Raw genomic sequence first — 47,667 nt, 5'->3', positions numbered from 1 at the left:
CGACTTAAAAAGCATTTAGCATCATGCGTAAGCACTTTGCTAAAGGAGCGGTAGTTCAGTTGGTTAGAATACCGGCCTGTCACGCCGGGGGTCGCGGGTTCGAGTCCCGTCCGCTCCGCCAACATTAAGATGAAAGCCTCTGCAGCAATGCAGAGGCTTTTTTCGTTTTGTAATATTTATTAATTTAGTCGTGACGTCGCGGATGAATCCGCCCCAGCTACGCTACGCTTCGCGTTCGTAAGCTCACAGCTATCGCTGTACTCACCCACAAACATTACGATAAGCCCTGCTAGCAATAGCAGGGCTTATCGTATCTCTAATTCATTGGTTTGCTTGTTTTGTAGACGCAATAATTGGGGGGACTGGAGCTTCTACTGCTAATTCCTGACAATGCTGTTATCTAAAATGGGCTCGATGTTCGTTTTTTCACCGATTCTGCTAGACCTATTGTCACTAGATCCTTCCAAGCTTCTTCGATTTGCAACTTTAGGCTACAATAGCTTTTTTCTCCTGAACGATATCCAAATGCCAATCAGCCCACTTTATTCTCTTCAAGACTTTAATACTTTTGCTTTAGCTCATGGTTGTCAGCAATTAGTTCACGCTACAACGTCGGATGTGTTGGTTGATACCTGTTGCAAACTTTATCAAGCTCAACAACCTATGCTTATTTTAGGCGGCGGTAGCAATATTATTTTATGTGAAGATTTTTTAGGTACTGTGGTATTGGTCGAAACTAAGGGTATTGATATTTCAGAGGATGAAATTTATCAGTATCTGGCTGTTGCCGCTGGTGAAAGTTGGCATGATTTAGTTTGTTTTTGCTTAAATAATGGCTTTTCAGGGTTAGAAAATATGGCTTTGATCCCTGGCACTGTAGGGGCTGCGCCAATTCAAAATATAGGCGCTTATGGTGTTGAGTTGAATCGTTTTTGTGATTGGGTCGAATATGCTGATTTAAATAATGGTCAACTAGTACGCTTAAGCGCTGATGAGTGTGAGTTCGGCTATCGTGACTCGGTGTTCAAGAATAGTTTACTCGGTAAAACAGTAATTACTCGGGTAGGTTTTAAGTTTCCAAAAGTCTGGGAACCACAATTAGCTTATGGCCCTCTTAGAAAGTTTGACCCAAAGCAGGTAACACCAAAGCAGGTATTTGATTGTATATGTGAAACTCGCCGAACAAAGCTACCTGATCCTGCGGTGTTAGGAAATGCGGGGAGCTTCTTCAAAAACCCAGTAATTGATACTGTAGAGTTTGAGTCTTTAGTTTCTACTTATCCTGATATGGTTGGCTACCCTCACGGAACAAGCCAAACAAAAGTAGCTGCAGGCTGGTTAATTGATAAAGCGGGTTTGAAAGGTTACCAAATTGGTGGTGCAGCGGTGCATACAGAGCAGGCGCTAGTGTTAATTAATAAAGGTAACGCTACTAGTAATGATGTTTTAGCCTTAGCTAAATCTATTGTTACCAAAATAGAAGATAAATTTAAAATCAGCCTCGAGCCTGAGCCGAGAATGATCACTGCAACTGGCGAAAGGAATTTATAAATGGCTGAGCAATGGAGTCGTAAACGAGAGATCCTATCTGAATTAGCTTCAGGCAAGTTTGTATCCGGTGAAACATTGGCGTCAATTCTTGGGGTGTCCAGAACTGCTGTTAGTAATCATATTGCCGCCTTAGAAGAGTATGGTATCGATATCTATAGTGTTAAGGGTAAAGGTTATCGTTTAAATGGCTCTCTTTCCCTAGTTGATGAGAGCGTGCTTAAGGCCAATATAAGCAATCGTTGCTTTTACTTCGACGAGATCCCAAGTACCAATGCTTTTATTTTAAAGCATGCGGAAGACTTAGTATCCGGGGATATTTGTGTTGCCGAATACCAGTCGGCGGGTAGAGGGCGAAGAGGTCGCGTATGGGTCTCTCCATATGGTTGTCATCTGTATTTCTCCATGTACTGGCAGTTTCCGCAAGGTATGGCGCAGGCGATGGGGTTGAGCCTAGTAGTGGCTTGTTCAATCGTTTCGGTTTTGCAACAGTTAGGTGTTGATGGTGTTGATGGTGTTGGGGTCAAGTGGCCTAATGATATCTACTTAAATAGTAAGAAGCTGGCTGGTGTGTTAATTGAATTGAGTGGCCATACAGATAGTGAATGCAACTTAGTGATTGGCATTGGGCTAAATATGGCCATGGGTGAGCAGCACGCCGCATTAATTGATCAGCCGTGGAGCGATTTAACAGGCTTAGATAGTGTTCCTGATAAAACTGAAATGCTGGTGTTATTGCAAAAGCAGTTACAACTTGATTTAAGTCTGTTTCAAAAGTCGGGTCTTAATCCATTTCAACAGCGCTGGAGTGCCTCAGATATATTCGAAGGACTACCAGTTAAACTACTGATGGGGCACGATGAGGTTCATGGTACATACCGTGGCATCGATGAACAAGGGGCGGTAGTGTTAGAGACTGACTCAGGAAAACAGAGCTTTATTGGCGGCGAGATTAGCCTACGAAAGCTAGGCTAATCTGATGCTTAAGATGAGGTCGTAACCAATTTTTATTTTCTTAAGAGGACTTGGTCCATCATGTGGTCGGGTCCTTTCTGCAGAATAAGGTGCGCTCTTTCACGGGTTGGGAGAATATTTAAGGTTAAATTTGGTCCGTTAATCGTATCCCAAATATTGGAGGCTGTTGCCGTAGCTTCTTGATCATCTAACTTAGAATAATGATGGAAATAAGAGTCTTCTGAGCTAAACGCGCCAGTTCTAAATTGTAAAAACCTATCAACGTACCATTTCTTTAGTAACGATTCGTTAGCATCAACATAAATTGAAAAGTCTACAAAATCAGATACAAAGGGGCGTTGAGTGTCGACCGGTGAATCCTGACCAGTTTGTAATACATTTAAGCCTTCAATAATTAAAATATCAGGCTGACGGATCCATTGCTGCTCGTCTTGAATACGGTCATAAGTAATATGCGAGTATATAGGTGCGCTTACGTTAGGCTCACCAGCTTTAATTGCAGAAATAAACTCAACTAACGCCTTCATATCATAACTTTCAGGAAAGCCTTTACGTTGCAACAAGCCTCGTCGTTTTAGCTCAGCTAATGGATATAAAAAGCCATCTGTAGTGATTAAGTCAACTTTGGGGTGTTCTGGCCAATGGCTCAATAGTGCCTGCAAAATACGCGCTGTAGTACTTTTACCCACGGCAACACTACCGGCAATACTAATAATATATGGGCGTTTAGGTGGAACGTGACCTAAGAACTCATTAAGTGCCAAGCCTCTTTGTTGTTTTGCACCAACATTAAGGTTGAGTAGTCGACTTAAGGGCAGATAAATATCGGTAACTTCAGATAAGGATATTTTTTCATTAATACCACGTAAATCTGCCAAATCATTTTCGCTAAGTGTTAAAGGGACTGATTCTCTTAGTCCTGACCACTGCAAGCGTTGAAATGCGAGGTAAAGAGCATTGTGAATTTGGTTTGATTGCGACATTGCGAAGTTCTCCGTTCAAGAGGGCACAGTACACTATGGAATTATTATGAACAACTGCAATGAAGGTGAGGCTGCTCGCTTTAAACGCTAATAGGCTTTAAAAGCTTTAAAAGTGTACGCCAAAGGGGCGTAAAGCGTAAAAAAGCATCGTTTGATGGCTTTTTTTAAGAAAATTTCACTTTTGCTATTGCACTTAGGCGAACATTTCCATAATATCCGCTACCGAAATGACACGCCGGCATAGCTCAGTTGGTAGAGCAACTGACTTGTAATCAGTAGGTCCCGAGTTCGACTCTTGGTGCCGGCACCATTTTCTCTGGAGGGGTTCCCGAGTGGCCAAAGGGATCAGACTGTAAATCTGACGGCTCAGCCTTCGAAGGTTCGAATCCTTCTCCCTCCACCATATTCTAGGTAGTTAGGTAACCTGAAGTAGGTTCCGCGGATGTCGTATAATGGTATTACTCCAGCCTTCCAAGCTGATAACGCGGGTTCGATTCCCGCCATCCGCTCCAAAATCTTGCTGATAATACTTAATCAGTAGAAAGCACCCGAATAGGGTGCTTTTTCCAGTTTAAGACTACCTATCAGCACCAGCCTGCTTCTTGCCAATCTAATTATCTTACTAACCGATTCGATGACATTTCTTATGCATCGGATTTTTTGCTATATGCAGTTTCATCACCAAATACTTTGGATTGGGGCAATACCATGGCTAAAGAAAAATTTGAACGCGTAAAACCACATGTTAACGTGGGCACCATTGGTCACGTTGACCATGGTAAAACAACTCTAACTGCTGCTATCTCAGCTGTATTGACCAAGGCCTTTGGTGGTACTGTACGTGATTTCGCACAGATCGATAACGCTCCAGAAGAGCGTGAGCGCGGTATTACAATTAATACTTCTCACATCGAGTACGATACACCTGCACGTCACTACGCACACGTAGACTGTCCAGGTCACGCCGATTATGTTAAAAACATGATCACTGGTGCTGCACAGATGGACGGCGCTATCCTAGTAGTTGCTTCTACAGATGGTCCAATGCCACAAACACGTGAGCACATCCTGCTTTCACGTCAGGTTGGCGTTCCATTCATCATCGTATTCATGAACAAGTGTGACATGGTTGATGACGAAGAACTTCTAGAACTAGTAGAAATGGAAGTTCGTGAACTTCTTTCTGAGTACGACTTCCCAGGTGATGACTTACCAGTTATCCAGGGTTCTGCTCTTAAAGCTCTTGAAGGCGAGCCAGAGTGGGAAGCTAAGATCCTAGAACTAGCTGAAGCTCTAGATACTTACATTCCTGAGCCAGAGCGTGCTATCGACGGTGCATTCATTCTTCCAATCGAAGATGTTTTCTCAATCGCTGGTCGTGGTACTGTTGTTACTGGTCGTGTAGAGCGCGGTATCATCAAAGTTGGTGAAGAAGTAGAAATCGTTGGTATCAAAGATACTACTAAGTCTACTTGTACTGGTGTTGAAATGTTCCGTAAGCTTCTTGACGAAGGTCGTGCTGGCGAGAACTGTGGTGTTCTTCTACGTGGTATCAAGCGTGAAGACGTTGAACGTGGTCAAGTACTAGCTGCTCCAGGTTCAATCACTCCACACACTACTTTCAAGTCAGAAATCTATGTTCTGTCTAAAGAAGAAGGTGGACGTCACACTCCATTCTTCAAAGGCTACCGTCCACAGTTCTACTTCCGTACAACTGACGTAACCGGTACTATCGAATTGCCAGAAGGCGTTGAGATGGTAATGCCTGGTGACAACGTAGCTATGACTGTTACTCTAATCTGCCCAATCGCGATGGACGAAGGTTTACGCTTCGCTATCCGTGAAGGTGGCCGTACAGTTGGTGCTGGTGTTGTAGCTGAGATTGTTGCTTAATTAGCAACGAGTCTTAACTCGATACTGAAAGAGGCAGCTTAGGCTGCCTTTTTTGTTTTTATTGTATTTAGGTTTAATTTGTTAGTGAAGCTGGGCTTTGTATTCTTGCCAAATAAGTGGAATAAGAATACAATCTATGACCGATTTTTGACTCGTTGATTATACTTTAACAAGAGTATGTTTGACGGTTGCCAGTTCGGATAGCGAGTCTGACTGAATTTTTCACTGAGCAAAATGCTATTTCTATAGTGTCACTTGTCTCAGAACGTAGTGAGTAACGGAATTAACCGATGACAACAAATACTGAAAGCCAGGGTAACTCTCTGGATATCGTAAAGTGGGGCCTAGTAGTAATCTTGTTGGCTGCTGCAATTATTGGCAATCAATATTTTAATGAACAGAGTGTCGTTGTTCGCGCCCTAGGTGTAATAGTGACCTTTGCCATTGCTGGTTTCATCGCGTTGCAAACAGAAAAAGGCAAGCAAGCTTTAACTTTTGCTCGTGAATCACAGATTGAAGTTCGTAAAGTGGTTTGGCCTACGCGTCAAGAAGCACTCAATACAACTTTTATTGTATTAGCTGCAACAGCCGTTTTAGGTTTAATCCTTTGGGGCCTAGATGCAGTATTGCTTAGAATTGTTAATTTTATTACAGGCGTATAGGCATTAAGTATGACTGAAGCTACTGAAGCTAAAAAGAGATGGTATGTAATTCAAGCGTTTTCCGGCTATGAAGGCCGTGTATGCAAAACCTTGCTTGAACATATCAGAATGCACGAAATGGAAGCTTACTTTGGTGAGGTTCTTGTTCCTACTGAAGAAGTAGTTGAAATGCGTGCAGGCCAACGTCGTAAGAGCGAACGTAAATTCTTCCCTGGCTATGTACTAGTGCAGATGGAAATGAATGATGAAAGCTGGCACTTGGTTAAGAGTATTCCACGTGTAATGGGCTTCATCGGTGGTACGTCTGATCGTCCTGCCCCTATTTCTGATAAAGAAGCTGATGCAATTCTTCAGCGTCTTCAAGAAACTACTGAGTCTCCAACGCATCGCGTTATGTTCGAGCCTGGTGAAGTTGTTCGTGTTACTGACGGACCTTTTGCTGACTTCAACGGTACTGTTGAAGAAGTGGATTACGAGAAGAACCGCGTTAAGGTTTCTGTGATGATCTTCGGTCGCTCGACTCCAGTAGAACTTGATTTTAGTCAGATTGAAAAAAGCTGATTAAATAAAGCACAAATTTTATTTGAAATGGGTGTGAATTTATATATAATTCGCACCCATATTTTTCGGGGAGCTTTTCGGCATAGTGTTGATAGCGTTTGTACCCAAACTTGAGGAAATGTCTCATGGCAAAGAAAGTTGATGGTTACATCAAACTACAAGTTGCAGCCGGTGCTGCAAACCCGTCGCCACCAGTTGGCCCAGCATTGGGTCAGAAAGGTGTTAACATCATGGAATTCTGTAAAGCATTCAACGCTCGTACTGAAAAGTTCGAGAAAGGTATGCCAATTCCTGTAGTTATCACTGTTTACTCTGATCGCTCTTTCACTTTCGAAACTAAGACTCCACCTGCGTCTTTCCTACTGCTTAAAGCAGCTGGTCTGAAATCAGGTTCTGGCCGTCCTAACACTGAAAAAGTGGGAACTATCAAGCGTAGCGCTGTCCAGGAAATTGCTGAGACTAAAGCCGCTGATATGACTGGTGCTGATATTGAAGCGATGACTCGCTCAATTGAAGGTACTGCGCGTTCAATGGGTTTGGTAGTAGAGGACTAATATAATGGCAAAGCTAACTAAACGCGCTCGTCTAATTCGCGAGAAAGTTGAAGCGACTAAAAGCTACGACATCAATGAAGCTGTTGCACTACTTAAAGAACTAGCTACTGCTAAGTTCCTTGAAAGTGTTGACGTTGCGGTTAACCTTGGTGTTGACCCACGTAAATCTGACCAAAACGTTCGTGGCGCTACTGTGCTACCACACGGTACTGGTCGTGACGTACGTGTTGCTGTGTTCACTCAAGGTGCTAACGCTGAAGCTGCTAAAGAAGCTGGTGCTGAGCTTGTTGGTATGGACGAGCTTGCTGCGCAGATTAAAGCTGGCGAAATGAACTTCGACGTAGTTATCGCATCTCCTGATGCAATGCGCGTTGTTGGTATGTTAGGTCAAATCTTAGGCCCACGCGGTCTAATGCCTAACCCAAAAACTGGTACTGTAACGCCAAACGTTGCTGAAGCAGTTAAGAACGCTAAAGCGGGTCAAATCCGTTACCGTAACGATAAGAACGGTATCATCCACACTACTATCGGTAAAGTGGACTTTGAACCAGCTCAACTTAAAGAAAACTTAGAAGCACTACTTGGCGCACTTAAGAAAGCCAAGCCAGCTGCTGCTAAAGGCGTTTTCATTAAGAAAGTAAGCATCTCTACCACTATGGGTGCAGGTGTTGCGGTTGACCAGGGTACTCTGGAAGACGCAAAGTAAATTTACAACGCGTGCGTATTAGTCTATAATGCGCGCACTTTGTAGGGTTGGGGCTATGATTTAACCTTTTAGGTTAATAAGTAGTCTCCGTCCAAGACCGTAGGTGTTTGTTCAAGTAACTAACTTAATTTCCTGCGTAGACGGTGTCGGACCCAGATAGATTTTTGTCTGCTGGAATTTTTCGCGCCGTAAGTCGCTAGGTATCAATAGATACTTAGCATGGTAATTGCTAGGGAGTTTTCCCTAGATAGAATCCAGGAGTATACCAATGGCGTTAGGACTCGAAGACAAAAAAGCGATTGTTGCTGAAGTCAACGAAGCTGCCAAAGGTGCTTTATCTGCAGTTGTAGCCGATTCTCGCGGTGTTACTGTAGCTAATATGACTGGTCTGCGTAAAGCAGCTCGTGAAGCCGGAGTGTACATTCGTGTTGTACGTAACACTCTTGTTAAGCGTGCTGTAGCTGGTACTGATTTTGAGTGCTTAAGCGATACGTTTACTGGTCCTACTTTGATTGCATTCTCTTCTGAGCACCCAGGTGCAGCTGCGCGTCTTCTTAAAGATTTCGCTAAAGCGCAAGAGAAATTTGAAATCAAAGCAGCAGCCTTTGAAGGGGAATTAATCCCTGCAGAAAATATTGATCGTTTAGCAAAACTACCAACTTACGAAGAAGCACTAGCTCAGTTCATGATGACTCTAAAAGAAGCATCTGCTGGCAAGTTCGTTCGTACATTGGCCGCTCTACGCGATCAGAAAGAAGCAGCTTAATAATTTTATTAGCCGCTTAATTAAAATTGAATTCAGTACAATTAGGAATTTTTGTTATGTCTATCACTAAAGACCAAATTTTAGAAGCTCTTGCAGCAATGTCTGTAATGGAAGTTGTTGAACTAATCGAAGCAATGGAAGAGAAGTTCGGCGTTTCTGCTGCTGCTGCAGTTGTTTCAGGTGGTGGCGATGCTGCTGCTGCTGAAGAGAAAACAGAATTCGACGTAGTTCTTACTTCTCACGGCGACAACAAAGTTGCAGTAATTAAAGCTCTTCGTGGCGCTACAGGTCTAGGCCTGAAAGAAGCTAAAGCTATGGCTGAATCTGCTCCAGTAGCAGTTAAAGAAGCTATCACTAAAGAAGAAGCTGAAGCTCTTAAGACTGATCTAGAAGCGGCTGGTGCTGCAGTAGAGATCAAGTAAGTTATACTATAACTTACAACCTCCCGAGTAATCGGGCGGAGGCTGGCGGTTTTTTAACCGTCGGCCTTTTTTGCGCTGTAAGCGCAGGCGATTTTTTTTTCACCGTTTATCGCCAGATTTCGCAGTCCCTAGCAGAGATTACTGGTTAGGTTCTTGCTTTCAACGGTGATGGGCAAACGCGCTGTTTCAACAGTTAAGTTGATTCAGTCTTGGTCACATCTCGCAATCAGAGGAAACCCATGGTTTACTCCTATTCTGAAAAGAAGCGTATTCGCAAAGACTTTGGTAAACGTCCACGTGTTCTGGACATCCCTTACCTTTTGTCAATCCAGTTGGACTCTTTTAAAAAGTTCACAGATCAAGATCCTACAGGTGAGCGCGGTTTTGAAGCTGCTTTCCGTAGCGTTTTTCCCATCAAGAGCTTTTCTGGTAATTCTGAGCTGCAATATGTCAGTTACAAACTAGGCGAGCCAGTTTTTGATGTGAAAGAGTGTCAAATCCGCGGTGTTACATACTCTGCGCCACTACGTGTTAAATTGCGTATGGTTCTGTATGACCGTGAAGCGGCACCTGGCACAGTAAAAGACATCAAAGAACAAGAAGTCTATATGGGGGATATCCCTCTTATGACTGACAACGGTACCTTTGTTATCAATGGTACTGAGCGTGTAATCGTATCTCAGCTACACCGTAGCCCGGGCGTATTCTTTGATCATGACCGTGGTAAAACCCACTCTTCAGGTAAGGTGCTGTATAACGCACGTATTATTCCTTACCGTGGTTCATGGTTAGACTTTGAATTCGATCCGAAAGATGCATTGTTTGTTCGTATTGACCGCCGTCGTAAGCTAGCGGCATCGATCATTCTGCGCGCTTTAGATTATTCAACTCAAGATATCCTTGACCTGTTCTTCGATCGCGTAAACTTTAAGATCAAGAAAGATTCATTAGTAATGGATCTAGTTGCTGACCGTCTACGTGGCGAGACTGCAAGCTATGATATTAAAGACGCTGAAGGCACTGTTCTAGTTGAGAAGGGTCGTCGCATCACTGCACGTCACATTCGTCAACTTGAAAAGTCAAACACAACTGAACTTGAAGTTCCAGTTGAATACATCGCTGGTAAGATTTCTGGACAAGATTATATCGATCCAGATACAGGCGAAGTATTGGTTTCTGCAAACGCAGAAATTAGCCTAGAAGATCTAGCTAAGCTATCTATGGCTGGCATCAAAGAGATCAGCACTCTGTATATCAACGAACTTGATAACGGTGCTTACATCTCTGACACATTACGTATTGATTCAACAACTAACCGCCTAGAAGCGCTAGTTGAAATCTACCGTATGATGCGTCCAGGCGAGCCACCAACCAAAGATGCAGCAGAAGCGCTATTCAATAACCTATTCTTCAGCGAAGAACGTTATGATCTATCTAAAGTAGGTCGTATGAAGTTCAACCGTCGTCTAGGTATTGATGATGACGAAGGCACTGGTATCCTAACTAAAGAAGATATCGTTGCTGTGATGAAGAACATCATCGCCATCCGTAACGGTTTGGACGAAGTGGATGATATCGATCACCTAGGTAACCGTCGTATTCGTAGCGTTGGTGAAATGGCTGAAAACCAGTTCCGTGTTGGTCTAGTTCGTGTAGAACGTGCCGTACGTGAGCGTTTGAGCCTTGGCGATCTAAATGAGCTTATGCCTCAAGATCTGATCAACGCTAAGCCTATTTCTGCAGCTGTTAAAGAATTCTTTGGCTCTTCACAGCTTTCACAGTTCATGGACCAAAACAACCCATTGTCAGAAGTTACGCATAAGCGTCGTATTTCTGCTCTAGGTCCTGGTGGTCTAACACGTGAACGTGCTGGTTTCGAAGTTCGAGACGTACACCCGACTCACTACGGTCGTCTATGTCCAATCGAAACGCCAGAAGGTCCAAACATTGGTTTGATCAACTCGTTGTCAACCTTTGCTCGTACTAACAACTATGGCTTCCTAGAAACACCTTACCGTAAGGTTATCGATGGTGTGGTTACTGATGAGGTAGATTACCTTTCAGCAATCGAAGAAGGTCGTTACGTTATTGCACAGGCAATCGTTAGCTTAGACGAAAACGGTCGTATGATGGATGATCTTATCGCATGTCGTCATAAGGGTGATTCTACCTTTATGGGTGCTGCTGATATCCAATATATGGACGTTTCACCACAACAGATCATTTCTGTTGCGGCATCGCTAATTCCGTTCCTAGAACACGATGACGCGAACCGTGCATTGATGGGGGCGAACATGCAACGTCAGGCAGTTCCAACACTTAAGGCTGATAAGCCTCTAGTTGGTACTGGTATTGAACGTACACTTGCTGTTGACTCAGGCGTGGTTGTTGCTGCTAAGCGTGGTGGTTATGTTGACTACGTAGATGCTAGCCGTATCGTTGTTAAGGTTGACGAATCTGAATTGACTCCAGGTGAAGCTGGTATCGATATCTACAACTTGACTAAGTACACGCGTTCTAACCAGAACACATGTATTAACCAACGTCCATGTTGTAGCGTAGGCGATCCAGTTGTTCGTGGTGACGTACTAGCCGATGGCCCATCTACCGACTTAGGTGATTTGGCTCTTGGTCAGAACATGCGTATCGCGTTCATGCCTTGGAATGGTTACAACTTCGAAGACTCGATCTTAATCTCTGAGCGTGTAGCTCAAGAAGACCGTTTCACAACTATCCACATTCAGGAGCTTTCATGTATCGCTCGTGATACTAAGCTGGGTAGTGAAGAGATCACTGCTGATATTCCAAACGTTGGTGAGTCTGCGCTTTCTAAGCTAGATGAATCAGGTATCGTTTATATCGGTGCAGAAGTTAAGGGTGGCGACATCCTAGTTGGTAAAGTGACCCCTAAAGGTGAAACTCAGCTGACTCCAGAAGAGAAACTTCTCCGTGCAATCTTCGGCGAAAAAGCCTCTGACGTTAAAGACAGCTCTCTACGCGTACCTAACTCTGTTAAAGGTACTATCATCGACGTACAAGTATTTACTCGTGACGGCGTTGAGAAAGACAAGCGTGCTGTAGAAATCGAAGAGATGCATATCGCTCAGGCGAAGAAGGATTTGACTGAAGAGTTCCAAATTCTTGAAGAAGGTGTTCTTGGTCGTGCTCGCAACCTATTACTAGGTGCTGGTTTCGATGAAGCGCAACTTAATGCAATTCCACGTTCACAATTGTTGGTTCAAACCATCGATGATGAAGGTAAGCAAACTGAGCTAGAACAACTAGCTGAGCAAGCGGAAGAGCTAAAAGCCGATTTCGATAAGAAGTTTGAAATTAAGCGTCGCAAGATCACTCAAGGTGATGATTTAGCACCTGGCGTACTTAAGATCGTTAAGGTTTACCTTGCGGTTAAGCGTACTATCCAGCCTGGTGATAAGATGGCGGGTCGTCACGGTAACAAGGGTGTAATCTCTAAGATTTGTCCTGTTGAAGACATGCCTTACGACGAAAAGGGTAACCCAGTAGATATCGTATTGAATCCACTAGGTGTACCTTCACGTATGAACATCGGTCAGGTACTTGAAGTTCATATGGGTGCTGCAGCTAAAGGCATCGGTAATCGTATTACTGAAATGCTGGAAGAGCAGCGCGAATTGGCAGAACTTCGCGGATACATCAAGCAAGTTTATGACTTAGGTGACGAAGTGCAGCAGCGCGTTGACATCGATACATTTACTGATGATGAAATCTTGCGTCTTGCTAAAAACCTAAAAGGCGGTGTACCGATTGCTACACCTGCGTTTGATGGTGCCAAAGAGAAAGAGATCAAGCAGATGCTTGAGCTTGCAGGCTTGCCACAATCAGGTCAGTTAACACTGATTGATGGTCGTACTGGTAATGAGTTTGAGCGTAAAGTAACCGTAGGTTACATGTATATGCTAAAACTTAACCACTTGGTTGATGATAAGATGCACGCCCGTTCTACCGGTTCGTACAGCCTTGTTACTCAGCAACCATTGGGTGGTAAAGCACAGTTCGGTGGTCAGCGTTTCGGTGAGATGGAAGTGTGGGCACTAGAAGCTTATGGTGCTGCATATACTCTTCAGGAAATGCTAACCGTTAAGTCGGACGATGTGAACGGTCGTACTCAGATGTATAAGAACATCGTCGACGGTAACCATCAGATGCAACCAGGTATGCCTGAATCTTTCAACGTATTGTTGAAAGAGATCCGTTCACTCGGTATTAATATCGAGTTGGATCAAAAGTAACACTTGGTTACAGCCTCTATGGCAAAAGAAATTGGTGCTCTGCATTTTGCAGGGCACCCGGTTTAACTCCTTCAGGAGAGAAACGTGAAAGACTTATTAAAGTTTCTGAAACAGCAAAGCAAGACTGAAGAATTTGAAGGTATCAAGATTGGCCTAGCGTCGCCTGATCTGATCCGCTCTTGGTCTTTTGGTGAAGTTAAGAAGCCAGAAACCATTAACTACCGTACATTTAAGCCAGAGCGTGAAGGCTTATTCTGTGCGCGTATTTTTGGTCCAGTAAAAGATTACGAATGTTTATGCGGTAAGTATAAGCGTCTTAAGCACCGTGGTGTGATCTGTGAAAAGTGTGGCGTTGAAGTTACACAGACTAAAGTACGTCGTGAGCGTATGGGTCACATCGATCTTGCTAGCCCAGTTGCACACATTTGGTTCTTGAAGTCACTTCCGTCTCGTATCGGTTTGATGCTAGACATGACTCTTCGTGATATCGAACGTGTACTTTACTTCGAATCTTTCGTAGTAATCGAGCCTGGCATGACCAGTCTTGAACGCGGCCAAATGCTAACAGAAGAAAACTATCTGGATGCATTGGAAGAGTACGGTGATGAATTCGATGCCAAGATGGGTGCTGAAGCAGTTCTAGAATTGCTACGTGCTATCGATCTTGAAAAAGAAATTGAAATGATGCGCGAAGAATTGCCATCTATCAATTCTGAAACTCGTCGTAAGAAAGTCACTAAGCGTCTTAAGCTTATTGAGGCATTCTTCACTTCAGGTAACAAGCCTGAGTGGATGATCCTTAAAGTGCTACCGGTTCTGCCACCAGATCTACGTCCTCTAGTTCCACTAGATGGCGGACGTTTTGCTACGTCTGATTTGAACGACCTTTACCGTCGTGTAATCAACCGTAACAACCGTCTAAAGCGTCTGTTAGATCTAGCTGCTCCAGACATCATCGTACGTAACGAAAAGCGTATGTTGCAAGAGTCTGTTGATGCGCTATTAGATAACGGTCGTCGTGGTCGTGCTATTACAGGTTCTAACAAGCGTCCGCTTAAATCTTTGGCCGATATGATCAAAGGTAAGCAAGGTCGTTTCCGTCAGAACTTGCTAGGTAAGCGTGTTGACTATTCTGGTCGTTCGGTAATTACCGTAGGTCCAACTTTACGTCTACACCAGTGTGGTCTTCCTAAGAAGATGGCACTTGAGCTATTCAAGCCATTCATCTATGGCAAGCTAGAAGGTCGTGGCTTAGCTACAACTATTAAAGCTGCTAAGAAGATGGTTGAACGCGAAGTTCCAGAAGTTTGGGACGTGCTAGATGACGTGATCCGCGAACACCCAGTGATGCTTAACCGTGCACCAACACTGCACAGACTAGGTATCCAGGCATTTGAGCCAGTACTAATCGAAGGTAAAGCGATTCAGCTTCACCCATTGGTTTGTGCGGCATACAACGCCGACTTCGACGGTGACCAAATGGCTGTTCACGTGCCACTAACGCTTGAAGCGCAGTTAGAAGCACGTTCACTAATGATGTCTACCAACAACATCCTTTCACCTGCAAACGGTGAGCCGGTGATTACACCATCACAGGACGTTGTATTGGGTCTTTACTACACTAGCCGTGAGCGTATCAACGGCAAGGGTGAAGGCATGGCATTCTCTGATGTGGCTGAAGCTGAAAAAGCTTACCGCACAGGAGTGGCTGAGCTACATGCTCGCGTTAAGGTACGTATCACCGAAACGACGACCAATGAAGCTGGCGAAAAAGTTAAGACACGTCGTATCGTTGATACAACGGTTGGACGTGCATTGCTTTCACAGATCTTACCGAAAGGTCTTTCTTATGATTTGGTTAACCAAAACATGGGTAAGAAGCAGATCTCTAAGCTATTGAACACTTGTTACCGTCAACTAGGTCTTAAAGATACAGTTATCTTTGCTGACCAATTGATGTATACAGGTTTCCACTTTGCAACTATCTCTGGTGCCTCTGTAGGTATCGACGATATGGTTATTCCAGATCTTAAGTACACGCTAGTAGCGGATGCTGAAGCGGAAGTTCTTGAAATTCAAGAGCAGTTCCAATCTGGTCTAGTAACAGCCGGTGAGCGTTACAACAAAGTAATCGATATCTGGGCAAGCGCGAACGAAAAAGTTTCTAAAGCGATGATGGAAAACCTGTCAAAAGAGACAGTGATTAACCGTGATGGCGAAGAAGAAACACAAGAATCGTTCAACAGCATCTACATGATGGCCGACTCAGGCGCTCGTGGTAGTGCTGCACAGATTCGTCAGTTGGCCGGTATGCGTGGTCTGATGGCTAAGCCAGATGGCTCAATCATCGAAACCCCAATTGTGGCTAACTTCCGTGAAGGTCTAAACGTATCTCAGTACTTTATTTCTACTCACGGTGCGCGTAAAGGTCTTGCGGATACGGCATTGAAGACAGCTAACTCTGGTTACCTGACTCGTCGTCTAGTAGACGTTGCGCAAGATTTAGTTGTAATCGAAGATGACTGTGGAACGTTCGAAGGTCTAACTATGAAGCCGCTTATTGAAGGTGGTGATGTAGTTGAGCCGTTACGTGAACGTGTTCTAGGTCGTGTTGTTGCACAAGATGTGTTCAAGCCTGGTACTGAAGAAGTACTTGTGCCACGTAACACGCTTCTTGACGAAGCATGGTGTGACATCGTTGAAGACAACTCTATCGATGAAATGATTGTTCGCTCAGTAATTAGCTGTGATACAGACTTCGGTGTGTGTAAAGCTTGTTACGGTCGTGATTTGGCTCGTGGCCATATCATTAACCAAGGTGAAGCGATTGGTGTTGTTGCTGCTCAGTCAATTGGTGAGCCAGGAACACAGCTTACGATGCGTACTTTCCACATCGGTGGTGCGGCATCTCGAGCTTCAGCTGAGAACAACGTTCAAGTTAAGAACTCTGGTACGCTTAAGTTACACAACGCTAAGTATGTAACTAACAGTAACGGTAAGCTTGTAATCGTATCTCGTTCTTCTGAGCTAGCTATTATTGATGAGCTAGGTCGTGAGAAAGAGCGTTATAAGGTTCCTTACGGTACAGTTCTAGAGAAATTGGAAGATGACGGTGTATCTGCTGGCGAAATTATCGCTAAGTGGGATCCGCATACTCACCCAATTATTTCTGAAGTAGCAGGTAGTATTAAGTTCGTAGATATGATTGAAGGTGTCACAATGACACGTCAAACAGACGAACTAACTGGTCTGTCTTCAATCGTAGTGCTTGAAGTTGGTCAACGTCCAACAGCTGGTAAAGAGATGCGTCCTATGATCCGTCTTGTTGCTGCTGATGGTGGCGACTTGATGATTCCTGGTACTGAAGTACCGGCGCAATACTTCTTGCCTGGTCACGCGATTGTGAATCTTGACGATAACGCACCAATTAACGTTGGTGATGCATTAGCACGTATTCCTCAAGAATCTTCGAAGACTCGCGATATTACCGGTGGTCTACCGCGCGTAGCCGACTTGTTCGAAGCGCGTAAGCCAAAAGAGCCTGCAATTCTTGCTGAAGTATCGGGTACTATCTCGTTCGGTAAAGAAACCAAAGGTAAGCGTCGTCTAGTTATCACCCCAGCTGATGGTGGTGAGCACTACGAAGAGATGATTCCTAAGTGGCGTAACCTAAACGTGTTCGAAGGTGAGAAAGTTGAACGCGGTGAAGTTATTGCTGATGGTCCAGAAGCAGCGCACGACATTCTACGTCTACGTGGTATCCACAATGTGGCTAACTACATCGTGAATGAAGTACAGGACGTTTACCGTCTACAGGGCGTTAAGATCAACGATAAGCACATTGAGGTGATCATTCGCCAGATGCTGCGTAAGTGTGAGATCGTAGACGCTGGTGACAGTGAATTCCTACCGGGTGAACAAGCTGAAGTATCACGTGTTAAGATCGCTAACCGCGAACTTGAAGCACAGGGTAAGCAGCCTGCGACATTCGAACGTGAACTTCTTGGTATTACTAAGGCGTCACTTGCGACTGAATCGTTCATCTCTGCAGCATCGTTCCAGGAGACCACTCGTGTTCTTACTGAAGCAGCTGTTGGCGGTAAGAGCGATAAGTTACGTGGCTTGAAAGAGAACGTAATCGTTGGTCGTCTAATCCCTGCTGGTACGGGTTACTCATACCACCAGAAGCGTGCTGAAGCTGCAGTTAAACCTGCTGCTGAAGAAGCACCAGCGATTAGTGCAAGCGAAGCTGAGCAGAACCTTGCTGATTTGCTAAATCTAGCTGGAAGCAACGATTAATTCGGTGCTAAAAAGTAAATAGATTGTAAAAAAGGCGCTTTTGGCGCCTTTTTTTTACTTTAAATCGGTTAAAAGTTGTCTATTTCTTGACAGATAGACCATACACTTCTAAAATTTCGCGTCCCACACCTGTGGGATATAGATTTTTCACACCTTACTGTTGATTTAGTCAACTGATTCGGAGCTATACATGGCAACTGTAAACCAGTTGGTACGTAAGCCTCGCGCACCGAAAGTCGATAAGACTAACGTACCTGCGCTAGCTGCGTGTCCACAAAAACGTGGTGTTTGTACTCGCGTATACACTACTACACCAAAAAAACCTAACTCTGCACTACGTAAAGTAGCTCGTGTGCGTCTAACTAACGGTTTCGAAGTTACTTCGTACATCGGCGGTGAAGGCCACAACCTGCAGGAACACAGCGTAATTCTAATCCGTGGCGGTCGTGTAAAAGACTTACCGGGTGTGCGTTACCACACTGTACGCGGCGCATTAGACTGTGCTGGCGTTAGCGAACGTCGTCAAGGTCGTTCAAAGTACGGTGCTAAGCGTCCTAAGTCTTAACGTTTTCCGTTAAGTAAGGCCAAGCTAGATATAATTGAGATTCCAGTTTTGGGGTCCCTGAAGCATACGGAGAAATTGTTATGCCAAGACGTCGCGTTGTAGGACAACGTAAAATCCTACCAGATCCAAAGTTCAACAGTGAGTTGCTGGCTAAGTTCATCAACGTCATTATGCAGGACGGCAAAAAGTCGACTGCAGAAAAAATTATTTACAAGGCACTAGATACTGCAGCTGAAAAGAAAGGCGAAGAGCAACTAGTAATCCTTGAAGCAGCCCTGGACAACGTACGTCCATCAGTCGAGGTTAAATCTCGTCGTGTTGGTGGTTCTACTTACCAGGTACCATGTGAAGTTCGTCCAGTGCGTCGTAACGCACTAGCGATGCGCTGGTTGGTTGAAGCTGCACGTAAGCGTGGTGAAAAATCTATGGCTCTACGTCTAGCAGGTGAAATGTTAGACGCATCTGAAAACAAAGGTACTGCTGTTAAGAAGCGCGAAGACGTGCATCGTATGGCAGAAGCAAACAAAGCGTTTGCTCATTACCGCTGGTAATATCTTGGCGCAGGCTTTAGCCTGCGCCTTACTTGCATTGCTAACACTCAGGTTTTAGCTAAGAGGGTATAAATCGTGGCTCGTACAACTCCAATTGAGCGCTACCGTAATATCGGTATCTGTGCTCATGTTGACGCTGGTAAAACCACTACCACTGAACGTGTTCTTTTCTACACTGGCTTATCTCATAAGATCGGTGAAGTTCATGATGGCGCAGCCACCATGGATTGGATGGAGCAAGAGCAGGAACGTGGTATTACCATCACCTCAGCCGCAACGACTACTTTCTGGCGCGGAATGGATGCGCAGTTCACTGAACACCGCATTAATATCATCGATACTCCAGGTCACGTTGACTTCACGATTGAAGTAGAACGTTCTTTGCGAGTACTAGATGGTGCAGTTGTTGTTTTCTGTGGCTCATCAGGGGTTGAACCCCAATCTGAGACTGTTTGGCGACAAGCTGATAAGTATCATGTGCCGCGCTTAGTGTTCGTCAATAAGATGGACCGCGCAGGTGCAAACTTTGACCGTGTCGTTGAGCAGATCCGCAACCGCCTTGGCGCAACTTGTGTACCTATTCAAATGAATATTGGTGCAGAAGAAGACTTCAACGGTGTTGTCGATTTGATCAAGATGAAAGCAATTAACTGGTCTGAAGATGATCAGGGCATGACTTTCACTTATGAAGCCATTCCAGAGCACTTAGCCGACAAAGCTGCAGAAATGCGCGAGTACTTGGTTGAAAGTGCTGCTGAAGCTTCAGAAGAGCTGATGGAAAAGTACCTAGATGATGGGGAACTTTCTGAAGACGAGATCAAGAAAGCACTACGTCAGCGCACCTTAAATAACGAAATCGTATTGGCAACCTGTGGTTCTGCATTTAAGAACAAGGGTGTACAAGCGGTTCTCGATGCAGTGGTAGATTACCTACCATCACCAGTCGAAGTTCCTGCTATTAAGGGCATCGATGAAAACGAAGAAGAGACTGAGCGTCAAGCTGACGACAATGCTCCATTCGCTGCATTGGCATTTAAGATTGCAACAGATCCATTCGTAGGTACTTTAACCTTTATACGTGTTTATTCAGGTGTATTGGAAACAGGTGCTGGCGTATATAACTCTGTTAAGCAAAAGCGTGAACGTATTGGTCGTATGGTGCAGATGCACGCTAATGACCGTCAAGAGATTAAAGAAGTCCGCGCTGGAGACATCGCTGCTCTTATTGGTCTTAAAGACGTGACAACTGGCGACACTCTGTGCAATTCAGACCATAAAGTAATTCTAGAGCGCATGGAATTCCCTGAGCCTGTAATTACTATTGCCGTTGAGCCAAGAACAAAGGCTGACCAAGATAAGATGGGGATGGCGTTGCAAAAACTTGCAGCAGAAGATCCGTCGTTCCGTGTTGAAACTGATGAAGAGTCGGGTCAAACACTGATCTCTGGTATGGGTGAGCTACACTTAGACATCATCGTTGACCGTATGCGTCGCGAATTTGGTGTTGAGTGTAATGTAGGTAAACCACAAGTTGCATATCGTGAGACTATCCGCAAAACAGTGGAAGTCGAAGGTAAGTTTGTACGCCAATCTGGTGGTCGAGGTCAATTCGGTCATGTTTGGTTGAAACTAGAGCCTCAAGAAGAAGGTTTTGGTTACGAATTCGTCAACGAAATTGTTGGTGGTGTTGTTCCGAAGGAATACATCCCAGCTGTAGATAAGGGTATTCAAGAGCAGATGAAGAGCGGTGTATTAGCCGGCTTCCCAGTTCTTGACGTAAAAGTCACTTTGTACGATGGTTCATATCATGATGTGGACTCGAACGAAATGGCATTTAAAGTGGCTGGTTCTATCGGCTTTAAGAAAGGCGCTCTAGAAGCGGATCCTTCTTTGCTTGAACCATGTATGAAAGTCGAAGTGACAACACCTGAAGATTATATGGGTGATGTTGTGGGTGACTTAAACCGTCGTCGTGGCCTTATTGAAGGTATGGATGATGGTATTGCAGGTGTTAAACTTGTTCATGCAACAGTACCGTTATCTGAAATGTTCGGTTATGCAACCGATTTGCGTAGTGCAACTCAGGGCCGTGCTTCATACTCTATGGAGTTTTTGAAGTACTCTGATGCACCGCAAAATGTTACTAAAGCAATAATAGAGGCCAGAGGCTAAACTGTCTCACTCTATTGTTGATATACTTAATTGCTATTGCTCGGTTTTGAGCCGAGCATTTTCTGAAAAGAAAGGAATATATCGTGGCTAAAGAAAAATTTGAACGCTTAAAACCGCATGTTAACGTTGGTACTATTGGACACGTTGACCATGGTAAAACAACTCTAACTGCTGCTATCTCAGCTGTATTAACCAAAGCTTTTGGTGGTACTGTTCGTGATTTCGCACAGATCGATAACGCTCCAGAAGAGCGTGAGCGCGGTATTACAATTAATACTTCTCACATCGAATATGACACTCCATCACGTCACTACGCACACGTAGACTGTCCAGGTCACGCCGATTATGTTAAAAACATGATCACTGGTGCTGCACAGATGGACGGCGCTATCCTAGTAGTTGCTTCTACAGATGGTCCAATGCCACAAACACGTGAGCACATCCTGCTTTCACGTCAGGTTGGCGTTCCATTCATCATCGTATTCATGAACAAGTGTGACATGGTTGATGACGAAGAACTTCTAGAACTAGTAGAAATGGAAGTTCGTGAACTTCTTTCTGAGTACGACTTCCCAGGTGATGACTTACCAGTTATCCAGGGTTCTGCTCTTAAAGCTCTTGAAGGCGAGCCAGAGTGGGAAGCTAAGATCCTAGAACTAGCTGAAGCTCTAGATACTTACATTCCTGAGCCAGAGCGTGCTATCGACGGTGCATTCATTCTTCCAATCGAAGATGTTTTCTCAATCGCTGGTCGTGGTACTGTTGTTACTGGTCGTGTAGAGCGCGGTATCATCAAAGTTGGTGAAGAAGTAGAAATCGTTGGTATCAAAGATACTACTAAGTCTACTTGTACTGGTGTTGAAATGTTCCGTAAGCTTCTTGACGAAGGTCGTGCTGGCGAGAACTGTGGTGTTCTTCTACGTGGTATCAAGCGTGAAGACGTTGAACGTGGTCAAGTACTAGCTGCTCCAGGTTCAATCACTCCACACACTACTTTCAAGTCAGAAATCTATGTTCTGTCTAAAGAAGAAGGTGGACGTCACACTCCATTCTTCAAAGGCTACCGTCCACAGTTCTACTTCCGTACAACTGACGTAACCGGTACTATCGAATTGCCAGAAGGCGTTGAGATGGTAATGCCTGGTGACAACGTAGCTATGACTGTTACTCTAATCTGCCCAATCGCGATGGACGAAGGTTTACGCTTCGCTATCCGTGAAGGTGGCCGTACAGTTGGTGCTGGTGTTGTAGCTGAGATCGTTGCTTAATTAGCAATGAGTCTTAACTCGATACTGAAAGAGGCAGCTTAGGCTGCCTTTTTTATTGCCTGAAGAAAAGTTCAGGGCAGGGCTAGCATTCCAGATCGGACTGTGTATAATGACGCCACTTTGTTGAAAACGGTCAATTTGACGGTATTTCAAACAACGGGCTTGATCTCAGCGTTGAAATCAGTATAATAGCCCCTCGCCTTAACCATTAGGCGATTTAAATTGGTCTGCCTTCGGGTTTGACGTAAAAAAACAGCGACTCCAATTGTGAGTCGAACGGTTAAATCATTTCACTCTGCTTTTTCGATAAAGAAAATAGCTAGAGGGTGATTTTTTTGTGTACATTTTAGGAGCTCTGGTCAATGCAGAACCAAAGAATCCGTATCCGCTTAAAAGGATTTGATCATCGCTTGATTGATCAGTCTACTGCGGAAATCGTTGAAACTGCTAAGCGTACCGGCGCGCAGGTTCGTGGTCCAATTCCACTACCAACGCGTAAAGAACGTTATACCATTTTGACTTCTCCACACGTTAATAAAGATGCACGTGATCAGTACGAACTACGTACTCACAAGCGTCTTGTTGACATCGTAGAGCCGACTGAAAAGACTGTAGACGCACTTATGCGTTTAGATCTTGCGGCTGGTGTTGACGTTCAGATTAGCTTGGGTTAATTGAAATCCAGTTAGAAGAGGTTTGAGAGATGGCTATCGGTCTTATCGGTCGTAAAGTAGGTATGACTCGCATCTTCAATGAAGATGGCGCGTCGGTACCTGTAACAGTAATTGAAATTGCTGCTAACCGTGTAACCCAAGTGAGAACTTTGGATACAGATGGTTACCGTGCACTTCAAGTTACTACTGGTACCAAAAAAGCTAATCGCATCACTAAACCAGAAGCAGGTCACTTTGCTAAGGCAGGCGTTGAAGCCGGTCGTGGTTTATGGGAAATGCGTTTGGCAGATGGTGAAGGCGAAGGCATCGAAGTTGGTGCTGAGCTTAATGTAGATATCTTCGCTGACATAGCGAAAGTTGATGTTACTGGTCAATCAAAAGGTAAGGGCTTCCAAGGCGGTATTAAGCGTTGGAACTTCCGTACTCAAGATGCAACACATGGTAACTCACTGGCACATAGAGCTAACGGTTCTATTGGTCAAAACCAAACACCTGGTCGCGTTTTCAAAGGTAAGAAAATGTCTGGCCACATGGGTGCAGAGCGTGTTACGACACAGAATCTAGAAGTAATTCGTGTAGATGCTGAACGTAACCTGCTATTGGTTAAGGGTGCAGTTCCAGGCGCTACTAATGGCGACCTGATCATCAAACCAGCTGTTAAAGCTTAAGGTCTGAGGAGATAGTAATGGAATTGGTATTGAAAGACGCACAGAGTGCTCTTGAAGTTTCCGAAGCTACCTTTGGCCGTGACTTTAATGAAGCACTGGTTCATCAGGTAGTTGTAGCTTACGCTGCAAACGCGCGTCAGGGCACTCGTGCTCAAAAGACTCGCGCAGAAGTAACTGGCTCAGGCAAAAAGCCTTGGCGCCAAAAAGGTACTGGCCGTGCACGTGCTGGTACTGTTAAAGGCCCAATCTGGCGTGGCGGTGGCGTAACATTCGCTGCTAAAACACAAGATCATAGCCAAAAAGTTAACAAAAAGATGTACCGCGGAGCGCTGAAAAGCATTTTCTCTGAATTGGTACGTCAAGACCGTCTTATCGTTGTTGAGTCGTTCGGTGTTGAAGCTCCTAAAACTAAAGAGCTGAAAGCTAAACTAAACGAAATGCAACTTGAAGACGTGTTGATTGTTACTCCAGAAGTTGACGAGAACTTGTTCTTAGCTGCTCGTAACCTGTACAAAGTTGACGTACGTGACGTTGCTGGTATCGATCCAGTAAGTCTAATCGCTTTCAACAAAGTACTAGTTACTGCTGAAGCTATTAAGCAAATCGAGGAGATGCTGGGATGATAAGCCAAGAACGTTTGCTAAAAGTTATTCTTGCACCACACATCTCTGAGAAGAGCACTGTGAATGCAGAGAATAACAACACGGTAGTATTCCGTGTAGCTATCGATGCAACTAAAGCTGAAGTTAAAGCTGCAGTAGCACAGCTATTTGAAGTTGAAGTTGATACAGTTCGTACTTTGGTTAACAAAGGCAAAACTAAGCGTCACGGTGCCCGTACTGGCCGTCGTAGCGATTGGAAAAAAGCTTATGTTACCTTAGCTGCTGGTGCTGACATCGATTTCGTCGGCGGCGCTGAGTAAGCATTAGGAGAATTATCATGGCAGTTATTAAGTGTAAGCCAACCTCTCCAGGTCGTCGCCACGTAGTTAAAGTGGTGAACAGCGATTTGCATAAGGGTAAACCTTTTGCAGGCCTGTTGGCGAAAAAATCAAAAAGTGGTGGCCGTAACAATACTGGTCGTATCACTGTCCGCCACGTTGGTGGTGGTCATAAGCAACATTATCGTCTAATCGACTTTAAGCGTAACAAAGACGGTATCCCTGCGAAGGTTGAACGTTTGGAATATGATCCAAACCGTACAGCTAACATCGCATTGGTACTTTACGCTGACGGTGAGCGTCGTTATATCCTTGCTGCTAAAGGCATGCAAGCTGGTGATAAGATCCAGTCTGGTATCGATGCAGAGATCAAGAGCGGTAACGCAATGCCTCTACGTAATATCCCTGTGGGTAGCGTAGTGCACGCAGTCGAAATGAAGCCTGGTAAAGGTGCTCAGATCGCGCGTTCAGCTGGTGCTTATGTACAAGTTATTGCTCGTGACGGCGCATACGCCACTCTACGTCTTCGCTCTGGCGAAATGCGTAAAGTGCCGGTTGATTGCCGCGCGACATTGGGTGAAGTTGGTAATGCCGAGCATATGCTACGCCAGTTAGGTAAAGCAGGTGCTAAACGCTGGAGAGGCGTACGCCCAACAGTTCGTGGTGTTGCAATGAACCCAGTAGATCACCCACATGGTGGTGGTGAAGGCCGTACTTCTGGTGGCCGTCACCCTGTATCTCCATGGGGTCAACCTACTAAGGGTTACAAGACTCGTAGTAATAAACGCACCGACAAGTACATCGTACGTCGTCGCAATAAAAAGTAAGAGGATTCGCCATGCCACGTTCTCTCAAGAAAGGTCCATTCATTGACCTACACTTGCTGAAGAAGGTAGAGAAAGCGATGGAAGCTGGAGACAAGAAGCCTATTAAGACTTGGTCTCGCCGCTCTATGATCATTCCTAACATGATTGGAATGACCATCGCTGTCCATAATGGTCGTCAGCACGTACCTGTGTTCGTAACTGACGAAATGATCGGCCACAAGCTTGGTGAATTTTCACCAACTCGCACTTATCGCGGCCATGCTGCAGATAAGAAAGCGAAGAAGCGTTAATACGGGAGACATAAGATGGAAGTTTTAGCTAAACATCGTTTTGCCCGTACGTCGCCTCAAAAGTGTCGTTTGGTTGCAGATCAAATCCGTGGACTGCCTGTTGCTAAGGCTCTCGAAATTCTAACTTTCAGCCCTAAGAAAGCTGCAGTACTTGTTAAGAAAGTACTGGACTCTGCTATCGCTAATGCTGAGCACAATGAAGGTGCTGACATTGACGAACTAAGAGTTGGAGCTATTATGATCGATGAAGGTCCAACTATGAAGCGTATCATGCCACGTGCCAAAGGCCGTGCTGATCGTATAATCAAGCGCACCAGCCACATTACTGTGGTTGTGTCAGATCGCTAGGAGTTAGCAATGGGACAGAAAGTACATCCTAATGGTATCCGTCTGGGTATCACTAAGCCTTGGATCTCGACCTGGTACGCTGACAAGTCAGACTATGCCAATAACTTGAGCAGTGACTGGGAAGTGCGTAAGTTTCTAGAAAAGAAACTTACTCAAGCTTCAGTTTCTAAGATTGTTATCGAGCGTCCAGCTAAGAGTGTTCGCGTAACTATCCACACAGCCCGTCCAGGCGTTGTGATTGGTAAGAAAGGCGAAGACGTTGAGAAGCTACGCAATGCAGTTGCTAAGCTGACTGGTATTCCAGCTCAAATCAACATCGCTGAAATCCGTAAGCCAGAGCTAGATGCTAAGCTTGTTGCCGATGGCATCGCTTCGCAGCTAGAGCGTCGTGTTATGTTCCGTCGTGCTATGAAGCGCGCAGTTCAAAACGCAATGCGTCTTGGTGCTAAGGGTATCAAAGTTGAAGTGAGTGGCCGTCTAGGCGGCGCTGAGATTGCGCGTTCAGAGTGGTATCGTGAAGGTCGTGTACCTTTGCATACACTGCGTGCTGATATCGACTATTCTACTTCTGAGAGTCACACTCAATACGGTGTGATTGGCGTTAAAGTTTGGGTCTTCAAAGGCGAAGTTCTAGACGGCGTTCTACCTCAGCACGAAGAGCCGAAACAGCAGCCGAAGCGTAAGCCTCGCGGTAAATAGGAGAGCTGGCAATGCTGCAACCAAAAAGAATGAAGTTTCGCAAAATGTTCAAAGGCCGCAACCGTGGTCTAGCGAACGGCACTGAAGTTAGCTTCGGTGAATTCGGTTTGAAAGCTGTTGGACGTGGTCGTCTAACTGCTCGTCAAATTGAAGCTGCGCGTCGTGCTATGACACGTCACATTAAGCGTCAAGGTCAGATCTGGATCCGCGTATTCCCTGACAAGCCAATTACCTCTAAGCCTCTAGAAGTGCGTATGGGTAAAGGTAAGGGTAACGTTGAATACTGGGTTTGCCAGATTCAACCAGGTAAGGTTCTTTATGAGATGAATGGTGTATCTGAGGAGTTAGCTCGTGAAGCTTTCACCCTAGCTGCAGCTAAACTACCTCTGAAGACTACCTTCGTAACTAAGACGGTGATGTAATGAAAGCGAGCGAACTAACAGAAAAGAGCGTTGAAGAATTGAACGCTGAACTGCTTGGTCTGCTGCGTGAGCAGTTTAATCTGCGTATGCAACACGCCACTGGTCAGTTGACTCAGACTCATCAGCTTAAAATCGTGCGTCGCAACATTGCGCGCGTTAAGACCATTATTACTTCTAAGGCGGGTGCATAATGTCTGATACTATCCGTACTTTGCAAGGTCGAGTACTTAGCGACAAGATGGACAAGTCTATCACTGTAGCTATTGAACGTAAGGTAAAACACCCTTTATACGGTAAGTTTATCAAGCGTACTACTAAGATCCATGCACATGACGAACAAAATCAGTGTAATGCTGGCGATATCGTGACTATTCGCGAATGCCGTCCGCTGTCTAAGACTAAGTCTTGGACTCTGGTTGAAGTAGTAACAAAAGCCTAAGCTTATTAGGTATTTAAGCAAACGGCTCCTAAAGTTGGGGCCGTTTTTATTTTTAGTACTATCTATTCCTGTTTTTAGGTGTTACACTTGCGCGCCAATTTTGACTAAATTAAAGTCGAAATTTGAGTGAAATGTAGCCCCTTTGTGGGATTGTAAGTAACGATAGCGGAGCACTTAAAATGATCCAAATGCAATCGACTCTAGAAGTCGCCTGTAACAGTGGCGCTCGTAGAGTTCAGTGTATTAAGGTCTTGGGTGGCTCTCATCGTCGTTATGCCGGTATCGGCGACGTCATCAAGGTTTCTGTTAAAGAAGCTATTCCTCGCGGTAAAGCGAAGAAAGGTGATGTATATAACGCGGTGGTAGTCCGTACTAAGAAAGGCGTACGTCGTCCAGACGGTTCTGTCATTCGCTTCGATCGGAACGCAGCGGTATTGCTTAACGCAAACCTTGCACCGATTGGTACTCGTATCTTTGGACCTGTGACACGTGAATTGCGTACTGAGCAGTTTATGAAGATTGTGTCATTGGCACCAGAAGTACTGTAAGGAGCTTCAAAATGGCAGCTAAAATACGTCGTCAAGACGAAGTAATTGTACTAGCAGGTAAAGACCAGGGTAAACGCGGTAAAGTTTCTCAGGTTCTTCCAACTGGTAAATTAATTGTAGAAGGTATTAACCTTGTTAAGAAACACCAAAAGCCAAACCCACAATTGGGCGTAGCTGGCGGTATTGTTGAACAAGAAGCACCGATACAAGCATCAAACGTAGCGATTTTCAACTCTGCCACTGGCAAAGCGGATCGCGTTGGTTTCCGATTTGAAGACGGCAAAAAAGTCCGTTTCTTTAAGTCGAACAGTGAACTCGTTAAGTAATTTGGAGTAAACGATGGCGAAACTGCATGATAAATACAAAGAGACTGTTAGTCCTGAACTTGCTAAAAAGTTTGGTTTTACCAGTGTCATGCAAGTCCCTCGGATTGAAAAGATCACCCTTAATATGGGTGTTGGCGAAGCAGTAGCAGATAAGAAAGTTATGGAGCATGCGCTTCGTGACATGACTGCTATCGCTGGTCAAAAGCCAGTAGTGACTGTAGCTCGTAAGTCAGTTGCTGGTTTTAAAATCCGTGAAGGCTACCCAATCGGCTGTAAGGTCACACTACGCGGTGAGCGTATGTGGGAATTCTTAGAGCGTTTAGTTGATATCGCGATCCCGCGTATTCGTGACTTCCGTGGTTTGAGCGTTAAATCGTTCGACGGCCGTGGTAACTATGCGATGGGCGTACGTGAGCAAATTATCTTCCCAGAGATCCAATACGATAAAATCGATAAGATCCGCGGTATGGATATTGTAATCACTACTTCTGCGAAGAATGACGAAGAAGGCCGAGCTTTGCTCGAAGGCTTTAACTTCCCATTCAAGAAATAAGGGTAGCGTAATGGCAAAAAGTTCAATGAAAGCACGTGAAGCAAAACGTGCACAGCTCGTAGCTAAGTTCGCTGAAAAGCGCGCTGCACTTAAAGCTATCATTAGCAGTCCAACTACATCTGATGATGACCGTTGGGATGCAGTACTTAAGTTACAAGCTCTACCACGTGACTCTAGCGCAGCGCGTCAGCGTAATCGTTGTAGTCAAACTGGTCGCCCACATGGTTTCCTACGTAAATTCGGCCTTAGCCGTATTAAATTACGTGAAGCAACTATGCGCGGTGAAGTTCCTGGTCTTCGCAAGGCCAGCTGGTAAGCACTTGTCACGGAGTAAGCTAATATGAGCATGCAAGATCCTATTGCGGATATGTTAACACGTATTCGTAACGGCCAAGCTGCTAAACACGTATCTGTGAAGATGCCATCTGCTAAGCTAAAAATCGCTATCGCGAAAATGCTTAAAGAAGAAGGTTATATCACTGACTACGCCGTAGCAGATGAAGCCAAGCCTGAATTGGAAATCACTTTAAAGTATTTCCAAGGTCAGCCAGTCGTTGAGACTATCCAGCGCGTTAGCCGTCCTGGTCTTCGTATTTACAAAGGTAAAAACGATCTACCAAAGGTTATGGGCGGACTGGGTGTCGCTATCGTGTCCACTTCTAAAGGTTTGATGACTGATCGTACTGCCCGCCAAAATGGCATGGGTGGGGAAGTTATCTGCTACGTAGCATAAGGAGCTAGCAATGTCTCGTGTCGCAAAAGCACCAGTCGCTATCCCTGCAGGCGTAGAAGTGACTTTAAACGAACAAACTATCACCGTAAAAGGTTCTAAAGGTAGTTTGACTCGAGTTATTAACTCTGACGTTTCTGTTGTTGTTGAAGACAATGAAATCAAGTGTTCACCAGTTGAAAGCGCTAAAACCGCTGCTCAAGCTGGTACAGCTCGTGCATTAATCAACAACATGGTTGTTGGTGTTTCTGAAGGTTTCGTTAAGAAACTACAGTTAGTTGGTGTTGGTTACCGTGCAAAACTTGCCGGTAAAGATATCGATTTGACTTTAGGTTTCTCACATCCTTTGGTTCACAAACTTCCAGACGGCGTAACAGCTGAATGTCCATCACAAACTGAAATCGTACTTTCTGGTACTGATAAGCAGTTGATCGGACAGGTTGCAGCTGAGATTCGCGGTTACCGTCCACCAGAGCCTTACAAAGGTAAAGGTGTTCGCTATGCTGACGAACAAGTACGCCGTAAAGAGGCTAAGAAGAAGTAAGGTAATACGATATGGATAAGAAAACATCTCGCTTACGCCGCGCTCTACGTGCCCGTAAGAAGATCCAAGAGCTGGGCGTTAATCGTCTGGTTGTACATCGTACACCACGTCACACTTACGCTCAGGTCATTAGCCCTGAAAACGTAGTGTTGGCGGCAGCTTCTACTGCTGAAAAAGCAGTAACCGAGCAGCTAAAGTACACAGGTAACGTAGATGCAGCTAAAGTAGTGGGTAAAACCCTTGCTGAGCGCGCTATCGAAAAAGGCGTAGCTGTAGTTGCATTCGATCGTTCCGGCTTCAAGTATCACGGTCGCGTTGCTGCATTAGCAGACGCTGCACGTGAAGCTGGCCTCAAGTTCTAAGGAATGATGAAAAATGGCTAAATTTGAAGCTCAACAGCAAAAAGACGATCTGCAAGAGAAATTAGTTGCAGTAAATCGTGTTTCTAAAGTAGTTAAAGGCGGACGTATCTTTAGCTTCACTGCACTAACAGTAGTGGGTGATGGTAACGGTAAAGTTGGCTATGGCTATGGTAAAGCGCGTGAAGTACCAGCAGCAATTCAGAAAGCAATGGAAAAGGCTCGCCGTAACATTGTAAACGTTGAATTGAACAATGGTACTTTGCACCACCCTGTAAAGGGTCGTCACACTGGTTCACGTGTTTACATGCAACCAGCCTCTGACGGTACCGGTATTATTGCCGGTGGCGCAATGCGTGCCGTATTGGAAGTAGCAGGCGTTCATAACGTTCTGTCAAAAGCATACGGTTCTACTAACCCGATCAACATCGTTCGTGCTACTGTCGATGCGTTGGTGAATATGAAATCACCTTCACAAATCGCAGCTAAGCGTGGCCTGAATGTTACTGAAATTCGAGGTTAATGCACCATGGCTACTAAAACACTTAAAGTAACTCAGACTAAAAGTTCAATCGGTCGCTTACCAAAGCACCGTGCAACTTTGACTGGTCTAGGTCTACGCCGCATTAATCACACTGTTGAACTAGAAGATACTCCTTCTGTTCGCGGTATGATTAACAAGGTTTACTACATGGTTTCGGTGGAGGAAGTATAAGATGCGTCTAAATACTCTATCACCTGCTGCAGGTGCTAAATCAGCAGCTAAGCGTGTAGGTCGCGGTATCGGTTCAGGCACTGGTAAAACTTGTGGCCGTGGTCACAAAGGCCAGAAGTCTCGTTCTGGTGGCGGCGTTCGCGTCGGTTTCGAAGGTGGTCAAATGCCACTTAAGATTCGTTTGCCTAAGTTTGGTTTTACCTCGCGTAAAGCGTTGGTATCTGCCGAGATTCGCATTAGCGAATTGGCTAAAGTTAACGGTGATGTTATCGACCTAAATGCGCTGAAAGATGCGAATCTAGTTACTCGCAACATACAGTTTGCTAAAATCGTTCTTTCAGGTACCATTGAGCGCCCTGTGACCGTTAAAGGTCTGAAGGTAACCCAAGGTGCACGTGCAGCTATTGAAGCTGCCGGTGGCAAGATCGAGGAATAATACGTCGATGGCAAAACCAGGACTTGATTTAAAAAGCGCGAAGGGCGGTTTATCAGAATTGAAAACCCGCCTCCTGTTCGTGATTGGTGCAATTATCGTCTTTAGAGCCGGTTCGTTTGTACCAATTCCTGGTATTGACGCTGCTGTACTAGCAGAGCTGTTTAATCAGCAAAAGGGGACCATCCTAGGAATGTTTAACATGTTCTCTGGTGGTGCCCTTGAACGTGCCTCTATCTTTGCATTAGGTATCATGCCGTATATTTCGGCATCGATCATTATGCAGTTGTTGACTGTGGTACATCCTGCACTTGCTGAATTGAAGAAAGAAGGCGAGTCGGGACGTAAGAAGATCAGTCAATATACTCGATACGGCACATTGGTCCTGGGTACGTTCCAGGCAATCGGTATCGCAACAGGTTTACCGAATCTAGTTCCAGGGTTAGTTGTTAACCTAGGTTTTAGTTTCTACTTCGTTGCAGTTGTAAGCTTAGTAACAGGAACTATGTTCCTAATGTGGCTAGGTGAGCAAATTACCGAAAGAGGCATAGGTAACGGTATCTCGATTCTTATTTTCGCAGGTATTGTTGCTGGTCTGCCATCTGCTATCGGCCAAACAGCCGAGCAGGCGCGTCAAGGCGACTTGAATGTACTAGTATTGTTGTTGCTGGCAGTGATTGTTTTCGCTGTCACTTATTTTGTGGTGTTCGTTGAGCGTGGACAACGTCGTATCGTTGTTAACTATGCTAAGCGTCAGCAGGGCCGTAAGGTTTTTGCAGCGCAAAGTACTCACTTACCACTTAAGATTAATATGGCTGGTGTTATCCCGCCTATTTTTGCGTCCAGCATCATTTTGTTCCCAGGCACACTGGCTCAGTGGTTTGGTCAAAATGAGTCCATGTCATGGTTAAGTGATTTTTCACTTGCTGTGTCACCAGGACAACCGCTGTACTCATTATTATATGCAACAGCGATTATTTTCTTCTGTTTCTTCTATACTGCGTTGGTTTTTAACCCTCGCGAAACAGCTGATAACTTGAAGAAGAGTGGTGCGTTTATTCCCGGGATTCGTCCTGGAGAACAGACTTCGCGTTACATTGATAAAGTTATGACCCGCCTAACATTAGCTGGCGCGTTATATATTACCTTTATCTGCTTAATTCCGGAGTTCATGTTAATTGCGTGGAAAGTACAGTTCTATTTTGGCGGTACTTCACTACTAATTATGGTAGTCGTAATCATGGACTTCATGGCTCAGGTTCAGACCCATATGATGTCTCATCAGTATGAGTCTGTAATGAAGAAAGCTAACTTGGTAAACAAAGCGAACTTAGATCGCTTTGGTCGCTAAGCTAGTTATCTCGGAGTGATGAAATGAAAGTTCGAGCTTCCGTGAAGAAGATCTGCCGTAACTGCAAGATCGTAAAGCGTAGTGGCGTTGTACGTGTGATTTGTGTTGAACCTAAACACAAACAGCGTCAAGGCTAAACAAAATTGACCAGCCCAGTCCGGGCTGGTCAAAATATTATTTGCTAAATTGTCGTCTGTCGAGTATCCTACCGGGCTTTTCACAGATGACCTTTAACTTAAGGAGTGCATAGTGGCCCGTATCGCTGGCATTAACATTCCTGATCAAAAGCATACAGTCATTGCATTGACTGCTATCTACGGCATCGGTCGTACTCGCGCACAAGCTATTTGCGCGGCTACTTCTATTGCTGAAGATGCTAAGATCAAGGAATTGAGCGAAGCTCAAATTGATACTCTACGCGAAGAAGTTGCCAACTACATTGTAGAAGGTGATTTACGTCGTGAAGTTTCCATGAACATCAAGCGTCTTATGGACCTTGGTTGTTACCGTGGCCTTCGCCATCGTCGTAGCCTTCCCCTTCGTGGGCAACGTACTAAGACCAATGCGCGTACGCGTAAAGGTCCACGTAAACCAATTAGAAAGTAACGGGGTAAACCAAAATGGCTAAAGTTCCGTCACGTTCTCCGCGTAAGCGTGTACGTAAACAGGTTGCTGATGGTATGGCGCATATCCATGCGTCTTTCAACAACACAATTATTACCATTACAGATCGTCAAGGTAACGCACTATCTTGGGCAACTTCTGGTGGTTCAGGTTTCCGTGGTTCACGTAAATCTACCCCATTTGCTGCACAGGTTGCTGCTGAGCGTGCAGGTACTGCTGCTCAGGACTACGGTGTTAAAAACCTTGAAGTTTTTGTGAAGGGTCCAGGTCCAGGACGCGAATCAGCGATTCGTGCACTAAACTCGGTTGGTTACAAGATTACTAACATTACCGATGTGACGCCTATCCCTCATAATGGTTGTCGTCCTCCTAAGAAACGTCGCGTTTAACTCGTCGTTTTTAAATAGGATAGTTGGAGAAAGAACATGGCAAGATACTTGGGTCCAAAGCTCAAGCTCAGCCGCAGAGAAGGTACAGACCTTTTCCTAAAAAGCGGCGTGAGAGCAATCGATTCGAAGTGTAAGCTTGAAACTGCACCTGGACAACACGGCGCTCGTAAGACCCGTCTGTCTGAGTATGGTGTTCAGCTACGCGAGAAACAAAAAGTTCGTCGTATTTATGGTGTGCTAGAAAAGCAATTCCGTAACTACTACAAAGATGCTGCACGTACTAAAGGTAATACTGGTGAAAACCTACTTACTCTTTTAGAAACCCGTCTAGATAACGTTGTTTATCGCATGGGCTTTGGTGCAACACGCGCTGAATCACGTCAGCTAGTTAGCCATAAGTCAATTATGGTTAATGGTAGCGTCGTTAACATTCCATCATTCAAAGTGTCTGCGAATGATGTAGTGAGCGTTCGTGAAAAGTCTCGCACTCAAGCTCGTATTAAAGCGGCTTTAGAAGTGTCGGCTCAACGCGAAAAGCCAACATGGGTTGAAGTTGACAACACTAAGATGGAAGGTGCTTTCAAGCGTATTCCTGAGCGTAGTGATTTGTCTGCGGAAATTAACGAACAGCTGATCGTCGAACTTTACTCTAAGTAAAGTTAAAACAAAAGAGAGGACACAATGCAGGGTTCTGTTACAGAATTTCTTAAACCGCGTCTCGTTGATATCGAGCAGGTTAATCCAACACGTGCCAAGGTTACACTGGAGCCGCTAGAGCGTGGTTTTGGTCATACTCTAGGTAACGCGTTGCGTCGTATCCTATTGTCGTCTATGCCAGGCTGCGCGGTTACCGAAGTAGAGATCGATGGTGTACTGCATGAATACAGTAGCAAGGAAGGCGTGCAAGAGGATATCCTTGAGATACTACTTAACCTTAAAGGTTTAGCAGTAGTTATCGAAGGGAAAGACGAAGCTATGCTTACGCTAAGTAAGTCAGGCGCAGGCCCTGTTACTGCAGCAGATATCACGCATGATGGTGATGTTACTATCATGAATCCTGACCATGTTATCTGTCATTTGACAGGTAATAATGAAGTCAGCATGCGTATCCGCGTAGAGCGTGGTCGTGGTTATGTACCGGCTTCTGCCCGTGCACAAACTGAAGACGATGATCGCCCTATCGGCCGTTTGTTGGTTGATTCTTCGTTCTCACCAGTTGCTCGCATTGCATACAATGTAGAAGCTGCTCGTGTTGAACAGCGTACAGACTTAGACAAACTCGTTATCGATATGACCACTAACGGTACTATCGATCCTGAGGAAGCAATCCGTCGTTCAGCGACAATTCTAGCCGAACAGCTAGATGCGTTTGTTGAGTTACGTGATGTGACTGAGACTGCACCAGTAGAAGAGAAGCCGGAGTTCGATCCGATATTGTTGCGTCCTGTCGACGATTTAGAGCTAACTGTACGTTCAGCCAACTGTTTGAAGGCTGAAGCGATTCATTACATCGGCGATCTGGTACAACGCACTGAAGTTGAGCTGCTTAAGACTCCTAACCTAGGTAAGAAATCTCTTACTGAAATTAAGGATGTTTTAGCGTCTCGCGGACTGTCGTTAGGTATGCGTCTGGAAAACTGGCCTCCAGCTAGTTTAGCAGACGACCTTTAAGTCCAGATTAGTACAGATATAGGTAATAAGGATTAGGTCATGCGCCATCGTAAGAGTGGTCGTCAACTAAACCGTAACAGCAGTCACCGCCAAGCTATGTTCCGTAACATGGCTTGCTCAATAGTTCGTCACGAAGTGATCAAAACTACTGTAGCTAAAGCGAAAGAACTGCGTCGCGTAGTTGAACCTCTAATAACACTTGCTAAGAGTGATAGCGTTGCAAACCGCCGTTTGGCATTTGCTCGTACTCGCGACGCTGAAGTCGTTGGTAAGTTATTTACTGAATTGGGTCCACGTTTCCAGGAACGTCCTGGTGGATATACCCGTATTCTTAAGTGCGGTCTACGTACTGGTGATAAAGCGCCTATGGCGTATATTGAACTAGTAGGTCGTCCAGAAGCAGCTGAAGCTGTTGAAGACACTGCAGAGTAAATAAGTCTTAGTTTGAAAAGGCCGAACATCAGTTCGGCCTTTTTTATGCCTGCAATTTAAGCTTCATCTCGTAGTTTATTCGCATATCCATACATCTACTATTTGTACCACTTTGTGCATGGGTCCTTTAATTTCTAAGTTAAATTACAAGATAGCCCTAAATTCTATTCTCAAGATTAGTACTTGCATTGCTTGTTTTAGATTCGATATATATGACAAATATGGCTATCAATGTGACGCGGCTTTGATGGGGGACTATTGGCAAGCATAGAATAGTTTGCTTGCTGCTTTCATATGGAGGGCGGCGTTTGTCTTAGTTAATAGCCATCGTAATCTTTATCATTTGTTATCTCGGTCGAGATTTATTAACGCTTAGTTACTTTAGCTGAGCAATCAAAACCTATAGCTAGATAAGTCGTGAAAGACTCTCTGATTCTTTAAACTAGTCATTTGATTGGCTCTTCAATCTGCCTTAACTGGATCCATATCTATGCCTATCTCATGTATACACAAGATATCTCCTAGGCAGGCAATACCATTTAGAATGAATAGTTGCCAGCTTACCGGCGTTCAATAGTTCTATGGCATGCTATTAAGTTCTCCTAGGTAACAGCTCCTGCTTTAGTCTTGCTAATCGCTACGACATATTTTCCTGCTATTATTCTTAGTCTCGTTCCTCCTAAATTTACAGAGTTGTGAATTAATTTGCCAAAAACGTTCTGAGTAGATCAACTTCTTATACTGATTGGTATAAGCCTGCGCTGCTCAAATGTTTGAAGAGTATCCTTGTTCCAGTGTTTAGCTTATTGATGGATCCTCAAACTGCCGAACGTCTCTTAAGGGGTGTTATTGGCTGTCTTGCTGTTCGTTTAATTGTTTCGTAAGGGGCGAATATACTCTCTTCTTTTAGGCCTGAATTGTTTGCTAAAAAATGATGTCAGTAGTTAAGTTTTTGCTAATAAGTATAGGGGTAGGTGCTCCGAGTCGCGTATTCGGCTCGAGACAAACACCAATTATGCATAAGTTGGCGTTTGTGGATTTACGTATAAACAAAAGGTCCGATCATTTTAAAATCTATTTTATTTGTTCAAAAGCTATTGAGTCAACAACCCTGAGATTGCGATCGTATGTTAAGACGAGTAGTCCAAATGTTCATCTCAGTGGGTCTAGTTGATCTTGTTGCAGCGTATGTAGGAAGAATTTACTGACATAAACATTGTGCTTCAAGACTAAGCAAGGAGGTAGCCGTTCCGGCAAAAGTCGTTCGGGAGTTAGGTTGTAAGGTATTATGCTATTTTCCTGCGTATGGAAGGCGGTATTGCGCGCCGACACGGTTAATTAGATTTTATGATATTAATTTGCCGTGTTATACGAGAAATATGCGTACAGCCTCCTAAACCTTGTTGTTGCCACTTTTTGGTGTTGTTTGCAACTTAGTTGGTCGAGTGGGTGATTGCTGCTTAGAGGCTTGTATCAGGCGTTCTGATGATACTTGTTATTGCAGATTATGAATCCCGGCTTATATTTTCGGCCATGTTCTGTAGGCATAAAAAAGCCCTCTAAAAGAGGGCTTCTTAATTAAAACCTATGAGCTTGACTTAGTAACCGCCAGACTTTTGCTCTTGGTTATAATCTAATTTTTCGTGGCTTTGACCCATAGCTTCTGCAACTTCTGGCGGCATATAGTTTTCATCATGCTTAGCCAATACTTCAGTTGCTTCTAGTACACCAGGTTTCGATAGAACACCTTGTGCTACGATACCTTGGCCTTCACGGAAAAGATCCGGTAGAAGGTCGTCATAAGTTACGATGATCTCGCCGCCAGCTGCATCATGAATAGCAAATTCAACGTGAAGACTATTTGGGTCACGAACCATTGAGCCAACGGTTACCATGCCACCAACACGAATGCGTTGGCCGATTTCCGGCATAACTCCAGTATCCTTCTTACCCTGTACAATTTCTGTAGGGGTAAAGAACAGGTTTAAATTCGAATTCAAAGCGTATAGAAGCAAAGAAGCGATAGCTGCTACACCACCAATCAAGGCTACAGCAAGGGTAAGGCGTTTCTTTCGTCTTGGGTTCACTATTTAGTACTCCGAGTTTCTTTAAGGCGTTCTTCGCGCTGAATCTTCTTGGCGATTTCTACTAACACCTTGCGTTTCTGTCTAACACTAAGGACGACTAAGGTCCCTAGTGAGAAAAAAGTTACACCGTAGGCAAGCCATACATAGAATGCGTAGCCGCCCATATTGATAAATTCACTAACTGAGTCGAACTGCATTATTTGACCCCTTCTGCTTTAGCAAGTTCACGAACCCATGGACGCATGCCATTTCGTGCCAAAATTTCTGATCTAAATCTCACTAATGTTATCGCACCAATCATTATACCGAACCCCATGATGTTAATTAGGAGTGGATATAGCATCTCTGAAGGCATAGAAGATTCTTCAGTGATCTTGATGGTCGATGGCTGGTGCAATGAGCTCCACCAATCTACAGAGTACTTGATGATTGGGATGTTAATTACACCAACGATTGCCAAAATACCAGCGGCTCTAGCAGCCAACACTTTATCCTCAAATGAAGCATAAAGAGAGATTACGCCTAGATATAAGAATAATAGCACTAGTTCAGATGTTAAACGTGCATCCCAAACCCACCATGTGCCCCACATTGGTTTGCCCCATGTTGCACCAGTAATAAGTGCAATAAAGGTAATGACTGCACCGATTGGCGCAATAGCGGCTGCAGCCCAGTCGGCAGACTTAATTTGCCACACAAGTCCGATAAATGAAGAGGTCGCCATGGCCATGTAAGCCGCCATAGACATAGAAGCAGCAGGTACATGGATAAAGATGATTCGGTAACTATCACCCTGTTGATAATCTGTAGGAGCAAACACTAAGCCCCAAACTGTACCGATACCAATCATCGACACAGCAAGCATGGCAAACCAAGGAAGTAAGGTGCCTGATAGTTTATAGGCGCGTTCAGGATCCGCGTATGAATGTAACCATTTCCACATTTTAGTTAGTACTCACTCGTAAGGATGCACCAATTGCAAATGGTGCTAACGTTAATGAACCGACCAACATTGCGCCAATAATAGCGAGTTGACCATCATAGGGTAAATTCATGCCAGCGGCGTCAATCGCGCTAGTAGCAAAAATTAGTACTGGAATATATAAAGGTAAAATTAGCAGGCTTAACAGCACACCACCTTTACGTAATCCAACTGTCAGTGCAACACCAATGGCTCCGAGCAAGCTTAGTACTGGAGTTCCTAATGCTAGCGTCGCAATTAATGCGCCGTAACTATTGCCGTCTAAATGTAATAAAACTGCAAGTAATGGTGCCACCAAAATTAAGGGCACACCCGTTAATATCCAGTGGGCTAACACTTTAGCTAATACCATCAAAGGTAAAGGCTGCGGGCTTAACAGCATTTGCTCAAGGCTACCATCGGCATAGTCAGCTTTAAACAAACGTTCAAGAGATAACATTGATGCTAACAGTGCTGCTACCCAAATGATACCTGGAGCAACTCGAGTTAATACTTGTGGCTCTGGACCAATACCTAATGGGAATAGCGTCACCACGAGGACAAAAAACAGTAGCGGGTTAAAAATATCACCGCGATGACGTACAGCAATTTGCAGATCTCGCTTTAACAGCGTGCTAAATGCCTTGGTATAACTGATACCTTTTTTCATAGCCAAAACCTTATACGAAGCGATAATCGAGACGAATTTTACGGAGGATATCATCACCAATCACACCCATATCTTGGTGTGTGGTTAATATCACGCATCCACCTCGCTTTGCATGGGCTAAAAACAGGTGCTCAAGCTCTTCTACGCCTTTCTTATCGATTGCTGTAAAAGGCTCATCTAGAAGCCAGATTTTGCAATTCGTGTGCCAAAGCCTAGCGAGTGCAGTCCTTCGGTGTTGGCCTGCTGACAAGTGTCCAGCTAGCGCTTCTTCGAAACCTGAAAGATTGACTTTTGCAAGGATCTGACGGGCATCAAAATCATTATATCCGCTGATCCTTAAATTGAAGTTAAGATTTTCCTCTGCCGTTAACTCACTTTTAACACCTGCAAGGTGGCCAAGGTACAACAAGGCATCATTGTACTCGTCACGACAACGGTTAATGTCTTCACCTTTAAAATTGATTTGCCCGGCATAGGGGCGAGATAAACCAGCGATGATCCGCAAAAGACTTGTTTTACCAGCACCGTTAGGGCCTTCAATTTGAACGATCTCACCTTCGGTTATGTCGAAGCTAAGCTCATCAAATAAAATGCGTTCTTCCCTGATGCAGGTTAAGTTATTAGCTGATACCAGTGTTGTTGCTTTTGATTGTTCTACCACTGAGCCCTCTATATCAAGCTGTATGAAAACACAAGTGATACTAACACATAGACTTTCAAGCGTTTAGTCTTGCTTGTAGCTAAGTGTCAGCAATTTGATGTAGTTCGAATATTGTGTATTTTGTATGAACTTTTTAAACATTTGCTAATATATTAACGTTTTTGAGAACTATGTCTTGTGGAATGTGCTTTCACGCGATTAATATCACAAAAAGATGCCATTTGTTGAACTTTGTAGTAACCTAGCGGGGCTAAATCAAGTCTGCCAAAAATTTGAGGGCAGCGTGAGCTTTGTTAGAATTTGCATTAGGAAAGTATAAAATGAAAAAATTATTAGCACTGACTGCAGTGGCAGCTATGACTCTGTCTACAAGCGCACTTGCTCAAGATGGTAAAGCTGTATACGACAAGGCATGTCAAGTATGTCACAGCATGGGTGTTGCTGGTGCGCCTAAATCACATGACGCTGCAGCTTGGGAACCACGTCTAGGTAAAGGTATGGACGCGTTAGTATCTACTGTTAAGTCAGGCCTAAACGCTATGCCACCAGGTGGTATGTGTACTGATTGTACTGATGAAGATTACAAGAATGCAATCGAGTATATGTCTAAGTAAGCTTTACTAGGCATCAAAAAACCGGCTTTAGCCGGTTTTTTTGTATCAAATTTTCGAAACGTTATACTGATTGGTATGAATTTAAAGCTATTTATATAGTTTTAGGGCCTGTATATCCAGTCACCCCCAGTTGTAAGTGGGCACTAACTAGCTTTTCTGGGGGATTTCAGACTCATGCATGAAAGAAGACTTCTCACAGTTAGTCTATACAAAGTAGAAGCGGAATTTTAGAGCATCCGCAGGGTGTTAGATGTTTAAAGCGAGGGGCTGAACTGTGAACGCTATGCGGAGCCTCTCGATATAGCATGACTACTTGCTTCAAGACCTCGGCTTACCTTCGTTACTTTAACAGCAACAGAATGAAAAGTGGTTAAGGTAGTAGGCATGAATCAGTACTTAGGGCTACTTTGCAGATGAACTTTATTATACCAATTAGTATAAAGATTTGGTCGCTCAGCGAGAGTTTAGCGGCACTGAGACAAGGCAACGAGTGCAGAGCATAGTTAAACTAGGTTTAAGCTCCCTCTTTGTTTATTAAGAGTCGCAGTATCAGAGCCGCTAAAACTCGCCATTCTGGAGCGTTTTTGGCTGCCTACTTCTGCGTTGAATAACTTCACAAGGGAGCCACCATTCTTTCAGTTATTCGCCTTGAATTAGTTTGCCAAAAACGCTCTGAGTAGATCAACTTCTTATACTGATTGGTATTACAATCAGATATAAAAAAACCGGCTAAAGCCGGCTTTTCCACTAGTTCAGTCTTATTGAACTTGAGTATCTAGAACTAGTTGGCCAGTCTCGCCTACTTTGATCATCGCAAGTGTGCCTTGGATATCACCAGATTGAGCTCTTACGCTACCATGTTTAGACAGTACAGCGATGATTTCAACGGCTTTAGCATCGCTTAGCTTAGTGTTGCCACCCATACCTGTGCTGTCATCTAGAGTAATCGTTGCTGGTAGAGACTCCGCAGAAATCTTCGTAGCAGCTAGTGGTACTTTAGGACCTTCAGTTGAGCGAGCAAAAATAAATAGCATGTCAGTGCTTGCTACCTTAGCTTGTAACTCCGGCGAAATCGATACTTCAACCGTTACAGTCTTTGCTGTTGTTGCATCTGCTTGAACACCCTTATGAGCTTCATCATTTGGTATTGCACCATCAGAACCTAATCTCATTTTAGCGCTTTCAATAGCATTCATGATTGCACCACGGTCAACGTCAGTACGATCGCTATCTAGGATTAGTTGCCAAGCGTCAATTGCTTTCGGGTAATCAGCAGTAAAGAACGAATCCATTCCAACAAGTAATAATGTTGATGGGTCTACAGGGTCAAGGCTTAGTGCTTGATCAACAAGTGCTTGAACTGTTGGTGTCATCTTTTGATTAGAGCGGTAATAAAGCGCTGTTGCTTTAGGCCCTAGTAATTCAGCGTGTACGCCTACAAGATCCATTGTCTTATCGAATGCTTTGATTGCGTCATCGTAACGGTTTGCTGAAATATAAGCATGACCTAGGCTGAACCATAGTTGGCTATTTTCAGGTTCAGCCTGTGCTTGCGCTTCCATCATGCCCACACGCTGAGACATTATTTGTTCAGTGGTTTGGCCTGCATGTGGATCATTTGCTGCCATTGGTTGGTCTAAGTTTTTATAGGCACCCAATGTTGAGTACATGTAACCGCAGATACCGATAATAACAACTGACATAACTGACGGCCAAAGGATACTTTTTGGCTTTAGTGTGTTCACTAACGACTCGTCATCACCTTGCTTCATGTCTTGAAGTAAGCTGATTTCAAGCTCTTTCTTAAGTGCATCGAACTCAGGTTGGTCAAGAAGTTCTTCTTGAAGTTCTTTCTCTAAAGTTGCGAGTCGTTCATTAAATAGTTCAAGGTTAGTACCCTTGCGAACGTCGGCTTCTTCAGTCCTCAGCATGCGCTGTTGGCGGAAGTGTGGGAACCAAATCAGCGCGAGGCTAACCAGTAGAAATGAGGCTATCAAAATCCAGAATGTGGTCATTATGTCTATTTCACTTTAGTTTGCGAAAAAGCGGCTTCACCGCTGAACTAGGAATAAGATTATACGGAAAGATTATTCATTGAACAGTAATATAACCTGAAATACTCTAAGTTGAGTGCTTGTTCACAGATTGATTCTATTTGTAAAATTTCCCGAAACTTATGGGAACTTTGTCTGTCAGACCTTAACATTCAACCGAATTCGCTCAGTATACGCTTGAATATGACATGCAATTGTTTATGTGTGTTTGTTAATAAGATAGGGGAAGAATGAGACAGGTCACCCATATTTGTACGAAATAGGCAGACATTAACAATAGCAAATACTAAACTGAGCTAAAATTTGTACCTTTTAATAGTGTTAATTGTAAACACGTATGCGATGATTCAGCGAAAGCTTAATCAAGCATGGTTTAGGACTGAGGAAAACCCATGATCCCAGAATTAGGACACTTTTCGCTGATTATCGGCTTGGCATTCGCCATGCTGTTAGCCATCGTTCCTTTAGTAGGTGTAGCTCGTAAAGACCAATACCTAGTGCGCTATGCTTGGCCACTAAGTTACGGCATGTTCTTCTTTATTCTCTTCTCTGTTATTGCGCTTGGCTATAGCTTCGCTGTCGATGACTTCTCTGTTGCTTATGTAGCTCATCACTCCAACTCTGAATTGCCAATCTTTTTCAAGATAGCGGCAGTATGGGGAGGACATGAAGGTTCTTTGCTATTCTGGGTATTCTCATTAGCAGCTTGGGCTGCAGCGGTTGCACTATTTAGTAAGGGCTTAGAAGAAGTCTTTACTGCTCGAGTGTTGGCTGTACTAGCAATGATCTTAATTGGCTTTACGCTATTTATGTTGCTAACTTCTAGCCCATTTGAGCGTTTATTCCCAATTCCGATGGAAGGTCGCGACCTTAACCCAATGTTGCAAGACGTTGGTTTGATTTTCCACCCTCCAATGTTGTATCTAGGTTATGTTGGCTTCTCTGTAAGTTTTGCATTCGCAATTGCCGCTCTTATGAGTGGACGACTAGACTCTGCATGGGCTCGCTGGAGCCGTCCTTGGACACTAGCAGCTTGGGTATTCCTAACTGGTGGTATCTCGCTAGGTTCTTGGTGGGCATACTACGAACTCGGTTGGGGTGGTTGGTGGTTCTGGGATCCAGTTGAGAACGCCTCTTTCATGCCTTGGTTGATTGGTACGGCTCTACTTCACTCGTTAATCGTGACCGAGAAGCGTGGTGCATTCCGTAACTGGACCGTTCTACTTTCAATCTTCGCTTTCTCACTAAGTTTACTTGGTACCTTTATTGTTCGTTCTGGCGTGTTAACTTCGGTTCACTCGTTCGCTGCGGATCCAAGTCGAGGTATGTTCATCCTATTGCTACTCGGTTTAGCAATTGGTGGCTCGCTTACGCTATTCGCTTTCAGAGCGAGTGAGATGCGTAGCCCTGCACGTTTTGAGCTGAAATCAAAAGAGACCATGCTGCTGGTGTGTAACCTGTTGCTAACAGTCGCTTGTGGTACTGTTTTACTCGGTACTCTTTACCCGCTGCTAATAGATGCATTGGGCATGGGTAAGATTTCTGTAGGACCTCCATACTTTAACGCCGTATTTGTTCCAATCGTGCTTGTGCTATTTGGCTTTATGGGTATTGGTCCAATTATCCGCTGGAAGAAATCTAAAGCGGGTGAACTTAAGCGCCAGTTAATCATTCCTGCAGTAATTGCTGCGGTAGTGGGTCTAGCAGTTCCATTTATTGCAGGCGGTGAGTTTAACGCTTGGGTTGTATTCGGTATTGCGGCAGCAGTATGGGTCACATTGATGACATTCCGTGCTGCTTATAACATGGTTAAGACTAAAGATGGCTCAATTGACTTGACTCGTCTTGGACGTAGCCAGCTAGGCATGATCATTGCCCATCTAGGTATTGCGGTATCTGTAGTTGGTGCCACTATGGTGTCTAACTACTCATTAGAGAAGAGTGTCCGTATGGGCCCAGGTATTTCTCATGAGTTAGCTGGTTATACCTTTAACTATGTTGAAACCAAGAATGTTGTTGGTCCGAACTACACGGCTCAACAAGGTCAAATTGAAGTTTACCAGGGTGATGATTATGTAACCCTACTAAGACCTGACCGTCGCCAATACAATGTTCGTACTATGGACATGACTGAAGCGGGTATCGATTGGGGTCTATTCCGAGATCTTTACGTAACAATGGGTGATCCAATTAGCCGTACTGAGTACGCTGTACGTATCAACTACAAGCCATTCGTTCGTTGGATCTGGTTTGGTTCAATCTTTATGATGGTTGGTGGTTTCTTCGCTGCTTCTGATAAGCGTTATCGCGTAAAGGCTAAGAGCGCAGAAAGCACAGCTGCTAAAGAAGCCGATAAGTTAGCTACGGCTTAATTGGAAGTAGGGTAAGTATGAAAAAGTTAGTACTATTTATTCCACTCGTCGTGTTTTTAGGTATGGGAGTGTTCCTTTATAAGGGGCTCTTCCTTAACCCTCAACAACTCGATTCAGCTCTAGAAGGAAAGCCGATCCCGGCTTTCCAGTTAGAGGTTTTGGAAAAGTCAGGGGAAACCGTGACTAATGAGACGCTAAAAGGCAAGGTCGGTCTACTTAACGTATGGGCAACTTGGTGCCCGTCATGTAAGTATGAGCATCCTTTCTTAATGACTTTGGCACGTAAGAATATTCTGCCTATTTACGGCATTAATTATCGAGATGATCGCCCGCTTGCTATTCGTGAGCTGAGCCGTGAAGGTAATCCATATGCTATCAATATCTATGACCATGATGGTCGTTTAGGTTTAGATCTTGGTGTTTATGGTGCCCCTGAAAGTTTCTTGGTCGACCATAAAGGTATTATCCGTTACCGTTACGCAGGTCCTATCGACAGTAATGTGTGGAAAGAAACACTTTACCCTATGGTTCAACAGCTACAAGCTGAAGCTGCGAAGGATGGTGCATCGTGATTAAATCACTAATGAAGGGCTTATCGGCTCTAGTGTTACTAGTCAGCATGACAAGCATTGTTAATGCTACGCCGGTAGACACTTATGAATTTAAGTCTGTTGATAACCAAAAGCGCGCATTAAGTCTTGCTCACTCTTTACGTTGCCCACAGTGCCAGAATCAGAATCTGATCGATTCGAACTCTCCAGTTGCTCAGGACTTACGTCTAGAAGTATACCAGATGGTTGATGAAGGTAAGGCTGATGACGAAATCGTTGAATTCATGACGAGTCGTTACGGTGAGTTCGTACTATATAAGCCAAGAATGGAAGCTAAAACCTACGCACTGTGGTTGGGCCCAATAGCTCTTCTATTGTTTGGTGGTTTGATTGGTTTCTTTTTCATTCGTAAACAGCGTATAGCGGAAGCGACTAACCAAGAGCTTTCTACTGAAGAGCAAGATGAACTCAATCGTCTATTAAAGAGAGACGCTAAATGAGATCGACCATAGTGGGTCTAGCTGCAGCAACCATGTTGTTTGCTGTAGGCGCGCAAGCTTATCCAGGTATGGAGAAGCAAGCAGAAAGACAAGTTCAGTCAAGTGTCGATCTAATTAGTGTTCTTCCTAAGCCATTTCCGATCGAAGCCGTAGCTTTTAAAGATAGCGAAGGCTCCTCTGTCGACTTTAGCCAATATAAAGGCAAAGTGATTATGGTAAACATGTGGGCAACTTGGTGTCCTCCATGTGTTCGAGAGCTGCCGGCGATCAGCCGCTTCTCTGCCAAGATCGGATCAGATGATTTTGAGGTGTTACCTGTCTCTATCGATCTAGAAGGTAATAAGCAAGTAGAGCCATTCTTAAAGTCATTAGGTATGGAAGACTTTAATACCTATTATGATAAAGAACAGAAGCTGGGTAATGTCTTTCCTTTAGACACAATCCCTGCGACCTTTATCCTTAATAGGGAAGGTGAGTTAATTGCTTTCGTTCGTACCTTCGTTGATTGGGATGACGATAAAGCTGTAACACTTATTAAGGGGTTTCTTGCTGAACCTCAGCAATCAAATCAAGTTACCAAGAACGCAGACTAGATTTAATAGTGTTAATCATGATGAAAAGGGGCTTTTAGCCCCTTTTTTGTACGTATCGTTTGATAACCATCCACTTGATTCATATCTTCTAATTTTATTACTAAAGCTGCTTGCGATCTTCAAAGATCTCCCTATAATGCGCATCCACTGACACGGCACAGCAGGCCAACTAGCTAAACGAAAGCTTAGGTAGAACGGGACTTGCAGCGGTGTTAGAGAGTTAAAACTCTTAGGAGATTTGATTCAGGTGACAAACGCTTTAAGAGCTTCGAATGATGGTTGTTAACACGAGAGTGAACAAAGAATCATCGCTTGAAAAACTTCTTAAAATAAGCGCTTGACGCCGACACTGGAGAGTGTAGAATACGCCTCCTCAGCCAAACGACCTAAGCGTCTAAGGCGCCATTTTGAAAGGCTTAGCCTTGA

The 47,667-nt window shown here is 44.4% G+C and carries 55 protein-coding genes and 4 tRNA genes; 52 read left to right on the top strand and 7 right to left on the bottom strand.

Annotated features, from left to right (window positions below; genetic code table 11):
- Positions 1 to 44 precede the first annotated feature (44 nt).
- The 3 genes from K5Q73_RS18970 to birA all read left to right on the top strand — a co-directional run bounded on the left by K5Q73_RS18970 (position 45) and on the right by birA (position 2,523).
- Positions 45 to 121 (top strand) — tRNA-Asp (locus K5Q73_RS18970).
- Between the two features lie 404 nt (positions 122 to 525).
- The gene (gene murB / locus K5Q73_RS18965; protein WP_220765533.1) at positions 526 to 1,551 is read left to right on the top strand and encodes a UDP-N-acetylmuramate dehydrogenase; all 1,026 of its coding nucleotides are present in this window, start codon (positions 526 to 528) and stop codon (positions 1,549 to 1,551) included.
- Positions 1,552 to 2,523, top strand: a complete 972-nt coding sequence (gene birA, locus K5Q73_RS18960) for a bifunctional biotin--[acetyl-CoA-carboxylase] ligase/biotin operon repressor BirA (RefSeq protein WP_220765532.1) — start codon at positions 1,552 to 1,554, stop codon at positions 2,521 to 2,523.
- Positions 2,524 to 2,555: 32 nt separating this feature from the next.
- Here the strand turns inward: birA and coaA are convergent, their stop codons facing one another.
- Positions 2,556 to 3,506 (bottom strand): type I pantothenate kinase, encoded by a 951-nt coding sequence (coaA, locus tag K5Q73_RS18955; protein ID WP_220765531.1) that lies wholly within the window; start codon positions 3,504 to 3,506, stop codon positions 2,556 to 2,558.
- A 234-nt stretch (positions 3,507 to 3,740) separates the two neighbouring features.
- Here coaA and K5Q73_RS18950 point away from each other — a divergent pair.
- From K5Q73_RS18950 to rplQ, 44 genes are all read left to right on the top strand, one after another.
- A tRNA-Thr gene (locus tag K5Q73_RS18950) sits at positions 3,741 to 3,816 on the top strand.
- A gap of 8 nt (positions 3,817 to 3,824) precedes the next feature.
- Positions 3,825 to 3,909, top strand: a tRNA-Tyr gene (locus K5Q73_RS18945).
- 35 nt (positions 3,910 to 3,944) lie between these two features.
- A tRNA-Gly gene (locus K5Q73_RS18940) sits at positions 3,945 to 4,018 on the top strand.
- A gap of 196 nt (positions 4,019 to 4,214) precedes the next feature.
- Entirely contained in the window at positions 4,215 to 5,399 is a 1,185-nt protein-coding gene (tuf, locus tag K5Q73_RS18935; RefSeq protein ID WP_220765530.1) for an elongation factor Tu, read from the top strand.
- Positions 5,400 to 5,689: 290 nt separating this feature from the next.
- Positions 5,690 to 6,061: a preprotein translocase subunit SecE gene (secE, locus tag K5Q73_RS18930; protein WP_220765529.1), complete on the top strand. Its 372-nt coding sequence runs from the start codon at positions 5,690 to 5,692 to the stop codon at positions 6,059 to 6,061.
- Between the two features lie 9 nt (positions 6,062 to 6,070).
- Positions 6,071 to 6,622: a transcription termination/antitermination protein NusG gene (gene nusG / locus K5Q73_RS18925; protein WP_012279191.1), complete on the top strand. Its 552-nt coding sequence runs from the start codon at positions 6,071 to 6,073 to the stop codon at positions 6,620 to 6,622.
- Positions 6,623 to 6,747: 125 nt separating this feature from the next.
- Positions 6,748 to 7,176, top strand: coding sequence for a 50S ribosomal protein L11 (gene rplK / locus K5Q73_RS18920; protein WP_012153448.1), 429 nt, complete (start codon positions 6,748 to 6,750; stop codon positions 7,174 to 7,176).
- Between the two features lie 4 nt (positions 7,177 to 7,180).
- On the top strand, positions 7,181 to 7,882 hold the full coding sequence (gene rplA, locus K5Q73_RS18915) for a 50S ribosomal protein L1 (protein WP_220765528.1): 702 nt from the start codon (positions 7,181 to 7,183) through the stop codon (positions 7,880 to 7,882).
- A 268-nt stretch (positions 7,883 to 8,150) separates the two neighbouring features.
- Positions 8,151 to 8,648, top strand: coding sequence for a 50S ribosomal protein L10 (gene rplJ, locus K5Q73_RS18910; RefSeq protein WP_012153450.1), 498 nt, complete (start codon positions 8,151 to 8,153; stop codon positions 8,646 to 8,648).
- 56 nt (positions 8,649 to 8,704) lie between these two features.
- On the top strand, positions 8,705 to 9,070 hold the full coding sequence (rplL, locus tag K5Q73_RS18905) for a 50S ribosomal protein L7/L12 (RefSeq protein WP_220765527.1): 366 nt from the start codon (positions 8,705 to 8,707) through the stop codon (positions 9,068 to 9,070).
- 239 nt (positions 9,071 to 9,309) lie between these two features.
- Positions 9,310 to 13,341 (top strand): DNA-directed RNA polymerase subunit beta, encoded by a 4,032-nt coding sequence (rpoB, locus tag K5Q73_RS18900; RefSeq protein ID WP_220765526.1) that lies wholly within the window; start codon positions 9,310 to 9,312, stop codon positions 13,339 to 13,341.
- An 84-nt stretch (positions 13,342 to 13,425) separates the two neighbouring features.
- Positions 13,426 to 17,640: a DNA-directed RNA polymerase subunit beta' gene (rpoC, locus tag K5Q73_RS18895; protein WP_220765525.1), complete on the top strand. Its 4,215-nt coding sequence runs from the start codon at positions 13,426 to 13,428 to the stop codon at positions 17,638 to 17,640.
- A 190-nt stretch (positions 17,641 to 17,830) separates the two neighbouring features.
- On the top strand, positions 17,831 to 18,205 hold the full coding sequence (gene rpsL / locus K5Q73_RS18890) for a 30S ribosomal protein S12 (protein ID WP_012153454.1): 375 nt from the start codon (positions 17,831 to 17,833) through the stop codon (positions 18,203 to 18,205).
- A gap of 80 nt (positions 18,206 to 18,285) precedes the next feature.
- Positions 18,286 to 18,756 (top strand): 30S ribosomal protein S7, encoded by a 471-nt coding sequence (rpsG, locus tag K5Q73_RS18885; protein WP_028767978.1) that lies wholly within the window; start codon positions 18,286 to 18,288, stop codon positions 18,754 to 18,756.
- 75 nt (positions 18,757 to 18,831) lie between these two features.
- Positions 18,832 to 20,928, top strand: coding sequence for an elongation factor G (gene fusA, locus K5Q73_RS18880; protein ID WP_220765524.1), 2,097 nt, complete (start codon positions 18,832 to 18,834; stop codon positions 20,926 to 20,928).
- An 83-nt stretch (positions 20,929 to 21,011) separates the two neighbouring features.
- Entirely contained in the window at positions 21,012 to 22,196 is a 1,185-nt protein-coding gene (tuf, locus tag K5Q73_RS18875) for an elongation factor Tu (protein WP_220765523.1), read from the top strand.
- Between the two features lie 362 nt (positions 22,197 to 22,558).
- Positions 22,559 to 22,870 (top strand): 30S ribosomal protein S10, encoded by a 312-nt coding sequence (gene rpsJ / locus K5Q73_RS18870; protein ID WP_005503530.1) that lies wholly within the window; start codon positions 22,559 to 22,561, stop codon positions 22,868 to 22,870.
- A gap of 29 nt (positions 22,871 to 22,899) precedes the next feature.
- Positions 22,900 to 23,538, top strand: a complete 639-nt coding sequence (gene rplC / locus K5Q73_RS18865) for a 50S ribosomal protein L3 (RefSeq protein WP_220765522.1) — start codon at positions 22,900 to 22,902, stop codon at positions 23,536 to 23,538.
- 17 nt (positions 23,539 to 23,555) lie between these two features.
- Complete coding sequence (gene rplD, locus K5Q73_RS18860; RefSeq protein ID WP_012153458.1) at positions 23,556 to 24,161, top strand: 50S ribosomal protein L4; 606 nt, start codon at positions 23,556 to 23,558, stop codon at positions 24,159 to 24,161.
- A complete protein-coding gene (gene rplW / locus K5Q73_RS18855; protein ID WP_202723802.1) occupies positions 24,158 to 24,460 on the top strand; it encodes a 50S ribosomal protein L23 in 303 nt (100 codons plus the stop codon). The genes rplD and rplW overlap by 4 nt, the downstream gene beginning before the upstream one ends.
- Before the next feature lie 17 nt (positions 24,461 to 24,477).
- Entirely contained in the window at positions 24,478 to 25,305 is an 828-nt protein-coding gene (gene rplB / locus K5Q73_RS18850) for a 50S ribosomal protein L2 (RefSeq protein WP_220765521.1), read from the top strand.
- Positions 25,306 to 25,316: 11 nt separating this feature from the next.
- Positions 25,317 to 25,595: a 30S ribosomal protein S19 gene (gene rpsS / locus K5Q73_RS18845; protein ID WP_011863970.1), complete on the top strand. Its 279-nt coding sequence runs from the start codon at positions 25,317 to 25,319 to the stop codon at positions 25,593 to 25,595.
- 15 nt (positions 25,596 to 25,610) lie between these two features.
- Positions 25,611 to 25,943, top strand: coding sequence for a 50S ribosomal protein L22 (gene rplV / locus K5Q73_RS18840; protein WP_012144645.1), 333 nt, complete (start codon positions 25,611 to 25,613; stop codon positions 25,941 to 25,943).
- 9 nt (positions 25,944 to 25,952) lie between these two features.
- Complete coding sequence (gene rpsC / locus K5Q73_RS18835) at positions 25,953 to 26,642, top strand: 30S ribosomal protein S3 (protein WP_028767971.1); 690 nt, start codon at positions 25,953 to 25,955, stop codon at positions 26,640 to 26,642.
- 11 nt (positions 26,643 to 26,653) lie between these two features.
- The gene (gene rplP, locus K5Q73_RS18830) at positions 26,654 to 27,064 is read left to right on the top strand and encodes a 50S ribosomal protein L16 (RefSeq protein ID WP_012279176.1); all 411 of its coding nucleotides are present in this window, start codon (positions 26,654 to 26,656) and stop codon (positions 27,062 to 27,064) included.
- Positions 27,064 to 27,255, top strand: a complete 192-nt coding sequence (gene rpmC / locus K5Q73_RS18825; protein WP_012144642.1) for a 50S ribosomal protein L29 — start codon at positions 27,064 to 27,066, stop codon at positions 27,253 to 27,255. The genes rplP and rpmC overlap by 1 nt, the downstream gene beginning before the upstream one ends.
- A complete protein-coding gene (gene rpsQ / locus K5Q73_RS18820) occupies positions 27,255 to 27,503 on the top strand; it encodes a 30S ribosomal protein S17 (RefSeq protein WP_012153464.1) in 249 nt (82 codons plus the stop codon). The genes rpmC and rpsQ overlap by 1 nt, the downstream gene beginning before the upstream one ends.
- Positions 27,504 to 27,682: 179 nt before the next feature.
- A complete protein-coding gene (gene rplN, locus K5Q73_RS18815) occupies positions 27,683 to 28,051 on the top strand; it encodes a 50S ribosomal protein L14 (RefSeq protein ID WP_011863976.1) in 369 nt (122 codons plus the stop codon).
- Between the two features lie 11 nt (positions 28,052 to 28,062).
- Positions 28,063 to 28,377 carry a 50S ribosomal protein L24 gene (gene rplX / locus K5Q73_RS18810; protein WP_012153465.1) on the top strand — a complete coding sequence of 105 codons (315 nt, stop codon included), beginning with the start codon at positions 28,063 to 28,065 and terminating at the stop codon, positions 28,375 to 28,377.
- Between the two features lie 13 nt (positions 28,378 to 28,390).
- Positions 28,391 to 28,930 carry a 50S ribosomal protein L5 gene (gene rplE, locus K5Q73_RS18805; RefSeq protein ID WP_220765520.1) on the top strand — a complete coding sequence of 180 codons (540 nt, stop codon included), beginning with the start codon at positions 28,391 to 28,393 and terminating at the stop codon, positions 28,928 to 28,930.
- A gap of 10 nt (positions 28,931 to 28,940) precedes the next feature.
- Complete coding sequence (gene rpsN / locus K5Q73_RS18800) at positions 28,941 to 29,246, top strand: 30S ribosomal protein S14 (protein ID WP_012153467.1); 306 nt, start codon at positions 28,941 to 28,943, stop codon at positions 29,244 to 29,246.
- Positions 29,247 to 29,270: 24 nt separating this feature from the next.
- A complete protein-coding gene (rpsH, locus tag K5Q73_RS18795; protein ID WP_202723796.1) occupies positions 29,271 to 29,663 on the top strand; it encodes a 30S ribosomal protein S8 in 393 nt (130 codons plus the stop codon).
- 10 nt (positions 29,664 to 29,673) lie between these two features.
- On the top strand, positions 29,674 to 30,204 hold the full coding sequence (gene rplF, locus K5Q73_RS18790; RefSeq protein WP_220765519.1) for a 50S ribosomal protein L6: 531 nt from the start codon (positions 29,674 to 29,676) through the stop codon (positions 30,202 to 30,204).
- 11 nt (positions 30,205 to 30,215) lie between these two features.
- The gene (rplR, locus tag K5Q73_RS18785; RefSeq protein WP_220765518.1) at positions 30,216 to 30,566 is read left to right on the top strand and encodes a 50S ribosomal protein L18; all 351 of its coding nucleotides are present in this window, start codon (positions 30,216 to 30,218) and stop codon (positions 30,564 to 30,566) included.
- 13 nt (positions 30,567 to 30,579) lie between these two features.
- Positions 30,580 to 31,086: a 30S ribosomal protein S5 gene (gene rpsE / locus K5Q73_RS18780; RefSeq protein ID WP_012153471.1), complete on the top strand. Its 507-nt coding sequence runs from the start codon at positions 30,580 to 30,582 to the stop codon at positions 31,084 to 31,086.
- Between the two features lie 6 nt (positions 31,087 to 31,092).
- Complete coding sequence (gene rpmD, locus K5Q73_RS18775) at positions 31,093 to 31,278, top strand: 50S ribosomal protein L30 (protein WP_020912153.1); 186 nt, start codon at positions 31,093 to 31,095, stop codon at positions 31,276 to 31,278.
- Between the two features lies 1 nt (position 31,279).
- On the top strand, positions 31,280 to 31,714 hold the full coding sequence (rplO, locus tag K5Q73_RS18770; protein WP_012153473.1) for a 50S ribosomal protein L15: 435 nt from the start codon (positions 31,280 to 31,282) through the stop codon (positions 31,712 to 31,714).
- A 7-nt stretch (positions 31,715 to 31,721) separates the two neighbouring features.
- Complete coding sequence (gene secY, locus K5Q73_RS18765; protein WP_012153474.1) at positions 31,722 to 33,062, top strand: preprotein translocase subunit SecY; 1,341 nt, start codon at positions 31,722 to 31,724, stop codon at positions 33,060 to 33,062.
- Between the two features lie 23 nt (positions 33,063 to 33,085).
- Positions 33,086 to 33,199, top strand: a complete 114-nt coding sequence (gene rpmJ / locus K5Q73_RS18760; protein ID WP_006083579.1) for a 50S ribosomal protein L36 — start codon at positions 33,086 to 33,088, stop codon at positions 33,197 to 33,199.
- Between the two features lie 112 nt (positions 33,200 to 33,311).
- Positions 33,312 to 33,668 carry a 30S ribosomal protein S13 gene (gene rpsM / locus K5Q73_RS18755; protein WP_012153475.1) on the top strand — a complete coding sequence of 119 codons (357 nt, stop codon included), beginning with the start codon at positions 33,312 to 33,314 and terminating at the stop codon, positions 33,666 to 33,668.
- A 14-nt stretch (positions 33,669 to 33,682) separates the two neighbouring features.
- The gene (rpsK, locus tag K5Q73_RS18750; protein ID WP_012153476.1) at positions 33,683 to 34,075 is read left to right on the top strand and encodes a 30S ribosomal protein S11; all 393 of its coding nucleotides are present in this window, start codon (positions 33,683 to 33,685) and stop codon (positions 34,073 to 34,075) included.
- 36 nt (positions 34,076 to 34,111) lie between these two features.
- Positions 34,112 to 34,732 carry a 30S ribosomal protein S4 gene (gene rpsD, locus K5Q73_RS18745; protein WP_012153477.1) on the top strand — a complete coding sequence of 207 codons (621 nt, stop codon included), beginning with the start codon at positions 34,112 to 34,114 and terminating at the stop codon, positions 34,730 to 34,732.
- 24 nt (positions 34,733 to 34,756) lie between these two features.
- Positions 34,757 to 35,746 carry a DNA-directed RNA polymerase subunit alpha gene (locus K5Q73_RS18740; RefSeq protein WP_012153478.1) on the top strand — a complete coding sequence of 330 codons (990 nt, stop codon included), beginning with the start codon at positions 34,757 to 34,759 and terminating at the stop codon, positions 35,744 to 35,746.
- 39 nt (positions 35,747 to 35,785) lie between these two features.
- Entirely contained in the window at positions 35,786 to 36,178 is a 393-nt protein-coding gene (gene rplQ, locus K5Q73_RS18735; RefSeq protein ID WP_012153479.1) for a 50S ribosomal protein L17, read from the top strand.
- Between the two features lie 1,598 nt (positions 36,179 to 37,776).
- Here rplQ and ccmE read toward each other — a convergent pair.
- Genes ccmE through ccmA form a run of 5 tightly spaced genes read right to left on the bottom strand, consistent with a single transcriptional unit; the run spans position 37,777 to position 40,557 of the window.
- On the bottom strand, positions 37,777 to 38,265 hold the full coding sequence (gene ccmE / locus K5Q73_RS18730) for a cytochrome c maturation protein CcmE (RefSeq protein WP_220765517.1): 489 nt from the start codon (positions 38,263 to 38,265) through the stop codon (positions 37,777 to 37,779).
- Positions 38,265 to 38,462, bottom strand: coding sequence for a heme exporter protein CcmD (gene ccmD / locus K5Q73_RS18725; RefSeq protein ID WP_012153481.1), 198 nt, complete (start codon positions 38,460 to 38,462; stop codon positions 38,265 to 38,267). The genes ccmE and ccmD overlap by 1 nt, the downstream gene beginning before the upstream one ends.
- Positions 38,462 to 39,208 (bottom strand): heme ABC transporter permease CcmC, encoded by a 747-nt coding sequence (gene ccmC / locus K5Q73_RS18720; RefSeq protein WP_220765516.1) that lies wholly within the window; start codon positions 39,206 to 39,208, stop codon positions 38,462 to 38,464. The genes ccmD and ccmC overlap by 1 nt, the downstream gene beginning before the upstream one ends.
- Position 39,209: 1 nt before the next feature.
- On the bottom strand, positions 39,210 to 39,896 hold the full coding sequence (gene ccmB / locus K5Q73_RS18715) for a heme exporter protein CcmB (protein ID WP_220765515.1): 687 nt from the start codon (positions 39,894 to 39,896) through the stop codon (positions 39,210 to 39,212).
- 10 nt (positions 39,897 to 39,906) lie between these two features.
- Positions 39,907 to 40,557, bottom strand: coding sequence for a cytochrome c biogenesis heme-transporting ATPase CcmA (gene ccmA / locus K5Q73_RS18710; RefSeq protein ID WP_220765514.1), 651 nt, complete (start codon positions 40,555 to 40,557; stop codon positions 39,907 to 39,909).
- Between the two features lie 320 nt (positions 40,558 to 40,877).
- Here ccmA and K5Q73_RS18705 point away from each other — a divergent pair, with 320 nt between their 5' ends.
- Positions 40,878 to 41,171 (top strand): cytochrome c5 family protein, encoded by a 294-nt coding sequence (locus K5Q73_RS18705; protein WP_220765513.1) that lies wholly within the window; start codon positions 40,878 to 40,880, stop codon positions 41,169 to 41,171.
- A gap of 758 nt (positions 41,172 to 41,929) precedes the next feature.
- Here K5Q73_RS18705 and ccmI read toward each other — a convergent pair.
- The gene (gene ccmI / locus K5Q73_RS18700) at positions 41,930 to 43,186 is read right to left on the bottom strand and encodes a c-type cytochrome biogenesis protein CcmI (protein WP_220765512.1); all 1,257 of its coding nucleotides are present in this window, start codon (positions 43,184 to 43,186) and stop codon (positions 41,930 to 41,932) included.
- Positions 43,187 to 43,617: 431 nt separating this feature from the next.
- Between ccmI and K5Q73_RS18695 the strand changes: the two genes are divergently transcribed.
- The 4 genes from K5Q73_RS18695 to K5Q73_RS18680 are packed head-to-tail and all read left to right on the top strand — an operon-like array spanning position 43,618 to position 47,241.
- Positions 43,618 to 45,597: a heme lyase CcmF/NrfE family subunit gene (locus K5Q73_RS18695; RefSeq protein WP_220765511.1), complete on the top strand. Its 1,980-nt coding sequence runs from the start codon at positions 43,618 to 43,620 to the stop codon at positions 45,595 to 45,597.
- 17 nt (positions 45,598 to 45,614) lie between these two features.
- Positions 45,615 to 46,169, top strand: a complete 555-nt coding sequence (locus tag K5Q73_RS18690) for a DsbE family thiol:disulfide interchange protein (RefSeq protein ID WP_220765510.1) — start codon at positions 45,615 to 45,617, stop codon at positions 46,167 to 46,169.
- 11 nt (positions 46,170 to 46,180) lie between these two features.
- On the top strand, positions 46,181 to 46,648 hold the full coding sequence (gene nrfF / locus K5Q73_RS18685; RefSeq protein ID WP_220765534.1) for a heme lyase NrfEFG subunit NrfF: 468 nt from the start codon (positions 46,181 to 46,183) through the stop codon (positions 46,646 to 46,648).
- Positions 46,645 to 47,241 (top strand): TlpA disulfide reductase family protein, encoded by a 597-nt coding sequence (locus K5Q73_RS18680; protein ID WP_220765509.1) that lies wholly within the window; start codon positions 46,645 to 46,647, stop codon positions 47,239 to 47,241. Before nrfF ends, K5Q73_RS18680 begins: the two co-directional genes overlap by 4 nt.
- Positions 47,242 to 47,667 lie beyond the last annotated feature (426 nt).

Origin of the sequence: Shewanella sp. MBTL60-112-B2 (assembly GCF_019655055.1) — a bacterium.
Classification (GTDB): Bacteria; Pseudomonadota; Gammaproteobacteria; order Enterobacterales; family Shewanellaceae; genus Shewanella.
Note: the sequence above shows the minus strand (reverse complement) of the source record. Positions and strands in the feature narration are given on the sequence as shown.

Coding starts and splice junctions, on each gene's coding strand:
- nusG (WP_012279191.1), top strand. CDS start 6,071: ATGACTGAAGCTACTGAAGCTAAAAAGAGATGGTATGTAATTCAAGCG.
- rpsD (WP_012153477.1), top strand. CDS start 34,112: ATGGCAAGATACTTGGGTCCAAAGCTCAAGCTCAGCCGCAGAGAAGGT.
- K5Q73_RS18695 (WP_220765511.1), top strand. CDS start 43,618: ATGATCCCAGAATTAGGACACTTTTCGCTGATTATCGGCTTGGCATTC.
- rplN (WP_011863976.1), top strand. CDS start 27,683: ATGATCCAAATGCAATCGACTCTAGAAGTCGCCTGTAACAGTGGCGCT.
- rplE (WP_220765520.1), top strand. CDS start 28,391: ATGGCGAAACTGCATGATAAATACAAAGAGACTGTTAGTCCTGAACTT.
- murB (WP_220765533.1), top strand. CDS start 526: ATGCCAATCAGCCCACTTTATTCTCTTCAAGACTTTAATACTTTTGCT.
- rplR (WP_220765518.1), top strand. CDS start 30,216: ATGGATAAGAAAACATCTCGCTTACGCCGCGCTCTACGTGCCCGTAAG.
- rpsC (WP_028767971.1), top strand. CDS start 25,953: ATGGGACAGAAAGTACATCCTAATGGTATCCGTCTGGGTATCACTAAG.
- rpmC (WP_012144642.1), top strand. CDS start 27,064: ATGAAAGCGAGCGAACTAACAGAAAAGAGCGTTGAAGAATTGAACGCT.
- rpsJ (WP_005503530.1), top strand. CDS start 22,559: ATGCAGAACCAAAGAATCCGTATCCGCTTAAAAGGATTTGATCATCGC.
- rplC (WP_220765522.1), top strand. CDS start 22,900: ATGGCTATCGGTCTTATCGGTCGTAAAGTAGGTATGACTCGCATCTTC.
- rpsS (WP_011863970.1), top strand. CDS start 25,317: ATGCCACGTTCTCTCAAGAAAGGTCCATTCATTGACCTACACTTGCTG.
- rpsH (WP_202723796.1), top strand. CDS start 29,271: ATGAGCATGCAAGATCCTATTGCGGATATGTTAACACGTATTCGTAAC.
- birA (WP_220765532.1), top strand. CDS start 1,552: ATGGCTGAGCAATGGAGTCGTAAACGAGAGATCCTATCTGAATTAGCT.
- ccmI (WP_220765512.1), bottom strand. CDS start 43,186: ATGACCACATTCTGGATTTTGATAGCCTCATTTCTACTGGTTAGCCTC.
- K5Q73_RS18740 (WP_012153478.1), top strand. CDS start 34,757: ATGCAGGGTTCTGTTACAGAATTTCTTAAACCGCGTCTCGTTGATATC.
- nrfF (WP_220765534.1), top strand. CDS start 46,181: ATGAAGGGCTTATCGGCTCTAGTGTTACTAGTCAGCATGACAAGCATT.
- rplJ (WP_012153450.1), top strand. CDS start 8,151: ATGGCGTTAGGACTCGAAGACAAAAAAGCGATTGTTGCTGAAGTCAAC.
- rplO (WP_012153473.1), top strand. CDS start 31,280: ATGCGTCTAAATACTCTATCACCTGCTGCAGGTGCTAAATCAGCAGCT.
- tuf (WP_220765530.1), top strand. CDS start 4,215: ATGGCTAAAGAAAAATTTGAACGCGTAAAACCACATGTTAACGTGGGC.
- rplK (WP_012153448.1), top strand. CDS start 6,748: ATGGCAAAGAAAGTTGATGGTTACATCAAACTACAAGTTGCAGCCGGT.
- rpsK (WP_012153476.1), top strand. CDS start 33,683: ATGGCTAAAGTTCCGTCACGTTCTCCGCGTAAGCGTGTACGTAAACAG.
- rplB (WP_220765521.1), top strand. CDS start 24,478: ATGGCAGTTATTAAGTGTAAGCCAACCTCTCCAGGTCGTCGCCACGTA.
- K5Q73_RS18705 (WP_220765513.1), top strand. CDS start 40,878: ATGAAAAAATTATTAGCACTGACTGCAGTGGCAGCTATGACTCTGTCT.
- ccmB (WP_220765515.1), bottom strand. CDS start 39,896: ATGAAAAAAGGTATCAGTTATACCAAGGCATTTAGCACGCTGTTAAAG.
- rpsQ (WP_012153464.1), top strand. CDS start 27,255: ATGTCTGATACTATCCGTACTTTGCAAGGTCGAGTACTTAGCGACAAG.
- rpmJ (WP_006083579.1), top strand. CDS start 33,086: ATGAAAGTTCGAGCTTCCGTGAAGAAGATCTGCCGTAACTGCAAGATC.
- rplD (WP_012153458.1), top strand. CDS start 23,556: ATGGAATTGGTATTGAAAGACGCACAGAGTGCTCTTGAAGTTTCCGAA.
- rplV (WP_012144645.1), top strand. CDS start 25,611: ATGGAAGTTTTAGCTAAACATCGTTTTGCCCGTACGTCGCCTCAAAAG.
- rplQ (WP_012153479.1), top strand. CDS start 35,786: ATGCGCCATCGTAAGAGTGGTCGTCAACTAAACCGTAACAGCAGTCAC.
- rpsN (WP_012153467.1), top strand. CDS start 28,941: ATGGCAAAAAGTTCAATGAAAGCACGTGAAGCAAAACGTGCACAGCTC.
- rpmD (WP_020912153.1), top strand. CDS start 31,093: ATGGCTACTAAAACACTTAAAGTAACTCAGACTAAAAGTTCAATCGGT.
- rpsG (WP_028767978.1), top strand. CDS start 18,286: ATGCCAAGACGTCGCGTTGTAGGACAACGTAAAATCCTACCAGATCCA.
- secY (WP_012153474.1), top strand. CDS start 31,722: ATGGCAAAACCAGGACTTGATTTAAAAAGCGCGAAGGGCGGTTTATCA.
- rplA (WP_220765528.1), top strand. CDS start 7,181: ATGGCAAAGCTAACTAAACGCGCTCGTCTAATTCGCGAGAAAGTTGAA.
- rpoB (WP_220765526.1), top strand. CDS start 9,310: ATGGTTTACTCCTATTCTGAAAAGAAGCGTATTCGCAAAGACTTTGGT.
- rplW (WP_202723802.1), top strand. CDS start 24,158: ATGATAAGCCAAGAACGTTTGCTAAAAGTTATTCTTGCACCACACATC.
- ccmC (WP_220765516.1), bottom strand. CDS start 39,208: ATGTGGAAATGGTTACATTCATACGCGGATCCTGAACGCGCCTATAAA.
- rplP (WP_012279176.1), top strand. CDS start 26,654: ATGCTGCAACCAAAAAGAATGAAGTTTCGCAAAATGTTCAAAGGCCGC.
- rpsE (WP_012153471.1), top strand. CDS start 30,580: ATGGCTAAATTTGAAGCTCAACAGCAAAAAGACGATCTGCAAGAGAAA.
- secE (WP_220765529.1), top strand. CDS start 5,690: ATGACAACAAATACTGAAAGCCAGGGTAACTCTCTGGATATCGTAAAG.
- coaA (WP_220765531.1), bottom strand. CDS start 3,506: ATGTCGCAATCAAACCAAATTCACAATGCTCTTTACCTCGCATTTCAA.
- K5Q73_RS18690 (WP_220765510.1), top strand. CDS start 45,615: ATGAAAAAGTTAGTACTATTTATTCCACTCGTCGTGTTTTTAGGTATG.
- rplX (WP_012153465.1), top strand. CDS start 28,063: ATGGCAGCTAAAATACGTCGTCAAGACGAAGTAATTGTACTAGCAGGT.
- rplL (WP_220765527.1), top strand. CDS start 8,705: ATGTCTATCACTAAAGACCAAATTTTAGAAGCTCTTGCAGCAATGTCT.
- rpsL (WP_012153454.1), top strand. CDS start 17,831: ATGGCAACTGTAAACCAGTTGGTACGTAAGCCTCGCGCACCGAAAGTC.
- ccmD (WP_012153481.1), bottom strand. CDS start 38,462: ATGCAGTTCGACTCAGTTAGTGAATTTATCAATATGGGCGGCTACGCA.
- rplF (WP_220765519.1), top strand. CDS start 29,674: ATGTCTCGTGTCGCAAAAGCACCAGTCGCTATCCCTGCAGGCGTAGAA.
- K5Q73_RS18680 (WP_220765509.1), top strand. CDS start 46,645: ATGAGATCGACCATAGTGGGTCTAGCTGCAGCAACCATGTTGTTTGCT.